60 protein-coding genes and 1 tRNA gene (1 of these 61 cut by a window edge) are annotated in these 56,973 nt (G+C 38.6%); 41 read left to right on the plus strand and 20 right to left on the minus strand.

Features of this window, described 5'->3' with window-relative positions; translation table 11 throughout:
- The 6 genes in view from H5089_RS16290 to H5089_RS16315 are tightly spaced (at most 24 nt apart) and all read left to right on the plus strand, a layout consistent with a single transcriptional unit that may run on beyond the window.
- On the plus strand, positions 1–190 hold the 3' portion of the coding sequence (locus H5089_RS16290) for a flagellar motor protein (protein WP_182712660.1). It extends 575 nt beyond the left edge of the window; only the last 190 of its 765 coding nucleotides appear in the window; its start codon lies off the left edge, out of view; its stop codon occupies positions 188–190.
- Between the two features lies 1 nt (position 191).
- Positions 192–1,151, plus strand: a complete 960-nt coding sequence (locus H5089_RS16295) for a flagellar motor protein MotB (RefSeq protein WP_024595392.1) — start codon at positions 192–194, stop codon at positions 1,149–1,151.
- A gap of 12 nt (positions 1,152–1,163) precedes the next feature.
- Positions 1,164–1,934: a ParA family protein gene (locus tag H5089_RS16300; protein ID WP_002959298.1), complete on the plus strand. Its 771-nt coding sequence runs from the start codon at positions 1,164–1,166 to the stop codon at positions 1,932–1,934.
- A gap of 3 nt (positions 1,935–1,937) precedes the next feature.
- Positions 1,938–2,729, plus strand: coding sequence for a chemotaxis protein CheW (locus tag H5089_RS16305; RefSeq protein WP_182682694.1), 792 nt, complete (start codon positions 1,938–1,940; stop codon positions 2,727–2,729).
- Positions 2,730–2,753: 24 nt separating this feature from the next.
- Positions 2,754–3,251, plus strand: a complete 498-nt coding sequence (locus tag H5089_RS16310) for a chemotaxis protein CheW (protein WP_002959294.1) — start codon at positions 2,754–2,756, stop codon at positions 3,249–3,251.
- A gap of 17 nt (positions 3,252–3,268) precedes the next feature.
- The gene (locus H5089_RS16315) at positions 3,269–3,670 is read left to right on the plus strand and encodes a DUF2802 domain-containing protein (protein WP_024595394.1); all 402 of its coding nucleotides are present in this window, start codon (positions 3,269–3,271) and stop codon (positions 3,668–3,670) included.
- A 29-nt stretch (positions 3,671–3,699) separates the two neighbouring features.
- Here H5089_RS16315 and H5089_RS16320 read toward each other — a convergent pair whose 3' ends face one another.
- The gene (locus H5089_RS16320; protein ID WP_138488715.1) at positions 3,700–4,008 is read right to left on the minus strand and encodes an EscU/YscU/HrcU family type III secretion system export apparatus switch protein; all 309 of its coding nucleotides are present in this window, start codon (positions 4,006–4,008) and stop codon (positions 3,700–3,702) included.
- A 2-nt stretch (positions 4,009–4,010) separates the two neighbouring features.
- Positions 4,011–6,464, minus strand: coding sequence for a flagellar hook-length control protein FliK (locus H5089_RS16325; RefSeq protein WP_182712661.1), 2,454 nt, complete (start codon positions 6,462–6,464; stop codon positions 4,011–4,013).
- A gap of 103 nt (positions 6,465–6,567) precedes the next feature.
- Between H5089_RS16325 and ccmA the strand changes: the two genes are divergently transcribed.
- Genes ccmA through H5089_RS16375 form a run of 10 tightly spaced genes read left to right on the plus strand, consistent with a single transcriptional unit; the run spans position 6,568 to position 14,288 of the window.
- On the plus strand, positions 6,568–7,188 hold the full coding sequence (ccmA, locus tag H5089_RS16330) for a cytochrome c biogenesis heme-transporting ATPase CcmA (RefSeq protein WP_152609331.1): 621 nt from the start codon (positions 6,568–6,570) through the stop codon (positions 7,186–7,188).
- Positions 7,188–7,874, plus strand: coding sequence for a heme exporter protein CcmB (gene ccmB / locus H5089_RS16335; protein ID WP_002959286.1), 687 nt, complete (start codon positions 7,188–7,190; stop codon positions 7,872–7,874). The genes ccmA and ccmB overlap by 1 nt, the downstream gene beginning before the upstream one ends.
- Entirely contained in the window at positions 7,874–8,611 is a 738-nt protein-coding gene (locus tag H5089_RS16340) for a heme ABC transporter permease (protein WP_002959285.1), read from the plus strand. The genes ccmB and H5089_RS16340 overlap by 1 nt, the downstream gene beginning before the upstream one ends.
- Positions 8,612–8,613: 2 nt before the next feature.
- Complete coding sequence (ccmD, locus tag H5089_RS16345) at positions 8,614–8,817, plus strand: heme exporter protein CcmD (RefSeq protein ID WP_002959284.1); 204 nt, start codon at positions 8,614–8,616, stop codon at positions 8,815–8,817.
- On the plus strand, positions 8,814–9,293 hold the full coding sequence (ccmE, locus tag H5089_RS16350) for a cytochrome c maturation protein CcmE (protein ID WP_002959283.1): 480 nt from the start codon (positions 8,814–8,816) through the stop codon (positions 9,291–9,293). Before ccmD ends, ccmE begins: the two co-directional genes overlap by 4 nt.
- 2 nt (positions 9,294–9,295) lie before the next feature.
- Positions 9,296–11,266, plus strand: a complete 1,971-nt coding sequence (locus H5089_RS16355) for a heme lyase CcmF/NrfE family subunit (protein WP_002959282.1) — start codon at positions 9,296–9,298, stop codon at positions 11,264–11,266.
- Positions 11,263–11,832: a redoxin family protein gene (locus H5089_RS16360; protein ID WP_024595354.1), complete on the plus strand. Its 570-nt coding sequence runs from the start codon at positions 11,263–11,265 to the stop codon at positions 11,830–11,832. Before H5089_RS16355 ends, H5089_RS16360 begins: the two co-directional genes overlap by 4 nt.
- Entirely contained in the window at positions 11,832–12,293 is a 462-nt protein-coding gene (locus tag H5089_RS16365) for a cytochrome c-type biogenesis protein (protein WP_002959280.1), read from the plus strand. Before H5089_RS16360 ends, H5089_RS16365 begins: the two co-directional genes overlap by 1 nt.
- Entirely contained in the window at positions 12,294–13,547 is a 1,254-nt protein-coding gene (gene ccmI / locus H5089_RS16370) for a c-type cytochrome biogenesis protein CcmI (RefSeq protein ID WP_024595353.1), read from the plus strand.
- A 9-nt stretch (positions 13,548–13,556) separates the two neighbouring features.
- Positions 13,557–14,288 carry a VacJ family lipoprotein gene (locus H5089_RS16375; protein ID WP_182682688.1) on the plus strand — a complete coding sequence of 244 codons (732 nt, stop codon included), beginning with the start codon at positions 13,557–13,559 and terminating at the stop codon, positions 14,286–14,288.
- Positions 14,289–14,433: 145 nt separating this feature from the next.
- Here H5089_RS16375 and H5089_RS16380 read toward each other — a convergent pair whose 3' ends face one another.
- On the minus strand, positions 14,434–15,660 hold the full coding sequence (locus tag H5089_RS16380; protein WP_182712662.1) for an EAL and HDOD domain-containing protein: 1,227 nt from the start codon (positions 15,658–15,660) through the stop codon (positions 14,434–14,436).
- 331 nt (positions 15,661–15,991) lie between these two features.
- Here H5089_RS16380 and putP point away from each other — a divergent pair, with 331 nt between their 5' ends.
- Positions 15,992–17,470, plus strand: coding sequence for a sodium/proline symporter PutP (gene putP, locus H5089_RS16385; RefSeq protein WP_149602304.1), 1,479 nt, complete (start codon positions 15,992–15,994; stop codon positions 17,468–17,470).
- A 273-nt stretch (positions 17,471–17,743) separates the two neighbouring features.
- On the opposite strand, the gene H5089_RS16390 is transcribed toward putP, so the two are convergent.
- The gene (locus tag H5089_RS16390) at positions 17,744–18,061 is read right to left on the minus strand and encodes a YebG family protein (protein ID WP_004335683.1); all 318 of its coding nucleotides are present in this window, start codon (positions 18,059–18,061) and stop codon (positions 17,744–17,746) included.
- A gap of 314 nt (positions 18,062–18,375) precedes the next feature.
- Here H5089_RS16390 and H5089_RS16395 point away from each other — a divergent pair, with 314 nt between their 5' ends.
- Positions 18,376–18,672 (plus strand): helix-hairpin-helix domain-containing protein, encoded by a 297-nt coding sequence (locus H5089_RS16395; protein WP_165723515.1) that lies wholly within the window; start codon positions 18,376–18,378, stop codon positions 18,670–18,672.
- 24 nt (positions 18,673–18,696) lie between these two features.
- Here the strand turns inward: H5089_RS16395 and H5089_RS16400 are convergent, their stop codons facing one another.
- Positions 18,697–18,999 carry a DUF6170 family protein gene (locus H5089_RS16400; protein ID WP_024595348.1) on the minus strand — a complete coding sequence of 101 codons (303 nt, stop codon included), beginning with the start codon at positions 18,997–18,999 and terminating at the stop codon, positions 18,697–18,699.
- A gap of 1 nt (position 19,000) precedes the next feature.
- On the minus strand, positions 19,001–19,519 hold the full coding sequence (gene dsbB, locus H5089_RS16405; protein ID WP_024595347.1) for a disulfide bond formation protein DsbB: 519 nt from the start codon (positions 19,517–19,519) through the stop codon (positions 19,001–19,003).
- 530 nt (positions 19,520–20,049) lie between these two features.
- On the opposite strand from dsbB, the gene fadR reads away from it, so the two are divergent.
- Together fadR and H5089_RS16415 are read left to right on the plus strand one after the other, a co-directional pair.
- A complete protein-coding gene (gene fadR, locus H5089_RS16410; protein ID WP_024606190.1) occupies positions 20,050–20,763 on the plus strand; it encodes a fatty acid metabolism transcriptional regulator FadR in 714 nt (237 codons plus the stop codon).
- Between the two features lie 362 nt (positions 20,764–21,125).
- Positions 21,126–21,731, plus strand: coding sequence for a peroxiredoxin (locus H5089_RS16415; RefSeq protein WP_007378637.1), 606 nt, complete (start codon positions 21,126–21,128; stop codon positions 21,729–21,731).
- Positions 21,732–21,818: 87 nt separating this feature from the next.
- On the opposite strand, the gene H5089_RS16420 is transcribed toward H5089_RS16415, so the two are convergent.
- Together H5089_RS16420 and smpB are read right to left on the minus strand one after the other, a co-directional pair.
- The gene (locus H5089_RS16420; RefSeq protein ID WP_182695461.1) at positions 21,819–24,410 is read right to left on the minus strand and encodes a TonB-dependent receptor; all 2,592 of its coding nucleotides are present in this window, start codon (positions 24,408–24,410) and stop codon (positions 21,819–21,821) included.
- A gap of 427 nt (positions 24,411–24,837) precedes the next feature.
- Positions 24,838–25,317 carry an SsrA-binding protein SmpB gene (gene smpB / locus H5089_RS16425; protein ID WP_004335699.1) on the minus strand — a complete coding sequence of 160 codons (480 nt, stop codon included), beginning with the start codon at positions 25,315–25,317 and terminating at the stop codon, positions 24,838–24,840.
- A 146-nt stretch (positions 25,318–25,463) separates the two neighbouring features.
- On the opposite strand from smpB, the gene H5089_RS16430 reads away from it, so the two are divergent.
- Positions 25,464–25,904, plus strand: a complete 441-nt coding sequence (locus H5089_RS16430) for a type II toxin-antitoxin system RatA family toxin (RefSeq protein WP_024594788.1) — start codon at positions 25,464–25,466, stop codon at positions 25,902–25,904.
- A complete protein-coding gene (locus H5089_RS16435) occupies positions 25,901–26,224 on the plus strand; it encodes an RnfH family protein (protein WP_004335703.1) in 324 nt (107 codons plus the stop codon). Before H5089_RS16430 ends, H5089_RS16435 begins: the two co-directional genes overlap by 4 nt.
- 133 nt (positions 26,225–26,357) lie before the next feature.
- On the opposite strand, the gene H5089_RS16440 is transcribed toward H5089_RS16435, so the two are convergent.
- On the minus strand, positions 26,358–26,717 hold the full coding sequence (locus tag H5089_RS16440) for an outer membrane protein assembly factor BamE (protein ID WP_004335706.1): 360 nt from the start codon (positions 26,715–26,717) through the stop codon (positions 26,358–26,360).
- Positions 26,718–26,824: 107 nt separating this feature from the next.
- Between H5089_RS16440 and H5089_RS16445 the strand changes: the two genes are divergently transcribed.
- Positions 26,825–27,154, plus strand: coding sequence for a GIY-YIG nuclease family protein (locus tag H5089_RS16445; protein WP_024594786.1), 330 nt, complete (start codon positions 26,825–26,827; stop codon positions 27,152–27,154).
- Positions 27,155–27,248: 94 nt separating this feature from the next.
- On the opposite strand, the gene H5089_RS16450 is transcribed toward H5089_RS16445, so the two are convergent.
- Together H5089_RS16450 and ilvC are read right to left on the minus strand one after the other, a co-directional pair.
- On the minus strand, positions 27,249–29,168 hold the full coding sequence (locus H5089_RS16450; protein WP_182694296.1) for a methyl-accepting chemotaxis protein: 1,920 nt from the start codon (positions 29,166–29,168) through the stop codon (positions 27,249–27,251).
- A gap of 192 nt (positions 29,169–29,360) precedes the next feature.
- Positions 29,361–30,833, minus strand: a complete 1,473-nt coding sequence (ilvC, locus tag H5089_RS16455; RefSeq protein ID WP_004335714.1) for a ketol-acid reductoisomerase — start codon at positions 30,831–30,833, stop codon at positions 29,361–29,363.
- A gap of 138 nt (positions 30,834–30,971) precedes the next feature.
- On the opposite strand from ilvC, the gene ilvY reads away from it, so the two are divergent.
- From ilvY to H5089_RS16485, 6 genes are all read left to right on the plus strand, one after another.
- Positions 30,972–31,877: an HTH-type transcriptional activator IlvY gene (gene ilvY / locus H5089_RS16460; protein WP_024594947.1), complete on the plus strand. Its 906-nt coding sequence runs from the start codon at positions 30,972–30,974 to the stop codon at positions 31,875–31,877.
- 116 nt (positions 31,878–31,993) lie between these two features.
- Positions 31,994–33,040, plus strand: a complete 1,047-nt coding sequence (locus tag H5089_RS16465; protein ID WP_024594946.1) for a GGDEF domain-containing protein — start codon at positions 31,994–31,996, stop codon at positions 33,038–33,040.
- 401 nt (positions 33,041–33,441) lie between these two features.
- On the plus strand, positions 33,442–34,254 hold the full coding sequence (locus H5089_RS16470; RefSeq protein ID WP_182695458.1) for a MipA/OmpV family protein: 813 nt from the start codon (positions 33,442–33,444) through the stop codon (positions 34,252–34,254).
- Between the two features lies 1 nt (position 34,255).
- The gene (locus H5089_RS16475; protein ID WP_024594944.1) at positions 34,256–34,636 is read left to right on the plus strand and encodes a DUF3019 domain-containing protein; all 381 of its coding nucleotides are present in this window, start codon (positions 34,256–34,258) and stop codon (positions 34,634–34,636) included.
- Between the two features lie 14 nt (positions 34,637–34,650).
- Complete coding sequence (locus H5089_RS16480) at positions 34,651–35,343, plus strand: response regulator (RefSeq protein WP_024589922.1); 693 nt, start codon at positions 34,651–34,653, stop codon at positions 35,341–35,343.
- 25 nt (positions 35,344–35,368) lie between these two features.
- On the plus strand, positions 35,369–36,616 hold the full coding sequence (locus H5089_RS16485; protein ID WP_182695457.1) for an ATP-binding protein: 1,248 nt from the start codon (positions 35,369–35,371) through the stop codon (positions 36,614–36,616).
- Between the two features lie 91 nt (positions 36,617–36,707).
- Here H5089_RS16485 and H5089_RS16490 read toward each other — a convergent pair whose 3' ends face one another.
- Entirely contained in the window at positions 36,708–36,929 is a 222-nt protein-coding gene (locus H5089_RS16490; protein WP_024594942.1) for a DUF3820 family protein, read from the minus strand.
- A 350-nt stretch (positions 36,930–37,279) separates the two neighbouring features.
- A complete protein-coding gene (locus H5089_RS16495) occupies positions 37,280–38,854 on the minus strand; it encodes a cation:proton antiporter family protein (RefSeq protein ID WP_004335737.1) in 1,575 nt (524 codons plus the stop codon).
- 266 nt (positions 38,855–39,120) lie between these two features.
- On the opposite strand from H5089_RS16495, the gene H5089_RS16500 reads away from it, so the two are divergent.
- Both H5089_RS16500 and H5089_RS16505 read left to right on the plus strand, forming a co-directional pair.
- Positions 39,121–39,864, plus strand: a complete 744-nt coding sequence (locus H5089_RS16500; RefSeq protein WP_004335740.1) for a sporulation protein — start codon at positions 39,121–39,123, stop codon at positions 39,862–39,864.
- Positions 39,865–39,933: 69 nt separating this feature from the next.
- A complete protein-coding gene (locus H5089_RS16505) occupies positions 39,934–40,383 on the plus strand; it encodes a GNAT family N-acetyltransferase (protein ID WP_182712663.1) in 450 nt (149 codons plus the stop codon).
- A 78-nt stretch (positions 40,384–40,461) separates the two neighbouring features.
- Here H5089_RS16505 and H5089_RS16510 read toward each other — a convergent pair whose 3' ends face one another.
- The 6 genes from H5089_RS16510 to H5089_RS16535 all read right to left on the minus strand — a co-directional run bounded on the left by H5089_RS16510 (position 40,462) and on the right by H5089_RS16535 (position 46,500).
- Positions 40,462–41,817: a sodium-dependent transporter gene (locus H5089_RS16510; protein WP_138488731.1), complete on the minus strand. Its 1,356-nt coding sequence runs from the start codon at positions 41,815–41,817 to the stop codon at positions 40,462–40,464.
- Positions 41,818–42,021: 204 nt separating this feature from the next.
- A complete protein-coding gene (locus H5089_RS16515) occupies positions 42,022–43,314 on the minus strand; it encodes a HAMP domain-containing sensor histidine kinase (RefSeq protein WP_182682682.1) in 1,293 nt (430 codons plus the stop codon).
- A 19-nt stretch (positions 43,315–43,333) separates the two neighbouring features.
- Positions 43,334–44,038: a response regulator transcription factor gene (locus H5089_RS16520; protein ID WP_182712664.1), complete on the minus strand. Its 705-nt coding sequence runs from the start codon at positions 44,036–44,038 to the stop codon at positions 43,334–43,336.
- A 24-nt stretch (positions 44,039–44,062) separates the two neighbouring features.
- Entirely contained in the window at positions 44,063–44,446 is a 384-nt protein-coding gene (locus H5089_RS16525) for a DUF3019 domain-containing protein (protein WP_024597091.1), read from the minus strand.
- Positions 44,436–45,218 (minus strand): MipA/OmpV family protein, encoded by a 783-nt coding sequence (locus tag H5089_RS16530; RefSeq protein ID WP_259395072.1) that lies wholly within the window; start codon positions 45,216–45,218, stop codon positions 44,436–44,438. The genes H5089_RS16525 and H5089_RS16530 overlap by 11 nt, the downstream gene beginning before the upstream one ends.
- Positions 45,219–45,696: 478 nt before the next feature.
- Positions 45,697–46,500 (minus strand): hypothetical protein, encoded by an 804-nt coding sequence (locus H5089_RS16535; RefSeq protein ID WP_002963149.1) that lies wholly within the window; start codon positions 46,498–46,500, stop codon positions 45,697–45,699.
- A gap of 112 nt (positions 46,501–46,612) precedes the next feature.
- Here H5089_RS16535 and H5089_RS16540 point away from each other — a divergent pair, with 112 nt between their 5' ends.
- Together H5089_RS16540 and H5089_RS16545 are read left to right on the plus strand one after the other, a co-directional pair.
- Positions 46,613–47,767: a serine hydrolase gene (locus tag H5089_RS16540; protein ID WP_182712666.1), complete on the plus strand. Its 1,155-nt coding sequence runs from the start codon at positions 46,613–46,615 to the stop codon at positions 47,765–47,767.
- The gene (locus H5089_RS16545; RefSeq protein ID WP_182712667.1) at positions 47,764–48,264 is read left to right on the plus strand and encodes a histidine phosphatase family protein; all 501 of its coding nucleotides are present in this window, start codon (positions 47,764–47,766) and stop codon (positions 48,262–48,264) included. Before H5089_RS16540 ends, H5089_RS16545 begins: the two co-directional genes overlap by 4 nt.
- Positions 48,265–48,346: 82 nt before the next feature.
- On the opposite strand, the gene yhbY is transcribed toward H5089_RS16545, so the two are convergent.
- Positions 48,347–48,643, minus strand: coding sequence for a ribosome assembly RNA-binding protein YhbY (yhbY, locus tag H5089_RS16550; protein WP_002963153.1), 297 nt, complete (start codon positions 48,641–48,643; stop codon positions 48,347–48,349).
- Between the two features lie 88 nt (positions 48,644–48,731).
- Here yhbY and rlmE point away from each other — a divergent pair, with 88 nt between their 5' ends.
- From rlmE to H5089_RS16590, 8 genes are all read left to right on the plus strand, one after another.
- The gene (gene rlmE / locus H5089_RS16555) at positions 48,732–49,361 is read left to right on the plus strand and encodes a 23S rRNA (uridine(2552)-2'-O)-methyltransferase RlmE (protein WP_002963155.1); all 630 of its coding nucleotides are present in this window, start codon (positions 48,732–48,734) and stop codon (positions 49,359–49,361) included.
- A 66-nt stretch (positions 49,362–49,427) separates the two neighbouring features.
- Positions 49,428–51,371: an ATP-dependent zinc metalloprotease FtsH gene (gene ftsH, locus H5089_RS16560; RefSeq protein WP_259396083.1), complete on the plus strand. Its 1,944-nt coding sequence runs from the start codon at positions 49,428–49,430 to the stop codon at positions 51,369–51,371.
- A 79-nt stretch (positions 51,372–51,450) separates the two neighbouring features.
- Positions 51,451–52,296, plus strand: coding sequence for a dihydropteroate synthase (folP, locus tag H5089_RS16565; protein ID WP_154903580.1), 846 nt, complete (start codon positions 51,451–51,453; stop codon positions 52,294–52,296).
- Positions 52,296–53,645 (plus strand): phosphoglucosamine mutase, encoded by a 1,350-nt coding sequence (gene glmM / locus H5089_RS16570; protein WP_002962765.1) that lies wholly within the window; start codon positions 52,296–52,298, stop codon positions 53,643–53,645. Before folP ends, glmM begins: the two co-directional genes overlap by 1 nt.
- 71 nt (positions 53,646–53,716) lie before the next feature.
- Positions 53,717–54,466, plus strand: coding sequence for a triose-phosphate isomerase (gene tpiA, locus H5089_RS16575; protein WP_002962767.1), 750 nt, complete (start codon positions 53,717–53,719; stop codon positions 54,464–54,466).
- A gap of 1 nt (position 54,467) precedes the next feature.
- Positions 54,468–54,821 carry a preprotein translocase subunit SecG gene (gene secG / locus H5089_RS16580; protein ID WP_002962769.1) on the plus strand — a complete coding sequence of 118 codons (354 nt, stop codon included), beginning with the start codon at positions 54,468–54,470 and terminating at the stop codon, positions 54,819–54,821.
- Positions 54,822–54,901: 80 nt separating this feature from the next.
- A tRNA-Leu gene (locus tag H5089_RS16585) sits at positions 54,902–54,986 on the plus strand.
- A gap of 209 nt (positions 54,987–55,195) precedes the next feature.
- A complete protein-coding gene (locus H5089_RS16590) occupies positions 55,196–56,821 on the plus strand; it encodes a methyl-accepting chemotaxis protein (RefSeq protein ID WP_165724376.1) in 1,626 nt (541 codons plus the stop codon).
- Positions 56,822–56,973 lie beyond the last annotated feature (152 nt).

Raw genomic sequence — 56,973 nt, forward strand, 5'->3', positions numbered from 1 at the left:
TGTTGGTTTAGCTAATTTATTGTTTTTACCTATGGCAAATAAGTTAAAACAGCGTGTAGAGCAAAAAATGCTTTACCATGAAATGCTTGCTGAAGGCGTTATTGCAATAAGCATAGGTGAAAGCCCAGTAAATATAGAATTAAAGCTTGAAGCCTATCGTGTAGAGCGCCCTAATTTAGTGGACGAATAACATGTTACGCCGACGACTTCGTCACTCTGCTGCTAAAAGTCAACATACCGAACGTTGGCTTGTATCGTATGCCGATTACATGACTATTATGTTTGCTTTTTTTGTGGTTCTGTATGCGATAGCGATTAATAAAGAAGAACAATTCCAAATATTGTCAGATTCCCTTGAACAGGTTTTTGATAAGTCAGCTCGCCAATACTCCCAGCAAGGTGAAGGTGTCAACGGTAATGGAATATTGACAGATAGAGTGACACCTGAACAAGAAGTTCTTTATGGCGAAAGTATATTAAAAGAAGAGCAAGGTCCTGAGCTACTCGACGGCCAAAGTGATACAAGCAACATCCAGCAAAAGTATTTAGGCAAACCTCTTGATAGTTTATTAATTAAATTACAGTCAGCGCTTATTGATGAAATCCGTGATGGAGAAGCCAGTTTAGAGCTTAACCAAGATTGGCTGATTATAGAGCTAAGCTCAGGTATGTTATTTTCAAGTGGTAGTTCAGTTGCACACTCTCGAGCAAAACAGGTCGTCAAGATTGTTAAAGATATTATTGCACCAGTAGATAACTATGTAAGAGTACGAGGTTATACTGATGATGAAAGTATTCGTAATGAGATATTTCGTTCGAACTGGGAGCTGTCGGTAGCTAGAGCCACGTCAATTTTAGTAGAGCTGGAAGCATTAGGCATTAATTCAGCTAGAATGGCGATAGAAGGTTATGGCCAATATTCACCTTTTGCAAGTAACGATACAGAACAAGGGCGCGCAGAAAATCGTAAAGTTGTTATCGCACTTTCTAAGTATGGATTACCGCCAAAACAAGAGGTTAAAAGTGACGGGCAAGCTGATGAGCCTGCAGTGATTGAACCTGAAATTGAACTTCCTTCAGATGACGATACAATAAAAATAATTCGTTTGCCTCATGGTGGTATTCGCATAACAACGCGCAATGAACAGTAATTAGGATGTAATGTGAAGATTTGGACTGTCGCTAATCAAAAAGGAGGGGTTGGTAAAACAACAACCGCAGTGAGCCTTGCCGGTATTTTGGCATTACAAGGTAAACGTGTATTGCTTATAGATACAGACCCTCATGCGTCACTCACTTATTACTTTGGCATTGACTCAGAGGATTTAGAAGTCAGTGTGTACGATATTTTTGCCCGTGGTACAAGTATGCAAAGTGAAGAGATACTCCAAGCTTTGTGTCCATCAACACTTCAAAACTTGGATATTTTACCTGCGACTATGGCAATAGCTACGCTTGATCGAAGTATGGGTAATAAAACAGGGATGGGGTTAATACTAAAAAAAGCGCTTGCAAAAATTAGCGAACATTACGATTATGCCATTTTAGATTGCCCTCCAGTTTTAGGGGTGTTAATGGTCAATGCGCTTGCAGCAAGTGAGCGAATTTTAGTGCCAGTGCAAACGGAGTTTTTAGCACTAAAAGGGCTTGATAGAATGATGCGTACTATGGATTTGATGCAATCCTCTCAAGCAAAAGATTATCAATATACTATAATTCCTACCATGTACGACAAACGTACTAAAGCATCGTTAGAAGCATACAAAACATTGCAAAGTACATATGGTGATAAAGTTTGGCCAGGTGTGATACCGGTGGATACCAAATTTAGAGATGCAAGCTTTGCACAAAAAGTACCTGTAGAGTATTGTCCTCGCTCGCGCGGTGTATACGCATATAAAGCACTGCTAGAATATTTAATTGAACAAGGTTAATGAATGAGTAAGCAATTGTTTGCTAATGAAAAAGTAATGAAACAATACCTTGGGGCTTTGTTATGTGAAGATGAGCCTGTAGATAACCTTGAGCCAGTTGCAAAATTACTTGAGCAAATCCCAGATGATTCACAACAGCATATTCATTCAAAACCTAAAGAACAATTAAAAGCAGCAGAGAGTACATTTGATAATGACTTGCTCAATGTTGAAATTGAGCCAATAGCTGAGCCAGCGTTTAAAACTGAAAAAGTTAATGAAGTGGTTGACGAGGAAGTAATAGCACCTGCAATTACTACTATAGAAAAGCCAGAGCTGGAGATTGTAACTACTAGCCAATCAGACTATTTTGATGGTGAATTTCAGGCATTGTTTTTTGAAGTTGCTGGCTTGACCTTGGCTGTGCCATTAAAAGCACTTGGTGGAATACATCAATTAGGTGAAGTAAATCATTTGTTTGGTAAGCCGAAATGGTTTAAAGGCGTTATGCTTAACAGAGAAGAAAAGCTTAATGTTGTTGATACTGCGCGTTGGGTTATGCCAGAAAAATATGATGATAAATTAGAGGCATCTTTAGATTATCAATATTTGATTACACTAGGTGATAGCCAGTGGGGTTTATTAGCTGAAAAGTTGATAAATAACATTACATTGAGTAAAGAAGATGTAAAATGGCGTACAAATAAAAGCAAGCGCCCATGGCTTGCTGGCGTTATAAAAGAAAAAATGTGTGCTTTGATAGACGTAGATAATTTAAATATATTATTAGAGAAAGGCTTAGATAGCCGTCAGTAGTAATGACCATTACGGGGTAATAGCATGAATCAAGATAAATTACTGTCAGCAAATAAAAACGCAGATAATAACGATGAAATTTTACAGTGGGTTACGTTTAAGCTAGAGGAAGAAACCTACGGCGTAAATGTAATGCAAGTTCAAGAAATACTTCGTTATACAGAGATAGCTCCTGTACCAGGTGCACCTTCATATGTGATTGGTATTATTAACTTACGCGGCAACGTTGTTACCGTTATTGATACTCGCGCACGTTTTGGTTTGCTAGCTGCTGATGCAACTGACAACTCTCGCATCTTAATTATTGAAGCAGAAGAGCAAGTTATTGGTATTTTAGCCGACAGCGTATCGGAAGTGGTTTACTTGCGCAGCTCTGAAATCGACAGTGCGCCAAATGTTGGTACTGAAGAAAGCGCTAAGTTTATTCAAGGTGTTTGTAACCGCGATAATGAATTACTGATTTTGGTTGATTTAAATAAGTTACTCAGTGATGACGAATGGGATGAGTTAAGCGATATATAAGCTTTACCAAATAAATTATGGTGTTACTTAGTATAGCTATATCAGCGTTAGCGGTAGGACTTATATCGCTGGCGTTAATTATTGCATTAAAAAATAAACACGCGAATGAAATTAATGCTGTATCGCAGCAGCTTAAAGATAGCTCTGAGCAGACTCATATTTTGCGCAGTGAAATTTCGGAGATTAGAACCGGGCTCTTAAGTATTGGTAAGCGAGTGCTTGAAGTCGAACAACAAAACCAAGATTTAATGCAACAGCAAGCGGCGCAAAAATACGATGACCCTGATGCTAAAATTTACTCTCGTGCTGTAAAAATGGTTGAGTTAGGTGCAGACCTTGATGAAGTAATACGCGAGTGCGAACTACCACGAGCAGAAGCCGAATTACTATTTTCATTACATAAACAAAAAGGTGCTTAGCGCCTTTTTTTATGTGCGAATAAATTGGCTCAAGCTTTAATATTTAACTTACCTTGAAAATCCTGCCAACCTGGCGGAAATTGACCTCTTAATACATACGAAAACGCAATAAGCTCTGCAATAACATAATAAAGCTCTTTGGGAATTTCTTCTCCTAACTCTAAATGTGACAACGTTTTAGCAAGTGCTGCATCTTCGTGGATCATAATTCCTTTTAGTTTAGCCGCTGCTATTATTTCATCAGCTAATTCACCAAACCCTTTAACACTTACAGTGGGTGTGTTTCCAGCTTCGTACAAAAGCCCAATGGCTGATTTATTAATCGGTGTTTCACTCATAGCTAAACCTTAATATTAATAATTGCGTGAGATTTATAGAATGCCTGATTGTTGGCATCGCCTCTCTTTAAGTTGAGCTCGCCAACTTGTAAGCCATGTTTAGCTAGTTTTGATCTTAAATTATCTAAGTGAGGATGAGCAATTGCACTTACTTCTTGGCTCGAGGCTAATAGCTGGCAATCGAGTGCTTTATCCATTAACTCAGCAGTAATTTGTAGCTGCCCAAGTTGGGCATAATCAAAGTTTAATCTGACAAACCATACATTTTTATCTTCTAATTTACCGGCGCTTGGCTTTTTATACTGTCCAAGTGTTATTTCTGTTTGGGCTGCTTCTGGAGGTAATCTCATCGGTAATAAAAATTGTGCAAGCGGGTTTGTGTCTGGCTGTTGATTTGGTGTTGAGACACTTACTTGGGTAAGTGTGTTTTTAACGTGTACGATTTCGCTGGCCAAAGCTTGTACTTGAGCTTGTTGAAGCTGTTCAAGCATTTTTGCTCCCGTGTTACCCATTTTAAAAGTAGGTATAAGTACTTGTAAGAGAGCATCTAAGCCAGTTTGATTATTAAAACTGATAGGCGTTGCTGATTGGCTAATGAGAGGCGCAGCTAAAATACTCACAGCCACCTGTTCAAGCCCTTTAGTGAAACTACTTTGCAGCATATCACCCGCTAGTTGAGTGGGCTGTAAAGTAGCAAGTATCTCACGCTGTATGGTTGCAGGGTTTATGTTATTACTTGAAACCATACGGTTAAATGCTTGATTAATTAAGCGAGTTAAATCAGGGGTGTCTTTTGTTGCCTTATCTGTAATATCAGTAATTTGACTGCTTAAAAGTTGTTTATTGTAAGCCAGCCTATCTGTAGGGGTTGTGGCATCAGGAAGCTTTAATAATGTACTTAATAGTTTTGCTTCTATTGGTTGTAGCATTTGACTACGAGAGGGCGCATTAGATAACGGCTCAGTTAACAAGGTAATGCTTTTAGTGTTCACTGTGCTTGTGTTGTTTTGATTATTATCGTTTATTGCAAGCTGTGCTGAGGAGGTGGTAAGTCCCTTAGTGACTACTTCATTGGTAGGGTTAACCAAGGCGTTCGGTTTACTGTTTTCACTAGTAATAAGGGGTTTTAATTGGCTTGCTTTTAAATCACTTAGCTTAGCGCTCGCCACTTCACCTGAGGTAGTATTATTTGTTATTGGCATGTAGGTTGTTGCTGTGTTTGCAGGTGTTTGCCAAACACTAACACTTCCTTTTACTAGTTGCGTTAATTGTACAATCGGCGGGAGCCTTGAAAAGTGCTCTGGCAAAATATTGCTCGTATTGTTATTTAACGCAGTACTCACACTTTGAGTAATGTTAACTCTAATTAGCGGTGATTCACTCAGTTGTATAGCTAAAGACGTTTTTTGTTGCGCGGGCGAAGTTGATAGCTGCGTTAACTCAGATTTACTTATTGTAGCAAAAGGCTTATTTTCAAAATATTTAACCGCATCATTAATTCGCGTTTTTAAATCACTAAAACTATTTTGTAACCACGATTTTATTGGACTATTTAGGGTCAATAATGGATTTACTTTAATATTACTCGCAGAAACGGCTACTTCAGGTGCATTGCTTTTTTGCGCTAAAAGTAACTCGTTAAATGGTTTTGAGAATGAGTTGTTAAGCGTTACTTTTATATTGTTTGTATCGGTTTTAATAAATAATTTATCTGCTTGGTTCACTAAGTTTACTTTAATAGATGTATTAGGTAGCTCGGCTAGTTGTTGATTAGTAATAGGTGTTGTAAATGAACCTGACTTTTGAGGATGAGTTAAAATAGCCAGTTTTGGTGTTGCTTGAAGCTGTGCACTGGGTAACAAGGCCGCGAGCAAATTAGTAAGTTTAGTTTGGCTAAGTGGTTGCGAGTGAACCGTATCAGCAAAGCGGTTAATAACATTAATCTGTGCGCCTTTATTAGTCGTACTAACAACTACTTTTAAAGGCTGTTCAGTTGTAAGTAACTGGGCTACGTCTTTATTTATGGCAATACTTGCGTTGAGTTTATCAATAACTAACTTGGGAGACGGGGATACAGTAACTTGTACATCCATTGGTTGGCTTTGTACCTCAGTGCCCGTGCTTACATAATTTAACAAGCGCTGCAATTGTACCGGCTGATTTAAAGTAAGGGTTGTACTGTTTGGCGAGATGTTGAGCTGCTTACCATCAGGGCTGATTTGTATGTTAGCACTGACTATTTTTTGCAGGTTTTGTGGTGCGCTTGAAGTGCCAAGCCTTAATGTTTGCCAATGCTTATCAATAAATACATCAAGCGTAATCGAGTCTTTCGAAAATTGGATGTTTTTAGCCGCAAGTACCTCACTAGGTAACTGTGGTAACTCATTGGTCTGGCTGTGAGCAGATTGATTGATAACCAATGAGTTAGATAATGTTATTTGCGTTGGTGTATTCATTATTTTAAATCAAGTTTTTGTTAATCGATTATAAAGCAATATTCGTATTACCCTATCATTATGGTAGACTAACGCCTAATTTTTGGCAGAGAGAATCGTCATCTTGTTACACATTAAGTCCGTCACCTGCATCAAGCAAGATCGTTGTTTGTTTGCGGATCTTAATTTTAGCCTTAATAGCGGTCAAATCATGCAATTAGCGGGTCCTAATGGGGCTGGTAAAACATCGCTACTGCGTATTATTGCTGGCTTTTCTGTGCCTGATGAAGGGTCTGTTCTGTTCCAAGATCAACCTATATCTAAGTACTATGAAGAGTATGCCAGAGAGCTGCTTTTTATAGGGCATAAAACAGGTGTAAGTACTCAGCTTAGTGCAGTTGAAAATGTTCGCCACTGGTTACAAATTAATGGCTACATAAATGAGCCTGATTTATATCCTATTTTAGCGCAACTTGGCCTTGTTGGACTTGAAGATGTACCCGTTAGAATGCTATCTGCTGGACAACAACGACGTGTAGCGCTTGTTAGGCTTTGGTTAAGTGATGCTAAATTATGGGTACTTGATGAGCCATTTACCGCGCTTGATAAAAGCGGTGTCGCCTTTTTACAGCAGCGATTTACTGAACACTTACAAAGCGGTGGTGCCATTTTATTAACGACCCACCAAGACTTAACGACCCACTTTAGTAACTTACAAACGGTTACACTGGAGTATCGCCACTAATGACTCGTCAACACTCTTATTGGTTGCTATTTAGTGCGGTATTTACCAAAGATGTAAAACTTGCGTTTCGCCAGCGCGCCGAAATTGTAAATCCTATTTTATTCTTCTTAATTGTAATTTCATTATTTCCGTTAGCAATAGGGCCTGAGCCCGGTCTACTTGCGAGAATGGCGCCAGGTATTATTTGGGTTGCCGCATTACTCTCTACCATGTTGGGTTTAGATAAGTTGTTTAGGGATGATTTTAACGATGGCTCGTTGGAGCAGTTAATTGCATCCTCTTATCCATTATCGCTAACCGTACTCGCTAAAGTGGCTGCTCATTGGGTGGTAACAGGTTTACCACTTGTATTAATGACCCCGCTATTTGCATTATTGTTAAACCTAGAAAGTACGGCGTTAACAGCAACCGTTTTAACATTATTATTAGGCACACCATTATTGAGCTTTATTGGCGCAATAGGCGCAGGGCTTACTGTGGGGTTACAAAAAGGGGGTATTTTGATGAGTTTACTCGTACTGCCTTTGTATATTCCTGTTTTGATTTTTGCAACGTCGGCTATCGATACCAGTACAATGTCACTGGATTATAGTGGGCAGCTTGCCATCCTTGGTGCAATGTTACTTATTGCTATTATAAGCGCACCAATTGCCATATCGTCAGCTTTAAAAGTGAGTGTAAGTTAATGTGGAAGTGGTTACATCCCTATGCTAAAGCAGAGCGTGCATACCAGTTATGCAATACGTTACTGCCATATTTTGCCGTAGTTACCGTAGTTAGTATGATTGTTGGATGGGTATGGGGGCTTGGTTTTGCACCTGCCGATTACCAACAAAAAGACAGCTACCGTATCATCTTTATTCATGTGCCTTCTGCCATTTTATCTATGGGGGCTTACTCATCAATGGCGATTGCCGCTATCGTTGCACTTGTATGGCAGCTACGAAATGCCGAGCTTGCTGTTATTGCTATTGCGCCTGTTGGTGCATGTATTACTGCTATAGCGCTTATTACTGGCGCTGCATGGGGTAAACCTATGTGGGGTGCTTGGTGGGTATGGGATGCGCGTTTAACGTCTGAACTTATTTTATTATTTTTATATCTTGGCGTGCTTTCGCTTTACCATGCATTTGAAGATAAGAAGTCAGCAGGGCGTGCGGCTTCTATTTTAGCAATTGTTGGCGTAATTAATTTACCTATTATTCATTACTCTGTTGAGTGGTGGAATACGTTACACCAAGGTGCAAGCATTACAAAGCTAGATACAAAAGCAATAGATCCAAGTATGTTTTGGCCTCTTATGGTTAATATTTTAGCCTTTGCTGCTTTTGTTGGAACAGTGACTTTAATTCGTCTTAAAAATGAAATTTTGCAACGAGAAAAGCACCGACCGTGGGTTCGCTCGTTGTTAAATAAGGGGTAATTATGCAGTTTGACTCTTTTTCTGATTTTATTGCAATGGGAGGTTATGGATTTTATGTCTGGCTTTCTTTTGGTACATGCGCACTTATTTTACTCGGTATTTTAGTGAACTCTTTGAGAGACACCAAACGTATTATGGCTTCAGTGGAGCAACAAATAATACGTGAAGCGCGAATTAAAAAAGCTAAGCAGGAACAAATCTCATGAATCCAAGACGTAAAAAGCGACTATTGGTAATTATTGCCGTACTGTTTGGTATTGGTGGGTCAATTGGTTTAGTGCTTTATGCACTGCAAGAAAATATTAATCTTTTTTATACGCCAAGCGAATTAATTGATGGCAAAGGCCCTAACAAAGAAAAACCACATATAGGTCAAAAGTTACGTATTGGCGGCATGGTTGTGCCAGGCACGGTTGAGCGTAATGAACAAAGCTTACAAGTAAGCTTTAAGCTAATAGATACAGGTCCATTAGTGACTGTGCGTTATCAAGGCATATTGCCAGACTTGTTTCGTGAGGGGCAAGGCATTGTAGCGCAGGGCGTATTAGTCGAGCCTAATGTTATTGAAGCATTTGAAGTGCTAGCAAAGCATGACGAAGAATATATGCCAGCAGAAGTTGCAGAGGCAGTTAAAGGTATTAAGCACGAAAAACCAAAATACAACTTAGATAGTGGTAATTAGCTATGATCCCAGAAATTGGTTATTTTTCTTTAACGCTTGCCATGGTGCTAAGCGTTTTACTGTGTATTTTTCCTCTTTGGGGCGCGCATACTGGTAATCTTCGGTTAATGCGTGCGGCTCCATCTTTAGCAATAGGCCAGTTTGCTTTTGTACTAATCTCTTTTGCTGCACTTATTTATGCAAGTTTAACAGACGACTTTACCGTATCTTACGTAGCGTATCATTCAAGTAGTACGCTGCCTTGGTACTATAAAATCACCTCTACGTGGGGCGGTCATGAAGGTGCTATTTTATTATGGTTAGTAATGCAAGCGGGTTGGACTGCTGCTGTAGCAGCGCGTTCTAAATCATTACCTTGGGTATTACGTGCTCGCGTACTGGGTGTACTTGGCTTTTTAGGTGTAGGTTTTATGATGTACACCTTACTGCTTTCAAGCCCGTTTGAGCGCCTACTTCCTTATTTTCCGGTAGAAGGGCGTGACTTGAATCCGCTGCTTCAAGATCCAGGTATGATTATTCATCCACCATTACTGTACATGGGTTATGTGGGGCTGTCGGTTGCTTTCTCTTTTGCTATAGCTGCATTGTTAACAGGTAAACTTGATAACACATGGGCTAAATGGTCACGCCCGTGGACGATGACTGCGTGGGGTTTCTTAGGTTTAGGTCTTACTATTGGTAGCTGGTGGGCGTATTCAGAACTAGGCTGGGGCGGCTGGTGGTTTTGGGATCCAGTAGAAAACGCAGCGCTTATGCCTTGGCTTGTTGCAACCGCATTACTGCATTCATTAAGTGTGACAGAAAAGCGCGGTATATTTAAATCATGGACCGTATTACTCGCAATTGCAGCATTCTCTTTAAGTTTGCTAGGTACGTTTATTGTACGCTCGGGTATTATTGTATCGGTACATGCGTTTGCTACAGACCCCGATAGAGGCTTATTTATACTCGCCTTTTTAGGCATCGTTGTCGGTGGTGGCTTGGCGTTATATGCAATGCGTGTGTCACAAGTTCACAGTGAAGGACGATACAAGCTGGTATCGCGCGAAGTGGCCTTATGGCTCAATAATATATTTTTAGTTGTTGCTACATTAATTGTTATGTTAGGTACATTGTTGCCAATGGTTCATAAAGAAATGGGCTTAGGTAGCATTTCTATTGGCGAACCGTTTTTTAATAAGATGTTTGCAATAATTTTAGTACCGTTTGCTATTTTGATGGGGATCGGACCACTTTTACGTTGGAAGCAAAACAAGTGGGCTTTTTTGCAAAACAAAATATTAATGGGCGTATTAGCAAGTGTTGTGATTACCTGCGCTTGGTTATTCTCAAGTTACGATTTAGTAAAACCACTTACGTTATTAGCGACAACACTGGCGGTTTGGATTGCAATATCAACAGGGATTGATATTTACACCAAAGCAGCTGTGCACGGGAGCTTAAAAGAAGGCTTAAAACGCTTTACTGTAAGTTACTGGGCTATGGTACTTGGGCATATTGGTATTGCATTTATTATTGCGGGCGTAACACTTACCTCGGCTTATTCAGTAGAGCGTGATGTATCGATGAAACCGGGTGAAATAGCACAGCTTAATGAGTATGAATATCGCTTTGATGGCGTTAAAACTATTCGTGGGCCAAACTACAGCGGTCATGCGGGCGTTGTATCTGTGCTTAAAAATAATGAGCTAGTAACACGTTTACACGCCGAAAAACGTAAATATGACATTGGTATGCAGTTTATGACTGAGGCGGCAATAGATGCCGGTTTTAAACGTGATTTATATTTAGCATTAGGTGAGCAATTAAGTGGTGATGCATGGTCACTTCGCATTTATCATAAACCATTTGTACGCTGGATATGGATTGGTGGCGTGCTTATGTCATTTGCAGGTTTCATGATTTTGTTTGATAAACGTTACCGTACATCAGCTAAAACAGCCCGTAAAGATGTACCGGAGAGTGTTTTATGAACCGTAAAATTTTAGCTATTGCGCCGCTTTTAGTGTTTGCTTTTGTGTGTGTATTTTTATACCAAGGTCTTTTTGCCAACCCTCGTGAAATTCAAACAGGGCGGATAGGTCAAGAAATGCCAGCGTTTAATTTACCTGATTTAATGCAAGACAATAAGCAGTGGACCAACGAGTCGTTAAAAGGTGAAGTTTACTTATTAAATGTATGGGGTACGTGGTGCCCAACATGTTTAGTCGAACTTGGTTATTTAACTAAGTTACGTGAGCAAGGCGTTAAAATTATTGGACTATATTACGTACAAGGTTACGACTCTGATTTTGATGGCCCGTTTGATATGCAATCACTTCGCAGCGAAGTCACTGATATGCTGCAACGTGCAGGTGACCCTTACCAATTTAATATTTTAGATTTACACCGTACTTTGTCGTTGGATTTAGGCGTGTCGGGTGCGCCAGAAACTTTTTTAGTCGATAAAAACGGCACTATTTTGTTACATCACACCGGTGATATAAATCCGCGAGTATGGCGAGCTAAATTTGCGCCAATTATGCAGGAGCTTAAATAATGAAGTGGTTACTACTTACGCTTAGCCTTTTTGTAAGCATGGGTGCGTTTGCACAGCAAGATCGCTATCAATTTGATAACAACAAACAAGCAATATTGTTTGAAGAGTTAACCAAAGAGCTACGTTGCCCTAAGTGTCAAAATCAAAACATTGCGGACTCCGACGCTGTTGTTGCTAAAGACTTGCGCGATAAAGTACTCGTATTGGTTAAAGAAGGTAAAAGTAAAGACGAAGTGATTGATTATATGATTGACCGCTTTGGCTATTTTGTTCATTACGACCCACCTGTTACACCAGCGACTTTAGTGCTGTGGGTACTACCTGTGTTAATTGTAATTGTTGGCTTTGGTTTTATTGTTATTCGCCAACGAAAAGCATCAGTAAAACAAACATGGAGCAGCGACGATGAAATGCTGCTAGCGAAGCTAATTGAACAAAATAAACGTCAGGAGCAAAGCTAAATGATTTTAATGTGGGCGTGTTTTGCCTTACTCACACTGGTTGCTCTTAGCTTTGTTATGATACCTTTTTTAAAAAAAGAGCGTGTTCAAACGATTACTCATAACGCCAATGCTGAATTAATTAGTATTTATGAGCAGCGTTTAGTCGATTTGCAAACTGATTTAGATAATCAACGCATTGATAGCGTAAATCACGCAGAATCAATTGTTGAATTAAAACGTCGCTTATTGAACGAGCTATCACCAGAGAAATCACTTAACAGCAAAGGTAATAATCGTATTTTTGCTTTAACAGGCGGTGCATTTGTTCTTGCGCTTACAGGGATTTTTTATAGTTTTACAGGCAGTCAGCAGCAAATTTCGGCTTGGCATGACGCAATGGATAATTTAGCTGATTATGGCGAGCGTGCTGTAATGCAAAAAGGTGAGCCGCTTAGTCAAAATGAGCTGCAGGCTTTTGCATTGGCGCTTCGTACTAAACTTAGCCGCTCTGGCGATGATGAAGTTGCTTGGATGCTACTTGGTCGAGTGGCTATGTCGCTTAATGAATTTGACATGGCGCAGCAGTCATTTGATAAAGCACTACGTATGAACCCTGATAATATGCAGGTTCTTATTAGTTACAGTCAGGTTTTATTACTTGAAGGTAGCGAAGCTAATATGACTCGCGCGGCAGGTATGCTTTCAAAAGTGCTAAACGTTGAGCCTACTAATTTAGATGCTATTTCGTTACTAGCGCTGATAGCGTATGAGCGTAAAGATTGGCCGCAAGCTAAAACTGCATTTGAAGTTTTATTGGCGAGCATGGAAAAAAATGATTCACGTTATAACATGATCTCCGAACGTATTGCTGATATTGAGCAACAAATGCAAAGTGAAGGCTCAGTTATGCCAGTTACTACTACAACGGGTGCTATTGCAGTTACAGTCGACATTGCAAAAGAGCTTATTGATAAACAGCCAAAAGACGGTATTTTGTTTATATTTGCAAAAGCTGCAACTGGCTCACCTATGCCATTAGCTGCTGTTAAGCTGACTAAATATTCATTTCCAATTACAGTTGAGTTGAGTGATAGTAGTGCAATGGTTGCAGGGCTTAACTTATCTAGTGCAGAAAATATTATTATTTCGGCGCGTATTTCTATCGATGACTCTGTTATGCCAAGCTCTGGTGAGCTAGAAGGTCATTCACAGGCGTTAAAGCGTGAAAGTGTAAGTGACTACCAACTTCAAATTGATACATTAATACCTTAAGGACGTTAGATGTTAAAACACAGTTTTACTTTTTTATGTTTATTGATACTAGCCGGCTGTGCTCAAGTACCTCAAAGCAAAGTAGATGACAGAGATCCGCTGCAAAGTATTAATCGTCCATTATATGACTTTAATATGGATGTACTGGATGCTTATTTATTGCGCCCAGTTGCTGTAGGTTATGTTGAAGTAACGCCTGTACCGGTAAGAAACGGTATTGTTAATTTTACAGGTAATATCACCGCACCTGTAGATATGATCAATGCGGGTTTGCAAGGTAAACCGGGTAATGCAAGTGTGAGCTTAGCACGCTTTTTAGTTAACTCTACTGTCGGTCTGTTTGGTATCTTTGATGTTGCAAGCTCACTAGGTCTTGAAATAGTCGATGAAGACTTTGGACAAACGTTGGGTGTATGGGGCGTAGGTGATGGCGCCTATTTAATGCTACCAGGTATGGGGCCAACAACAGCACGTAACCTGACCGGTGATGTAGTCGATAACTTTGTATTACCTGAAGTTGCGCTAACGACTCCACAAACTATTTTAGTATTTGTTTTAAAAGCAGTTGAGGCGCGTGCATCTTTAATACCACAAGAAGGGCTATTAAATGATTCACTTGATCCGTACTTATTTGTAAAAGATATTTACTTCCAGCGTCAAATTTATGAGCTGTACGATGGCAATCCACCAGTTAAAGAAGAGCCAGCTGATTTTGATGAAGACTTTTTAGAAAGTTTATAATTGAAGCCAATGATAAAAACGCCAGCTAAATGCTGGCGTTTTTATTGACTGTTTATGTAATCTGAACTTTGGCTAGAGAAAAATAAACTTAGATATCATTATAATTCAATATATTAGTAAATATCTTAACCAGAGTTCGGGTTACTTATTTTTCGTTAACTACTAACTGCATTTGCTCATTAACCCAAGTCAGTGCTTCATGATAGGCATCAGGAACTTTTTCACCTAGGTTTAGCTCTTTCGTTAATTCGTTTGCTGCTGACCAGTTAGCTTGTTCATAATACTTAACTAAGTTTAAATATTTTGCCAGCAAGCCTTCATCGTTTAATAAGGCTGCTTTTATGTCATTCGAAAGTGGAAGCTTTTTCATAACGCTTTCCATACTCTCATCTAAAATAGCATCCATAAGAGACATCATACCGGTTAAAAATGCCATGCCGGTATCTTTAAATTGTCCATGGGATATAGCGAGTAACTCACCAAAACGAGCGCGCGTAAGCGATAGCCTAATTAGCTCTACAGGTTTATCTGCTGATACTTGCGCTGCAAATAATAATGATAATAGTTTTTTAATTTCGTTAACACCAAGCACTATAAGGGCTTGCTTAATGGTACTTATTTCAGCACGCCTTGCAAAGGCAGCAGAATTTGAATACCTAAGTAATTTGTAAGATAGGTTTACATCACGCTCAAACACATCAGTGATTTTTTTAAGATCCATATCAACGCTTGATGTTTCGTAAAGTAATTCAGCTAATGCCATTTCTGAAGGCGGTAGAGCCTTACTTTGTACCATTTCAGGTTTTGAGAAGAAAAATCCTTGGAAATAATCAAAACCAAGCTCTAGAGCTTGTTGGTAAATTTCATAGGTTTCTACTTTTTCGGCAAGTAACTTAATATGCGAGTGCAGTTTTAAATCATTAAGAACCGTTTTTATTGTATCTATATCAGATGCTAAAAAGTCTATTTTAATAATATCAATAAATGGATAAAAGTGGCGCCAAACAGGCTGATGAATATAGTCATCAAGAGCAATAGTGTAACCTTTATCTTTTAGATCTTTCACTATGGCTAATAATCGCTTCCCAGGTTGCACAGTTTCAAGGATTTCTACAACTACAGTATCTTTGCCCAGTAGTGTTGGGTAGCCCTTTGATAGCGTTTCTAGGGTGAAATTTATATAGGCGGGTTTATTGTCGGTTAAATCTTCTAAGCCGAAATTAAACTGACTACCTTCAATTAGTCGTGTAGTTGCCTCGTCACCATCTATATCAGGAAATACGTTATCAACGCCATCGCGAAATAAAAGTTCATACCCGATGAGCTTTTTATCTCTGTCTAAAATAGGTTGGCGTGCAGCGTAAAAATACATAAACAGTTCCGTAAGAGTAATGTAATTGGGTATTGTAATAATATATGGCAAAAGACTCAAAATAGCATTACGTATATTTGCTAGATTAATAAATTATCATTAAAAATTAAGGTGTTTCTAGTATTTAATTTATTTTATTTCACCAATTCGCTTTAAAATCATTCAACATGAGTATTTTTGTATCAGGTGAGGGCAACAAGTTGGAGATTTTATTATCAAGCATGATATAGTCAGCGAGAATGGTTTTTACCCCAATAGTGTCTTAACTATAAAATTTTAAGAGTCATTATTTGGATTAAAGCCTATTATTAATAATTATGCGGAGGCTAATTTGGAAACAGGAATGATTATTTCACTAGCATTATATTTTATTGTAATGTTAGGTATCGGACTATATGCATATAAGCAATCTACTGACGATGTATCTGGTTACATGTTAGGTGGACGAAATCTATCTCCAAGTGTAGCTGCACTGTCTGCAGGTGCATCTGATATGAGTGGCTGGATTTTAATGGGCCTACCTGGTGCGATGTTTGTTACTGGTTTTAGTAGTACATGGATAGCAATTGGCTTGGTGATTGGTGCTTGGTTAAATTATCTGTTAGTTGCACCGAGATTACGTGTTTACACTGAAAAAGCAAATGACTCTATAACCATCCCAGACTACTTTTCAAATCGCTTCAATGATAAATCCAACCTATTACGTGTTGTATCAGCTGTGGTAATTATTGTTTTCTTTACTCTTTATACTTCATCTGGTGTTGTCGCTGGTGGTAAATTGTTTGAAAGCTCATTTGGTTTAACTTATGAAATGGGTTTATACATTACAACGGGCGTAGTTGTTTTATATACCTTGTTTGGTGGTTTTTTAGCTGTAAGCTTAACTGACTTTGTGCAAGGTTGTATTATGTTCATTGCACTTATTCTAGTACCAACGGTTGCATACTCTTTGCTTGAACAACCTTTAGAATCAACTTTACATAGCGTAAATCCAGATATGCTTAACTGGATTGGTGCAGGTTCTGCATTAGGTATTATTTCTGCAATGGCTTGGGGTTTAGGTTATTTTGGCCAACCACATATCATTGTTCGTTTTATGTCGGTACGTAGTGTTAAAGATATGCCTAAAGCACGCCGTATTGGTATGACATGGATGATTGTTGCTGCCATTGGTGCTGTTGGTACTGGTATATTTGGTGCAGCTTATACTTATGAGAACAACATTGTAGTTGAAGACCCTGAAACAATTTTCTTAATTCTTTCTGAGTTGCTGTTCCACCCACTTATTGCTGGCTTTTTACTTGCTGCAATTTTGGCTGCGATTATGAGTACTATCTCATCTCAATTATTGGTTAGTTCAAGTTCATTAACAGAAGATTTTTATAAAACATTCTTACGTAAAGATGCCAGTGATAAAGAGCTAGTTGCTGTTGGCCGTATTAGTGTTGCCGTAGTTGCTATGTTCGCTATTTATTTAGCTTACGACAGAGATAGCTCTATTTTAGACCTAGTAAGTAATGCGTGGGCTGGCTTTGGTGCTGCGTTTGGACCACTTGTATTGTTTAGCCTTTATTGGAAACGCATGAACTTTGCTGGTGCGTTAGCTGGTATGTTAGTAGGCGCATTTACTGTGCTAATTTGGATATATGGACCATTTACTATCAATGGTGAAAGCTTAAGTAGCTTTATGTACGAAATAGTACCGGGCTTTATTTTAGCGAGTATTGCAATTGTTGTTGTTAGCTTAGTAACAAAAGAGCCTGAGCAAAACATCACTGCTTTATTTGATGAAGTAGAAAAAGAGCTTTAATTAGCAATTACTATTTATTTTAAAATGAGTAGTAATTAATACCAATCCGCAATAATACTTAATCATTTTGCGGGGCTAAACGTGTTGCTACCGGCGTTAAAAAATTCTCATTTAGAACAACTAAATATCGAATTTTTGCCTAGCTATCAACACGTTTTTCCACCCTCAAAGAGATCACTTAATTAAGCGAATTGGTATAATAAAAAAGGGAGCAACTTAGTTGCTCCCTTTTTTATTTAGTTTGTCCCGTCCGAGGAGGGAGCATTCTATGAATTAACTTACTTTTTTATCGTTGTTATCTTCAATTGATGCAACGTTATCTGACTTTTTACTTTTTGCTGGCGCTTTGGTAACAGCTGGATCTTTGCCACCTTTTAATATGGTCATAAAATCATCTTTGCTTTTCGCTATTTCTAAAGCAAGTGATTCAATTTGTTGCTCACTAAGCGGTACGTCTACCTTTTCTAGCATCAGCTCAAGTGATTCTGCTATATCGAGCATCTTGTCATAAGCATCCGCTTCTTTTTTGGTAGTAAACGTCATACGCTCGACTCCGTTTCGTTCTACAACATATTTAACAACAACAGCCATGATTTCTCCTGCAAAATTGCTTGGCACCGTGGTTTTTAAAAAACCATTAGATTACTGTTTTTATGTACAGTAATGGTTTGTAAGTAAATTTGCAAGCGCGAAGTATTAATTTTTAGGTGTCTTAAATTTGACAAAAAACGGTAACTTTACTTTAGTTAAGCAATCACTTTGTTGTACCAGCTGCATTTTCAGGATTTCGGATCATAGTGATAATGCGTTTAGGTACACTTTAAGTGATGAATTTTACAGTTCCTTATTTATTGATTTCCTGAGCAATACTCAAAATTAAGAAAAGAAGAATAAGGGCAAGTTTAATGAAAACGTTAAAAAATTTACTCATCATAAGTTTATTATGTTTACTACCCGCGACTACCGCGTATGCACAATTATCAGAAGTAACTAAGCAAATGCCTCAAGCTGAGACAATTAGTATAAATAATGCTGATGCAGAGATGCTTGCTAAGTTACCTGGTATAGGTAAGAAAAAAGCGCAGGCAATTGTGGATTATCGTGAAGAAAATGGCGAATTTAAAAGCGTTAGTGATTTATCGCAAGTTAAAGGGATTGGCAAAAAACTTTTAGCTAAATTAGAGGGGAAACTTTCACTTTAATATTTCTAAAAAGTAATCAGGGTGCTAGGCGCCCTGATTAAATTGTTTTAGCGCATCGCTTAAGTGCTTTTTAGCAAAGTTAATTTCAATAGGTGTAGTTAATAGTGGATAGCACAATCCGCCAAGTATCAAAAATGGTATTAATATCCAACCTTTAAATACAGTGAATATTAAAAATAGTGGGCTAAGTAATAGCAACTTTATAATACGCAATAGAACTTTATCAGTTGGCGATAGCTGACTTAATGCAAGCGCAATTACGTCTTGACGCTGGCGTACTTTTAAATGCTTAAGCTGGTCTAATTGGCTTGAAAAAAATGTAAACATATCAAATCGACTTTTTAATTGATAAACGGGCAATAATTATAATAAATAGCGTTAGTGAGAAAATCCCAAATATCACTTCCATCCAAGCAGGCATGCTCATGCCAACAAACTGCCAATCTATATTTCCACAATCCCCGGTAGCTTGAAAAAAGCTAGGTATCCATTCATGTAGTGGCATAAATGATGGGAAATTTGGTTCAAACTCGCAGCTAAATGCAAAAGGGTCTGTGGTGGTTTGCATATCAATATGTTCGCGAGCAATTAAGTATCCCCAAACACTCGATATCCCCCAAATAACATACGCTATCATACGCACAGTTTTACTTTGTGGTTTACTCGAGCCTACAATCCCTGCGCCTAATAAACCCAATACTGCAGTGCGTTGATATATACACATTATGCAAGGCGCTAACCCCATTTTGTATTGAAAGAAAAGAGCGGTAACTTCAAGTAAAAAAACGATAGCTGTAAATAAAAGCCACGGGGTTCGTTGGGTAGGTAATTGTGCAAGCCAGTTCATAAAAATTCCGCGTTTTAATAGGACGTTAGATTATGACGTAGGATAAAGTATGCAGCAACAAAAAGGAAAAAAAAGCTACCGAAGTCGCTTTTTATAAGATGAAATTAATGACTACTCAATTCAGCCTTAGCAAAGGTTAAATGACGTTCTATTATTTTCCCATCGATACATAAGCTCAGTTATATTGCTTACTTATACTAAGGTGATGCATCATCTAAAGAATTTTTTATGGTTGCACTTTTTTGTACTTTTTCTTATGGCAAGTGCGGGATAAGTTAATTAAGCTCAGGCGCTGCGTAAATAAAAATATCTCCATAATAACAATGTACCTACAATGAATATTACTCTAGATATTCATGCATTGTAGCTAAATTAGAGAAACCCAAATTTAATTATTTATTAATTTTAAATTTCTACCCATTTGCTTTATTAATATATATTACTTTACTTGTTAGTTGTGCTTCGTCTGGTACAATCAGTCAGTTATTCGTGTAAAACGATGAGTGTTGATTAATTCGAGTGGGAACTGGATGAGAATTTTTAAAGCGAAAAGCCCAGCAGGATTTGCTGAAGAATATATAGTTGAGTCCATTTGGAACGGCGATTTCCCTCCAGGTTCAATTCTACCTGCCGAGCGAGAACTTTCAGAGTTAATTGGTGTTACAAGAACGACCTTGAGAGAAGTATTACAGCGTTTAGCACGTGATGGTTGGTTAACAATTCAGCATGGTAAACCGACAAAAGTAAATAACTTTTGGGAAACGTCTGGCTTAAATATTCTTGAAACATTAGCGCGCTTAGATGAAGACAAGATGCCAGAGCTGACAGATCAGCTTTTATCTGCACGTACTAATATTAGTGCTATTTATACACGTGCTGCAATTAAGTTAAATCCTGAACGTGTAATTGAAATTTTATCACAAAGCCATGAGCTAGAAGACACTGCGCAGGCATTTGCTGACTACGATTATAAAGTTCATCACGAATTAGCCGTTGCGGGTAATAACCGTATTTATGTATTAATACTCAACGGTTTTAGAGGCTTTTATTCAAAGATTGGTTGTCATTATTTCTCTGATGCCGGAACTCGTGAACTTGCTCGTCAGTTTTATAAAGATTTAACCATTTTGGCAGAAAAGAAAGAGCATGATGGTGCTATTTCTATGATGCGTAAATACGGTCATCAAACGGGTGAGATTTGGCAAAAAATCCGTGGTGATATGCCCTCAGATATAATGGACTAAGTCTAAGCGAGAAACCTGCATTTGCAGGTTTTTTTATATCTGTAAAATTTAGCGCCACCGTATATGAAATTCTAAAAAGTTTAATGCATAAACCACTTCGATATTTTTAAAATTTCTACTTAGTTACAACGCAACTTACACTTTAAATTAGACCTATTATTTAAGCATATTAGCGCAAGTTGCAAGTGTTCGTTATTTTCGATTGCTCACATCGTTAAATGCGATTGTTCTTTTGCAGTGAATAACTTTAGAATGCCAATTAATTATATGTATGCGCTATTGGTTTTTAATTTTTAGCGCCCATATAAGTACCAGCATTGCGAAAGCAATTGAAAACAAACTCAAAATATTTGGAGAATAAAATGGGTGTATTAGTAGGCCGCCAGGCACCAGACTTTACCGCTGCAGCTGTTCTTGGTAACGGTGAAATTGTAGATAGCTATAACCTTCATGAAACAATTAAAGGTAAAAAAGCAGTTATCTTCTTTTACCCACTAGATTTCACGTTTGTATGTCCTTCTGAACTTATTGCATTTGATAAGCGTTTTGAAGAGTTTCAAAAGCGTGGCGTAGAAGTAATTGGTGTTTCTATCGATTCACAATTCTCACATAACGCATGGCGTAACACTGCTGTAGCAGACGGCGGTATTGGTAAAGTTCAATACGCACTAGTTGCAGACGTTAAACACGAAATTTGTAAAGCATACGACGTTGAGCATCCAGAAGCGGGTGTTGCGTTCCGTGGTTCTTTCTTAATTGATGAAGAAGGTAACGTACGTCACCAAGTAGTGAACGATTTACCACTAGGTCGTAACATCGACGAAATGCTTCGCATGGTTGACGCGCTAGCGTTCCACACTGAGCACGGTGAAGTATGTCCTGCTGGTTGGACTGAAGGTAAAAAAGGTATGGACGCAAGCCCTGAAGGCGTTGCTAAGTTCTTATCTGAAAACGAAGGCGAGCTATAATTTAGCCCTTAGTTTTAAATAAATAAACCGCCAATTGGCGGTTTTTTTATTTGTAGCGTTAGCTCACTTTAAAATAAGCTCGCAAAGTTAAAACGAGAAACTAACTTTAGTGTAGAAGTATCGGCCTCTAGGGTTGTGTACACCTGAGGCATAACCGTATAGATCAGCGTCGCCATCACCAATTGCAAATGGTGGCTCTTCATCAAATAAGTTATTTACACCTAGCGATACTTTAGTTGAGTCAGTAACACGATAAGATGTTTGTAAGTCTACCAATGTTTGCGAATCAATCATACGTGATGTATTGCTATCAAAGTCTAAATTACCGTCAAAATCAATATCTGGGGTATCTTCAAACTCACCTACATAACTGATGTTTACGTTTGTATTAAACTCGCCAATTTCCCAGTTTGTAGAGAAAATCCAGCGGTGCTCTGGATAGCCATACTCACCGGTGTAATCGCGGCCATCTTTTTCAAATTTATCTTGGTATGCCCATTCTAAATTAAATTTCAATAAACCTAAGTCATCAAGTGAGTGATTGTAGTTAGCTGAAACATCAACCCCAGATACTTCTTGCGAAGAAACGTTTTCAAATGTGCTGTAAATTTTTTGAATTGTTCCTAAGCTATCGCCACCTGTAGGTGTTAAGCGCACACATACAGTACTATCTTGGTTATTACACTCAGAGTTATAAATTGGACCAAACTCTTGCTCATCAATTTTGTTATCTTGAGTGATGCTCCACACATCGACACTTAAACCAAACTCAGCAGAAGGCGCCCAAATAAAGCCGACATTCCATGATTCTGATTCTTCAGCTTCAAGGTCAGGGTTACCAGCAAATTCAATGTTGTAATCAAGTGCATCACAATCAAGGCCTGTTGCCTCACATCGGTATGTATCTACAAAGAATTGGCTTTCTTGAGATGGGCCCAAACCAACTTGTGCCAAAGAAGGCGCTCTAAAGCCTTGTGCCCAAGAGCCACGCACTGTGATTTCATCAGTAGGCGCCCAGCGAAGAGCTACTTTAGGGTTTGTTGTTGTACCGAAGTCACTGTAGTCATCGTAACGGCCAGCAAGTTGTAGCTCTAAATTATCAGCAAGAGGGATAGAAAACTCGACATAGGCTGCGTATTGTTCACGATCTGCAGATGCAGATACAGACTCTGTGCCAAATATTAAACCACGTTGAAATTGATCATCTGGAATGTCATTAACGTCTTCTTCACGGTACTCAATACCTGCAGCCATCATTACTACATCATCGCCAAAACTAAATGCTTCACCTGTAATGTTTGCATCAAAGGAAGTCATGTGAGACTCACCACGACGCACTAAGCTTGTTGTAATACGATCAATTACAGCAGGGTCGTTGTATGTGCCACCAAATGGATTGTAGTTTCCTGCATCAATTTCTTGTTGTAAGAAATCAGTACGTACCCAACCTTGTGTTCTATCACCTGTTTGCAGAGATTTACTACGGCCTTTTTGTACAGCGGTTTCCCAGCTCCAGTCATTAAACTCACCTCTAAGCCCTGCAACAAAGCGAAGAGTATCTGATTCAATATCCCATTGGCGTGCGCCAGCATCAACTGTACGGTAACGACCAATTTGAATGTCTTCACCAAATGGATTGTTAGGGTGGCTAGCTGGGACAGTTAAGCCTGCATCTTCATCAAGTGGAGTAGGGGCTCCGGCCGCAACAGACGTATTGTGCTGTACTGCCATTTCTAAAAAGCCCGTAATGCCATTATCAAAGTTATATTCAAATTGAGAAATAGCACCCACGCGTTCAGACGCTGGTGCGATATAACCGTAGGGGCCGTAATCAAATAAACAACTGCCGCTTGAAGTTGCATTTTCAGCAGGACAAGCCGGATCAATTGTTTTAACACCGTCTACATAAAAATATCCAGGGAAGCCACGAGATGAGCGAAAATCTTCACCACCATAAGGTGATTGATTTGCTGTACCTAAGCTGCCCATTTCATCAGAAGAAAGAGATGTATTTTTAAAGTAATCGATAATAACTGATGCGCTACTTTTCTCGCTAGTAGTACCCCATACTAAACTTGCTGTTGTTTCTTCATAATTTGGACCATCAGTACCACCGTAGCCCAAATTAACTTCAACACCGTCAATGTCTTTTTTCAAGATAACGTTTACCACACCCGCCACTGCGTCTGAGCCGTAGATAGCTGAAGCACCATCTTTTAGTATATCGATTCGCTCAATGGCAGAAACTGGGATACTGTTAATATCTACAAATGAGTTTGTGATACCTTCGGCAAATGCACTAATAGATACACGACGGCCATTGATTAGTACGAGCGTAGCATCAGCACCTAAGCCACGTAAACTAACAGCAGCAGACCCATTTGCAGTTGAATCTTGGTTGTTACCACGTGTTGAGAAAGTACCGCTACCCGCTACAGGCATTCTTTCGAGGAGTTGTTGTAGGTTGTCATAACCCATGTTCTCAATATCAGCTCTTGCGATTGATTGAACCGGAGAAGGTCCTTCGATATCTGAACGTTTGATTCGTGAGCCAGTTACTTCAATGCGCTCTACTTTTTTAGCTTCTTCAGCAGCGTAAGTTGTTGTTGTAAAACCTGCTGAAAGTGCGATTGTAGCACCTGCAATTAAGCTAGGTGTAAATGCAGTTGATTGCTTCATCCTTAAGTCCTTGTTGATATGTTATAAATTTAGTTGCTCTATACCAATCCTTTTTAAATTGTTAAATAAATCCCATATTTAAGCGGATTGATATAACAAGCGACGACATTAATATCATGTAACTTAAGTGTTAGCAATTAGACTGAAATGTGATTTTAGTATGATTTTTTGTGTGTTTTTGGATGATTTTAAAACAGATGTTATGCGCTGAAGAAGGTTGAAATAGGCGCATATGTTTTATTTTGGAAATAACAAATACAGCCTAAATGCGAGTAATAATTAAATTAATTAATTCACAATAAAATTGTAATAAATTATTTACATATATATTCTGAATGAATAGTAATCTTGTTGTATATTAATACAACAAATAATAGTTGGTTTTTTAATAAAAAAAAACGCCTAACTTGTTAGTTAAGCGCTGTGCTTATACTTTGTGTTTCATTAAACGTTCTTTTTCGCGAGACCAATCTTTATTTTTCCCATCGTCACGTTTATCGTGCAACTTTTTACCTTTTGCTAGATGAAATTCAAGTTTTACCCAACATTTTTTCCAGTACATAGCTGTAGCTATTAATGAATAGCCATCTCGCTCTGTTGCACCGAGTAGACGGTCAAGTTCGCGTCTGCTTAATAGTAACTTACGATAACGCAACGGATCGCAAATTACATGGGTTGATGCACTATTAAGTGGCTGGATTTGCGCGCCAAGTAAAAATGCTTCGCCATTTTTAAGATGAATATAAGTTTCGGTGATGTTTACCTTACCTGCTCGGATACTTTTTACTTCCCAGCCTTGTAGTTCAACACCTGCTTCAAACTTATCGTGTAAAAAATACTCATGTCGCGCTTTTTTGTTTAGCGCGATGGTATTACTTGTCGATTTTGATGAATTTTTCTTAGCCATAGTGCCCTATAATATACGTAATGTGAGATGTTTTACATCGATTTTTTAATAATGCTTTTAAAAATTAAGCTTTAATTTAAGCAGCATGAAAATTTGGGGAAACGCGCAAAGCTTGCTAAAATTCGCCCACACAGTTGGGAGTGAGTATGCCACAAATAGAAAAAAGTGCGCTGGTTATGTACAGCACTAAAGAGATGTTTGATCTAGTTAATGATGTAGAAGCTTATTCGCAGTTTTTACCAAATTGCTCAGACTCAAAAATTGTTTCACAGCATGATAATAACATGACCGCGAGTTTAGAAATATCCAAGGCGGGTATAAAAAAGTGGTTTACCACCGAAAACACCTTTGTTGATGAGCAAACAGTGTTGCTAAGCCTTGTTGATGGACCATTTAAGATGTTAAAAGGACGTTGGCACTTTCAAGAGCTTGACGCCAAAGCATGTAAAGTTCACTTGCAACTAGAATTTGAATTTTCAAATAAGTTAATAGAGCTTGCCTTTGGTAAGATTTTTAACGATGTTGCAAAAAATATGGTGAGTGCATTTACTCAACGTGCAAAACAGGTTTATGGAGCGAGAGCATGATTAATGTTGAGGTGGTCTTTGCATTACCAACCACGGCCACGTGTTTATCAATTGAAGTGCCACAAGGGACTACAGTCGAGCAAGCTGTTATTCAGTCAGGTATTATACAAAAGTGCCCTGAGATAGATGCTACATCGCTAACGTTAGGTGTGTGGAATCGAACTGTAAAAGCTAACTATGAATTAAAAGACGGTGACCGTATAGAAATATATCGTCCATTAATTGCAGATCCTAAAGATGCGCGTAGAAAGCGTGCAGAAAAAGCTAAAGAAGAGGGGCGTGCAAATAAAATAACGGGTGGCCGCCCACTCGAAAAGTAACGCAAATCGGTATAAACGTGGAAAAATTTAACGGATTAAATCACACGCTAACGTTGTTTAAAATGGTAAAAGCTTTTAAATAAACCAATAAAAAAGGTGAGCCATGCTCACCTTTTTTTACCACTTGAGAAATTTATTGCTCGAGCGGTGTAGTAAAGTTTTCAGGTTGGTCATAATCACCTGAAATTGAAACTAACTTTTCATTTTCAAAGTTAATTACTAACTCTTTATTTTGCTCGTTTTTACGGCCTTTATTGAAGCTGTAAATATAACGCCAAGTATTGTTATCAAAGGCGTCTTCGGCAATAGGTCTGCCTAATACGTAAACAACTTGCTCTCGAGTCATATTTACACGAAGTTTTTCAACATCCGATTGCTCTAAAAAGTTGCCTTGTGGGATGTTAATTCGGTATACCCAGCTAGAGCAACCTGCTGCTGAGCTAAGTGTTAAAGCAACGATAAGCCAAAGAGAAAAAGTTTTTAACGACTGCATTGTTAGTTGTGATCCTTATTTTTTATAATCTGCATGATACCGATTAGTCACTGAAGGTAAAACCCTTTTAAGCAATTGTTTTATGTTAAGGGCGTTAAGGTAATGTTTTGACCATAAATAATGAAAAAAGTTTACAGCACATCGAAACGAATATTTTAAAAACGGAGTCTACTTGGTTTTTATATATAGTTGAGACACGATTTGGTCATTGGTACACAGGGATCACGACTAATGTTGAAAAACGCTTTGCAACTCATCAAGCCGGCAAAGGGGCCAAAAACCTTAGAGGGAAAGGGCCGCTTTTACTTATTCATCAACAACAAGTTGGTAATAAAAGTGAAGCAAGTAAACTTGAGTATCAATTAAAAAAGCTTCCTAGGGCCAAAAAAGAAGCATACGTTTTAGCATTTAATACCGGCGACACTAAAATCATTTAGTTAATTTATTTAGATTAAACCGTATTCGCTGTGGGCAAAAGCTAGCTTTTAATATAGCTTTTGCTCACAAAGGAAATATAGCAGTTATAGCTGCTTAGCGATGTTTTTCAAAGGTAGCGACAAGTGCATCGAGTGTTTGAGCGCTGTTTGCCAAGTCACGAATAGCTTGCTCTGTATTGATTTGCTCGCTCATTGCTTTATCGCTAATTTCACTTATTTGCTCTATGTTACGACCTACATCAGCAACCACATTACTTTGCTGCTCAGTTGCAGTTGCAATAAGCGTAGCCATATCGTTTATTTGATTAGCTGTTTCGGCTATCGCATCGAGTAATTCTACTGAGCTTTGCATGGCTCCAACGCTTTGCTGCGCTTTATCTTTTGATTGGCTAATATCGTTAACTACATCATCAGATATTCTTGTAAGCTCTTCAATCATAGATTGAATTTCGGTGGTTGATTGCGATGTACGGTTTGCCAGAGCGCGTACTTCATCAGCAACAACAGCAAAGCCTCGGCCGTGCTCACCTGCGCGAGCAGATTCAATTGCCGCGTTTAAAGCAAGTAGATTAGTCTGATCCGATATCCCTCTAATTGAATCCACAATACTTGCTATATCAACCGTTTTTTTAGAAAGCAAAGTAACTTGCTCTGTTATGCCATCAATATCGCTAGCTAGGGCTGAGATAGTTGCCTGGCTTTGTAATACTTGTTTGTGGCTTTGAATGGTGTTCTCACGGCTGTTATCGGTTAACTTAGCTGTATTCGCTGCGCTTTGTGCTATTTCTTGCACTGTAGCGCCCATTTCGTTGATAGCTGCTGCGACAGATATTGTTTGCTCTTTTTGATTATCAATTGCTTGCGAGTTTCGTTTTGCCTGTTCAAATACATGATCAGAACTTTGGCGAATATCGTGGCTTTCACTGGCAACTTGAGTAATCGCTGTTTCTATTTTATTTATAAACTGGTTAAAGCCATTACTTAAATTGTTGAGCTCTGGTTGGCTTGATTCTGGTAAGCGGTACGCTAAGTTTGCATCGCCAGAGCCTAAGCGTGAAAATAACTCAGCCATTTTAGAAAGTGGAGATGAAAGAGAGCGAGCAAGTAAGTAACTAATCAAGCTAGCAACTAACGCGGTGATTACTGTAAAAGTAAATATTTGCCATTGTAGGGTGTTTACACTTGCGAATACTTCACTTTTCGGTACTTGAGCTACAACATATAAGTCAGTGTTTTTAATTGGGGTTGCAGCTATAAGAGTTGGTTCGCCATTTAAGTTAATTTCTTCTAGTGCAAAGCCATTACTATTAAATAGTTGGCTGTGAATATTTGCAGTATATAAATCGTCAATATTTGCTTTTGCTACTTTATTGGCATCTTTATGAAGTTGAATTAATCCATTTTTATCTGCAATAAATACAAAACCTGTTTGCTCAATTTTAAATTGCTGTAATAGCTTTTGCATATCAGTGATGCTTTTTGCAAGACCTGCTAAACCAGTACCATTAGCTTGCTGATGGTTTACAAACATTTTCACATCATTGGCTGACTCTTGATAAATACTGATAGAATAAGGTTGTTTTGATTGTTTGAACGCAAAAAACCAGCCATCAGCTGTATCATTTTTTAACACACGCAAAAAACCATTCTGGTTCCAGTACTGTGCAGTGTCTCTATTTGCCCAAGATGCTGTTGCTAAATCGTATTGCTGGGCAACACGATTTAATTCTTTTAATAATAAGGTGTCGTCTTGATTACTAGACTGAGCCCACTGTAAAACAAATTCGTTTGATGATAGTTGCTGAGCAGCACCAAGTAACTCATTAATTTCACCGCCTATATGATTACTGATTGTTTGCAGTTTACTAGGTAGCTCTGACTCGATCATACGTTGCTCAATTATGTCTTTAGAGCTGTATAAAGAGGTCAAGCCAATCAGTGCCGCTACGCATATAGCAATAACACTGCCTAAAGCTGTGATTTTTTGAGTAATAGAAAGGTTTTGTATCGTCATGATATTAATTAATTTTACAACTGAGTAGAGGACTATACTAGCACATTATTTATTTAGAGCTAGATATTGCCTACTGTGAAATGAATAGAAGGTAGCGTGTTATGGTTAAAGTTTTATGAATATGCATAAAAAAGCCCATAAGCAAAGCATATGGGCTTGGTTTCTAACAAGCGAAACATTTATCGTTTAGGGTTAAACAATCTTTTTCATTGCTGACATGTAGCCACGTAATTTAGCACCTACTTTTTCAACTGGGTGTTCACGAAGGGCGGCGTTAATTTGAATTAATGTTTGGTTATCAACTTGGTTACTGTGCTCGCCAAGGCCTTTACCAATGACATCTGTATCAATTTTTTTCATAAAATCTGCAAGTAATGGCAAACATGCATGGTTATATAGGTAACATCCATACTCTGCAGTGTCAGAAATTGTACGGTTCATTTCAAAAAGCTTTTTGCGTGCAATAGTATTAGCAATTAATGGCGTTTCATGTAAAGACTCGTAGTAAGCTGACTCTTCAATAATACCGGCTGCTGTCATGGTTTCAAAAGCAAGTTCAACACCTGCTTTTACCATTGCTACCATTAAAATACCGTTATCAAAAAATTCCTGTTCTGAGATTTCTACATCGCCAGCAGGGGTCTTTTCAAAGTTAGTCTCTGCTGTTTCAGCGCGCCATTTAAGTAAGTTTACGTCATCGTTATTCCAGTCTTCCATCATAGTGCGTGAGAAAGTGCCGTCGATGATGTCATCTTGATGCTTATTATAAAGCGGGCGCATAATTAGTTTTAGCTCTTCGCTTAGTTCGAACGCTTTTACTTTTGCAGGGTTTGAAAGGCGGTCAAGCATGTTTGTAACGCCGCCGTACTTAAGTGCTTCGGTAATTACTTCCCAGCCGTATTGAATTAGCTTTGATGCATAACCCGCATCAACGCCTTTTTCTATCATTTTATCAAAACATAAAATAGAGCCAGTTTGTAACATGCCACATAAAATGGTTTGCTCGCCCATTAGGTCTGACTTAACTTCAGCAATAAATGATGATTTAAGTACTCCTGCACGGTGTCCGCCAGTCCCTGCTGCATACGCTTTAGCTTGTGCTAAACCATGACCTTGAGGGTCATTTTCTGGGTGAACAGCAATTAGAGTTGGTACACCAAAACCGCGTTTGTATTCTTCACGTACTTCAGAACCAGGACACTTAGGCGCAACCATGATTACAGTAATGTCTTCACGTACTTGCATGCCTTCTTCAACAATATTAAAGCCATGAGAGTAGGCAAGTGTAGAGCCTTTTTTCATAAGCGGCATAATTGCACTTACTACAGCAGTATGTTGCTTATCTGGTGTTAAATTAAGTACTACATCAGCTGTTGGGATTAGTTCTTCGTAAGTGCCAACAGTAAAGCCGTTTTCAGATGCGTTCAAAAATGATTGGCGACGCTCAGAAATAGCTGATGCGCGTAATGTGTAAGAAACATCTAAACCAGAGTCACGTAAGTTTAAGCCTTGGTTTAAACCTTGTGCGCCACAGCCTACAATAACTAGTTTTTTACCTTTAAGTGCATCAACGCCATCGGCAAATTCGCCTGCGTCCATAAATTCACATTGCGCTAATTGCGCTAATTGCTCGCGTAAAGGTAAGGTATTGAAATAATTCGCCATTGTTAGTGTCCTATAAAGTCATGTTTGTTAGATGCGCAATGTTTACTGCGCTTACAAACACCATATGTAAAATCGTTGCTTGCGTAAAATGATATATTTGAATTAAAGTGTTTCATAATATGAAATGCAGGGGGTTGGATGGAACATAAGCACTTAAACTACTTTTTAGCGTTGGCTAAAACACTTCACTTTGGGCGCGCAAGTGAGCTTTGCCACATAAGCGCACCCACTTTGAGCCGAAATATAAAACATTTGGAAGAAGAAGTTGGAGTAGCATTGTTTATCCGCGATAACCGAAGCGTTAAATTAACGCGTGAGGGGGAGTCCTTTATTGATTACGCAACGGCAACGCTTGCTAATTGGCAACGTTTTAAAACGAATGTAAAAGACCCACAACAGCATATTTACGGCAAAGTAAGTATTTATTGTTCTGTAACTGCATCTTATAGTTTTTTACATCAAATATTAGAACAACTTCGTGCGCAGCATCAGTACATAGAGATAACATTAAATACAGGCGACCCAGCACTTGCTATAAATCGTGTGCTTGATGGCCACGAATTAATGGCAATTGCAGCTAAGCCTAATAAATTACCGTCGCAAATTGCCTTTGTTGATATTGGGCACTCACCACTTTTATTAATTGGCCCAAAAATTCAATGTCCGATCACACAAAAGCTTACACAAAATAGTGATGATATTAATTGGTCTGATTTAGAGTTTATTGTCCCAGAACAAGGTTTTTCTCGCCAAAGGTTAGAGCATTGGTGGCGCAAAAATAATATTCACGGAAAAATCTACGCTCAAGTTGCAGGACATGAAGCAATGGTATCTATGGTGAGCTTAGGACTAGGTGTCGCTATGGTCCCTAAAATAGTGCTAGATAACAGCCCGCTGCAGGATAAGGTACAAATACTAACACCAAAAATGCAAGCACCTGAAGGGTTTGATATCGGTTTGGCGGTATTAAGAAAAGAGTTAAATGACCCTGCAATCAGTGCGTTGTGGAATATTGCGCAAACTTTAGAAGCAAAAGCAATTTAATATACACACAGAGCAAGTAAATTAGTTAAATAGTATTAATATAGGTTGCGTATGAGTTTACTATTACTTAACATTGAGTGCTAATAATAAAAACAATGACGCTTGAGAGTTTATTTATGAACCACGCCGTATCACTTGCTCATTCTGCTCAATGCCTTAAAAAGGCGATTCCTTTGATGGTAAAATACCGCATGCCGGTTACGCCTATCAACTATGCAATTTGGTACTGTTACATTCAAGGGAGTAACCCTTCATTAAATGCTGAATTAGACCATGTTATTGCTGAGCAACAAACATGCTCACAAGACAAAGCAAAAGAAATTTTTGATAAGCATTTAACGCAAGACGATCTGGCTTTCTTTCAAGAAATGACTGAAAAGTTCCATACAACCATGGAGCAAGTCCAGCAAGATATAAGCACCACGCTTGAACATTCCAAAAGCTTTACAACAAGTTTAGTTGATTCACAAAATGAATTAAATATGCTTGCTGATGTAAATTCTTATAATGAAATATTAGGTTGTGTAGAGCGCTTAACCGACGATTCTATTGCTATGCAGGATTATGCTAGAGAATTTCAAACTAAGTTAGCTGTTGCTTACAACGAAATAAAAGATTTAAAAGAAGCACTTAATATTTCAAAAGAAGCAGCTGATACCGACACGCTTACGGGGTTTTATAACCGAGGTAAGTTTGATTCAGATATCGTAAAATTTTGTTTTGAATACTCAGAGAAAGCACAGGAAGATTCTCTTGCCGTACTAATTATGTTTGATATTGATCACTTTAAACGTTTTAACGATGACTTTGGTCATCAAAAGGGTGACGAAGTGTTGAGGTTAGTTGCCAAAAAAGTGAGAGAAAATACAACTGAAACAGCAAATATATATAGATACGGTGGCGAAGAGTTTTGTATAACAGCTTATTTTGACACTATTAACGATATAATAGCGTTTGCCGATTGTATACGTTTAGCTATTGCGAAATTAGCGATTCGTAAAAAGCATGATATAACAGCTAAACGTGCTATTTCTGCAAGTTTTGGTTTAGCTATTTTACGTCCATTTACTAATAGCTCAGTTTTAGTTGAGCGTGCAGATAGAGCCTTATATATCGCAAAAACGCATGGCCGAAACCGAATAGAAATAGCCCCTGATATTTAATAAGCATCAGAAGCTTGATTTATTAAGGCTAAAGCCGCTATTAACTTTGGTAACCTAGTAGCTTGTAAGGTTAATAAAAAAAAGTTGTTAGAGTTGGCTTCCTGCAGATTTTATTTGAATTAAAGCATTTGCGAGGTTATCCCTCATTTCCAAAGTTTCTCAAAGCAGTGCCAGCTTAGCCAACGCACATAACTAATTTGAAGGGTTTGTCACTTCAAAAACACAAAAGTTAACATTTGTGTATACAAATTGTGAATAATTGTAACCAGCTAGAGCTAGTTTAAAAAGACCTTGCTAGTATGGGGAACTTACTTAATTTAATACTTTGATGTACGCTGATGCGGTATTCCTTCTCCTTATTAACTGCTCTATGTTTTAGCACTTTGTTTGCTTGCCTTTCGGTGCAAGCAACACAGGCAAGCAAGCATGCTGACGATTATACAGAGCAAGATATAACAACTGATCGCCTGCATTTGAGTTTAAGCGTTGGGGCTGGAGTTATAACCAACCCTTTGCATGGTGGAGATAATATTCCGCTTGTGCTTATTCCACAAATTGCGTTTTATGCAGAGCAATGGTTTTTTGATAATGGCCGCCTTGGCTATTCATTTTCACAATCCCCAAAGCATCACTTTAATCTAGTTAGTGAACTCAACTCTGAATCTCGCTTTTTTATAGACTGGCACCCTAAAAATGTATTTGCATTGCAAAGTAGTGCTCTTAATAATCAGTTTGTAATGCAAAATGAAGCCTCGTCCTCTCGCTACGCTGATATTGATAATTTGCATAAACGGCAAATTGCCTTGGATGCGGGTGTTGCATATCACTATGTAAATGATGACCATGTTTTTTCAGTTCAGGCTCTGCATGATATAACCGATGTTTATCGAGGTGTACGCGGTGCATTGCAGTGGCAATATCATACTGTGCTAGGAAAGCTTAAAATAAAGCCAACACTTGGAATAAACTATAAATCTGCGGAACTAAATAGCTATTTTTATGGACTTAATGAGGGTGAAACTCAATTTGGCAAAATAGACGTTGGTAGTAGTTGGCAACCTTATGCTAAAATCGACGCCCGTTGGCCACTGAGTAAGGCTGACTCTCTTCGTTTTCATGTAGCATATTACGACTATTCGGCTATGGATGGCAGTCCGCTCTTTGAACGTACTTATTCAATGACTGCATTTATAGGATTCGATCGTACTTTTTAATATGAAGTATTCAATATTAGTTGTGTTTATTACCACTTTTTTTAGTGGTTTTAGTGTGGCACAAACCCCTGTTTTTAGTGTTTCTCCAAAAGTCTGCGTGGTTTCCGAACAGCAGGATTTTTGCGATCTTGATTTACAGTTTAAATGGCTATTAAACACCTATAGTGATGTCTGTTTGTATCAACAAGAACAACTACTTCAATGCTGGCAGCAGCAGCGTTCTGGGCAATTTAATTATAAAGCGCGTGTTCAGGTGGAGACCATATACTCCTTAATCAATCCTCATACGGGTGTGTTAATAGCAAAAACACAGGTTGAAGTACAAAGCGCCCATGCTAAAAAAAATAGGCGTAGGCTTCGCTCTCCGTGGAGCTTTTTTTAATTTAGGAGCAACTAATGCCAAAAATTTTACTTGTTGAAGATGATCTCGGTTTACAACAGCTAACAAAAGATTACCTTGAACATAATGGCCTTGAAGTCGAAGTGTTAGAGCGTGGTGACGAAGTGTTTAATTACCTAGAAAACAATACACCCGATTTAATGATTCTAGACGTTATGCTGCCAGGTAAAGATGGCTTTAGCGTTTGCCGCCAAGTAAGAGATAAATTTACTCTACCAATTTTAATGTTGACTGCTAAAGGTGAAGACTTCGACCAAGTGCTTGGTTTAGAACTTGGTGCTGATGATTATGTAATAAAACCAGCAGAGCCACGTGTATTACTAGCGCGGATCAATGCATTACTACGACGTGGGCAACCAATAGTAAAGTCTAGTGAAGAACTGCAGTTTGGTGATTTAGTCATCGATAAAACAAGCCGTATTGTAAAACTAAGTGATTCAGAGATTGTATTAACTTCGCACGAGTTTGAACTACTATGGCTATTAGCGTCAAATGCGGGTGAAGTACTAAGCAGAGAACATGTGCACCAACATATGATTGGCCGTCAATACGACGGACTTGATAGAACTGTGGATGTACGCGTATCACGAATTCGTAAAAAATTAGGCGATAATAGTGATAAGCCGTATCGTATAAAAACCGTATGGGGACAAGGCTATTTATTTGTTTCTGATGCATGGGATCTTTAGAACTATTTAAGGTTAATCGGCTGTAATGGGAAAACTGTTTACCAGCTTATACTTATATATCATTGTTTCATTATTTGTTGTAAGTGGTGTTATTGAGCAGCTGTGGCCCTATGAAGAGTCGCAGCAGCAGGTCTTCTTAGACGATGAGTTTGGGCAATCACTGTGGTTGCTTTCACAAACCCCAAATGGTCTTAAAAAACTAAAGCATAACTTTGAAAGTAAAGTGATTGAACGACGTGATTTAATACTTCCTCAAAAACAACAATCGCAGCTAAATCAAAACCACTACTTATATTTGTATGATAAGCAACAACGCATTGTTTGGTATGTAGATCTCGGTAATGATTCATTACTTCAAGTAGGACCGGTAGGCGTATTAACGCAGCAATCATCTTCTGTTTGGCCGTATTTATTACTACTTATTATTGTAGGTATACCAGTTGGGCTATGGAGCTTTTTACTCTGGCGTGACTTTGAAAAGCTACGTAAAGCGTGTGAAGCGGTAGAAGGTTTGCAAGACTTTCAACTAAATGACTCTTCTAAGTCTTTCTTTTTACCTATAACTGATACTTTAAAGGTAATGCAGCAACGTATTGAGTTTTTACTTAGTGCGCAGCAAGAACTTACCTCATCGGTGTCGCATGAGTTTAGAACACCACTAGCACGTTTAAAGTTTGCAATAGTCATGCTACAAGAACAAATGCTTGACGAAAAAGGCGAAAAATACCTAACAAACATGCAAACAGATATTAGTGAGCTTGAGTCACTAGTTTCTGAAATGCTTGAATACGCGCGATTAGACTCTCAACAACCAAGTTTACAGCCAATAAACTGCGATTTAGCTGGGCTGGTAAAAACCACTGTTGAAAAGCTAAATTTTGAAGCTAGAACAACGCTCTCTATAAACCTCCCTGAGCATTTAAATTACTACTGTGATAGCCACTTTATGGCGCGAGTATTTCAAAATTTAATTGGCAATGCGCTCAAATACACTCATCAACAAGTCAAAATTTCATTGCTACAAGAGGCAACTCACATCGTATTGATTGTTGAAGATGATGGTGAAGGGATTGACCCCGTTGAGCGAGAAAACGTATTTAAGCCTTTTACTCGATTAGATAAAAGTAGAGGCAAGGACACTGGTGGCTTTGGTTTAGGGCTTGCTATAGTTGCTAAAATTGTGTCGTGGCACCAAGGAGAGTGTAAAGCAGAAAGCTCAAGCTTAGGTGGTGCTAAATTTATTGTATATTTACCTCTTAAATTTAAGACATAAAAAAAGCGCCTAAGGCGCTTTTTTTGCGGTTAAAAACCAAAATCAACAAGTAGCAATATAATAGACCGCAAGTATTTAAAAAAGTTCTCAATTATTTTTTATTTTTTTCAAGTAATGGCATTAACATTTGCTCAAGGCCATTTAGTTTAACCTCATACATCATCGCTAGTTGGCTACCAAGTTTCGAGTTAGGAAATCCCTGCTGTTTGAACCACACCAAATAAGGTTCTGGTAGTAGTAATAAAGGGCGCCCAGCATATTTCCCAAAAGGCATCGTTGTATTTACAGCTATTTTTAATTGTTTTGGATCCATAAGAGTTACTTAGGTTTTAAAGTCTGCGTAAGTGTAAGGGATTTTAGAAATATAAAATAGGCTGTGACGGGCAAGAAACAGCCTATTTTGCGAGGGAGTAGGCCCTCTGATTTAATAATTTTTTGTTGATTAATATAAACCTAGTTGAACTTTAATTAGCTGGGATCTAATTAAGTTATTATTAGAACATGGGGTTTTATTTAACCAACATGGATAGTCTACCTGTTTTTTATGGTCGTGGTGAAATGGCTTGTAAAGGAATGTAAATAGAATTGCTTTTCATTTAAAAACTAATAACAAAGCCTTAATGATTTTAAGGCTTTGTTATTTATAGACGTTATAAAAAGTGATTATTCGTTAAATAGCTCTTGTTTAACGTGCTCTGCAAAACCACTACCTGCTTCTAAGTAAAAGTTATAAGTAGAATGAACACCCATTTCTTCTAGCTCTTTTTGTTGATCAGGGTAGTTTGCAATAGCTGTTACTTGGCCTTTATAACCTGAGGCTTGTAGTTGCTCTAGCGCAAAAATATTTTGCATATGCTTTGGCATTGCAAGCATGACCATTTCTACTTGCGAATGATTTACTCGTTGCCAAAAGTCAGGATCTGTTGCATCAGCAATTAATACGTTGCGGCCTCTGTTAACGTGCTTATCTACCACTTCAGGTTTTATATCTATGCCTGCAACAACATTTGGGTGAGTCGCGTTAATAGTCTCATAAGCACCAGTACCAATACGTCCCATACCAAAAATGACTATTTTAGTATCGTTTAGGTTAACGGGTAGCTCTTCAGCTAAACGAGTTTTGCTTTCAAACTTTAATAGCCAGTGCTCTATTTTTACGTATAGCTCGTTTGAGCGCTTATTTAACGGCGAGGCAATTACAAAGGTAATAGAAACAGCAATTGCCATTACGGCCAGCCACTCAGAAGTGATCATGCCTGTGCTAGCTGCTACTGCACATACAATTAACCCAAATTCACTGTAGTTAGATAAACTAAAGGCGGTAAGTAATGATGTACGTGCGCGTAGTTTGAATATATTTGTGAACACGTAATAAAGCGCTATTTTAATAGGTAAAACTAAAACAAGTATAATAGCAACGATTAATGAGCTAGTGGTTAGCTCTGCGCTCAAGCCAATACTTAAGAAAAAACCGACTAATAATATGTCTTTTAAATTAAGCAGAGATTTTGATAGTTCTCCTGCTTTTTTATGTGGTGCAAACATCATCCCAATTATGAGTGCGCCTAGGTCGCCTTTTAATCCTGCAAATTCAAATGCATGATAACCAGCAACTAAAGCAAAGAAAAAACCAAATAATGGTAATAGTTCACCATGTTTAGAGCGATTTAATACGCCATACATGACAGGTCGTAATAAAGGCAGAGCAATTATTAATGCAATTGCCCATACATTTGGAATTTTACCTGTACTAATCGCTAAAAAGATAACAGCAAAGATATCTTGCATGACTAGTATACCAATGGCTATTTTACCGTGAAGGCTTGCCATTTCTCCGCGTTCTTCAAGCACTTTTACTGCAAATACAGTACTTGAAAAACTAAGCGCAAACCCAACTAATAAAGCACTTTGCCAACTTAAATCAATAAACAGTGGAATAGCGAAAACACCAAGCAATAACATAAAGCCACTAAAAAGCGCGCTGCTAAAAATAATATGCAATGTTGCAGGCGCCCACACTTGGGGTTTAATTAAACTGTTTACCTTTAGCTTTAAACCAATACTAAAAAGAAGAAGGGTTACGCCAAGTGCTGCTATTGTATCGAGCAACTCTGTACTTTTATAACCCGATAAATTTAAAGCAAAACCTGCTAATAAAAATCCAATAAGAGGAGGCAGCTTTAACTGATAAACAGCAAAGCCACACACAAACGCGGCGGCAAAATAGATTAGTTCCATAATTCTTAATATCACTTCATTTGGGGTTGCAGTGTAACGAAAAATTTATACCATTGAAAATAAAAATAGACCTAAAAATGAACGCGTCTAATCAAATACTTGCCTAGCTGTGTATAAAAAATGCGCATCAAACATATATTTAATCGTAAATAGCATGTAAATAACATTTTTTCACTGACATTGGCTTTTAAATATGGTTAAGATGCGATAACGAAGAAGTTTAAGCAAGAGCAAATAATAGAACCGTTCAGCTTAAGGAGAAATATATGTTTAAAAAGATTTTAGCGTCGGTAGGTATTGGTGCTGCAAAAGTAGATACTGTTTTAGAGACTGAACACCTACAACCTGGTCAGCTTTTTAATGCACAAATAGTCATTACCGCAGGTGATGTTAGCCAAGATATTGCAGGCTTAGATTTATTACTTATGACCCGTGTTAAAGTGGCAGGTGATGATGGCGATTATTTTACCAATCATGTGATTGACCAATGGCGAATTACAGATATAGGTACAATTGAGCCTGGCGAAGTTAAAAGTATCCCTTTTGAAGCACGTCTTCATTCTGAAACACCTATTACAGAAATTAATGCAGGTTACAATCAATCCCATGTGTGGCTTGAAACAGGTTTAGATATTGATTTAGCACTTGATCCGAGCGATAAAGACCATTTACATATTTACCCTAATGAAGCTGTTAAAACGTGCATGCAGGCGATGGAAAAGCTAGGTTTTAGCTTAATGAAAGCTGATGTAGAAAAAGGCCATTTGCGCGCTTCAACATTTCAATCGTTATCGGGCTGTTATCAGGAACTTGAATATAAGCCAAATAGCCGTAGTTTATTTGGCATTCAAGAGATCGAGTTGTCATTTGTACCAGAGGCACATAAAACACACGTGCTTATAGAGCTAGACAGGGCCTTTAGAGGCGATGGTTATGTAGATTTAACGATAGAGCATGACCACGTGAATTTATCGCAGTTGTGCGACCAACTAGAGCGCTTATTTGCTTAATATAAACTAACAAGTGAATAATTTTATTAAACCCGGCCTAGGCTGGGTTTATTGTTTATAGGATTTAAAATGCAATTTAAATGTGAGCAGTTTAATGCTTTAGATGCGCATACTCTTTTTACTATTATGCGAGGACGTGTAGACGTATTTGTTGTAGAGCAGGCGTGCCCTTACCCTGAACTTGATGATGTAGATATTGATTTAAATACACAGCATTTATATACACTAGACAATGGGCGGCTACACACTTATGCGCGATGCTATGAAAAAAATGAGCAATACAGCGCAATAGGACGCGTGCTGGTAAGTAAAAGTGCGCGTGGCAAAGGCTACGCCACTGTACTTGTAAGTAAAGCTATAGAATGTTGTAAAGAGCGGTGGCCTGAACGAGATATTTATATTGGCGCACAAACCTACTTACTTGATTTTTACCGCTCCTTTGGCTTTGAAGATTACAAAAGTGAATATCTAGAAGACGGTATACCTCATCAAGATATGATTTTAAAACTCACTCAATGAATCCAATTGAAGCAGCTATAAAAAAGCCCACTAATGTGGGCTATTTTATTTAAAACTATTTTAAGGCTAAGGTATCATTTAGCTCAATAGTGAATGTAAAAACACCATGCCAATAGCCAGTGGACATACAAACTTAGTATACCAAGGCCATATTTTCCAAAACAATGTATTGTGAACTTCAGGGTTACCCTCTTGAATTGCTTTTAGTAATGAGCCTCTATACCAAATCCAGCCTACAAATATACAACACATAAGACCAAGTAAAGGCTGAGCTACTTTTGTAGTGAGAGTGATTACTAAGCCAAATAAGCTGCTAAGGTTACACACAATTGTAATACTGACGATAGCGATTAGCGCCCCAATTAACCACGTTGCTTGAACGCGTTTCATCCCAAAGCGCTCTACGGTGTATGATACTGGCGCCTCTAACATTGAAATAGATGATGTTAAAGCGGCAATACTCATTAACGCAAAAAATGAAAAACCCACAAATAAGCCAACTTCGCCCATTCCATCAAATAAAGCGGGGAGTACCTGAAACACTAATGTATCTTCAGAGAGTAGCTTACCCGTTGTGGCCGAGAATATTTCAACGCCTTGAGCTTGTGCTACGTACATAGCCGGAATAATCAGTAAACCTGCAACAAAGGCTATAAATACATCAATAAGGGTCACATAGGCACCTAAAGAAACAAGATTTTCTTTTTTACTAATGTACGAGCCGTAAATAATCATTACGCTAGTGCCAAGCGATAAAGAGAAGAAAGCTTGCCCTAATGCACTTACTAATAGTTTTGCGTCAAAAATAGATGAAAAGTCAGGAACTAAGTAGGCTTTTAAGCCTTCCATAGCACCATCTTGCGTCATTACATAAGCAATAAGTGCAAATAAAATGCCTAAAAGTGCAGGCATTAAACGCTTAGACCACTTCTCAATACCGTTTTCAACGCCTCTACTTATAATAGCAACAGTTAGTACAATAAATATCATCGTAAATATAATATTTCGTGTAAGTGATTGCTCGCTTAACCATGTAGATGCTGTGTTGGCACCAACTAAAGTGGCTATAGGTTCAGCTGTGGCGCTGAGCATCCAACCGGCAACAATGGCGTAAAAGCTTAGTATAAAGCCAGCGCATAAAATACCGCCAAAACCAACAGCAAAGGCAAAGTGTTTTTGCCATGGCTTATTAGATATTTTTTGAAGTGATGACACTGCGTTTGCTTGGCCATGACGTCCAATCATAAGTTCAGCCATTAAAGCGGGGTAGGCTAAAAAGAACGCAAGCACTAAATATGCGACTAAAAATGCAGCACCGCCATTACTTGCTGTTTGTGTAGGGAATCCCCAAATATTGCCCAAACCAACGGCAGAACCCGCGGCGGCCATAATAAAACCAAAGCGAGAGCTAAACTCGCCTCTAACTGCGCTCATATTATTGTACTTCTCTATTGTGTGACGGCGGTGACAATCTACTGGAAATGTAAAAAAATAAAAAGTGCTTATTTGCTGATCTAGCACAAATTAATAAGTAAAGTGTATGTTATAACCATCGATTTTAATTGTTGTTATTAAGTCGTTTAAAATAACGAGTTGATTTTGTTTAATAATTGTTAATTACAGTCTGTAACTATTGCTTTACGGATTATGGTGCTGTGCAATAGTGAGAGTAAAGCACGCCCCCCCTAACTGGGTGCTTTTACTTACTTTAACGCTGCCATGATGCCAATCAGCTACCTTGGTAACAATGGCTAGGCCAAGGCCATAACTCTTATCGGCTCTGTTACGGTGATCTTCCTCTCTAAAAAATGGGCTAAATACATTACTAAAGTTCTCTTGTGCGATACCAGGGCCGTCATCTTCTACCGTTATTATAAGCTGTTGCTCGTGTAACTTTGCACTGAGGTAAATATGTTGGTTTGCAAAATCACATGCGTTAGTTAATAAGTTAGTAATTGCACGAGCCAGCCAGTGAAGATCTGCATTTATTATTTTATCTGTACTATTGAGCTGTACGTTGAGCATTTGCATTTCAAGTTTTGGTGCAAGTTGAACTAAAATATCTTCAAGGTAGGATTTAATATTGGTTGATGAATAGGTTAGTTTATTCGCGTTTTGCTCTAAAGTAGCAAATGCTAAATAGCTACTAAGCATCGATTCCATATGATCTAAATCGTTTTCCATACGGGTTAAATACTGTTTTACTTTTTGCTCATCATGGCTATCTAATGCCGCATCTAAACCAAATCGCAGGCACGCGATAGGGGTGCGGATGTCGTGAGACAAGCTCGAGGCCATTAGTTTGTTTTCGGCGACAAGTTTCTCTATTTGGCTAGCCATGCGGTTAAAAGTAAGCTCTACATCTTTTATATAGGTAAAGTGCGATACCTTTATTCGGGCTTGAACATTACCAGAGGCAAACTTTTTAGCGGCTTCATTTAAGACAGTTAGCCGTTTAGCTAAGGGCGCGATAATAAACCCCATAAATACACATAGGCCTGCGTAAAATAGTAGAGTTAATATAATGTCGTTATGCTGCTCGCTATCAAAAATTTTATCTAAGCGCATTGATAAGTGAAAAGGATTTAAAACGTCGCTACTATAAAGCATATAAAAGCCTTGCTGATCCTCTAAAATCAGCCCACCTGGCGTGTGCATTTGTAATAATAAAGAAGGTGGTAAAGCGAGTGACTCATTTGGCTTGTAGTCAATTAAAACATCAAACTCTCGGGCTAGTTGTTTTACATAATCGCTGCGCTCAGATGTAGGTATGTTAGCTAACTGCTTATTAAAACCCATGATCATTTTACTTTGCTGACTAAATTCATCTTGTGGGGTATGCGCTTGTTGACTAAAAGCATCAATAAGCCAGCCCAATACCACAATAGATAAAAGTGCACTGCCTAGAAGCGATATATAAAACTTTTTCATTTATTTATTCATCGCTCTATTACCACGCGGTAGAAACAAGTAAATATCCACGGCCCCAAATAGTTTTAATTTTTTCAGGGTTTTGTGGATCATCATTAAATTTTTTACGAAGTGCAGAAATAAGTACATCAACACTTCTATCAAGCCCATCGTATTCTCTACCTTTCGTAGCTTTAAATACGGCATCGCGTGAGACAACTTGACCTGCATTGCTTGCAAGGTAGTGTAATAATAGATATTCGGCGCTTGATATGTTTATATCTTGCTTGTTAAGGGTCACATTTCTAGATTCGGTATTAATACTAAGTGCACCAACTTGAATAACGCTTTGGCTAACCTGCGGCTTATTTGGCTCATTATTTTGACGCAGTGCTGCTTTTATTCGCGCTAGCAATGCACGTGGACGCACCGGTTTCATTATGTAATCGCTTGCGCCAACTTCTAAACCAATAACTTCATCCATCTCTTCATCGCGTGCGGTGAGCATTATAATAGGCGAATTATAAAAGCTACGAAGCTCTCTACATACGCTAATACCATCTTGCCCCGGGAGCATAATATCAAGGAGCACAATATTTGGGTTTAACGTTTTGACCTGGCTAACAACTTCGTCACCACGATGACAAACATGCGTTGTATAGCCTTGCTCTGTTAAATATTCAGCAACCCATTGCGCTAGTGATGCATCGTCTTCAACAAGTAAAATAGTGCCGTAGTTATCCATAAAATATCCCTAATACGATTGGTATTAAAATAGTCGCCAGCGGCGTTTTTTTTGTCTGTTTTGATAAACCCATTGTAGTTTTACTTCTGCTGTACTGATGACTTTGGATGTATTGCTATCAAATAGTTCAAATGAAATGCTTTGCTGTGAGTCAAAAGCATAATTAAAAGTACCACTTTGTTGCTTTAGCCAACATTGCATAATGTACTTTGAAGTTGCATCGCGTAGGCAGTAATTACCAATGATAGGCTGCTCCCACGTAAGTGTAACATCGGCATAGCAATTACGCCCTTCGCGCAGTGCAACGCAAGTGTCGGGTAGTGCTATGAGTGCTTCAGGGGGGTCCTGCGCTTTAACAGTAAAGGTACTGGGAAAGATCAGTAATACCCAGATCCATCTAAAATACATAACGTAGGCCTACCTTGGCTTTATGTTGATATCCTTGGGAAATAATTGGACTGTCGTCAATTTCTTTTGAAAACCATGTAGTAAGCCAACCGGATAAAAACACCCAATCTTGGCTTATTGGATATTCAGCATGGAACTCAAAGATGATACTAGTACTGGCATTGCTGCTATAAATCGGGCGAAGGCTGGTGGCTTCATCGCTATCAATGCCAAAGTAATAATTTGTAAAGTCAGCAGAGTAGGCGCTTAAACCAACACCAGATCTAAACTCCCAGTTTCGCCATGGCAAAATGTGGGTAAAAAAGCTATTTATAACCCAGCCATTATGGGCACCAGATACGTCATGAAGGTATTCAAAGGAGAATTGTGAATTTTCAAATCGGCGCGAGAGCCTAAGACCAACATCAAAATCGTAATTACGTTTTTTAATACCTTGGAGTTCTTTTATAACACCGTGGTTATAAAACCCGAGGCCTTTTTCGTCAAACCCGGCTTGAGTATTTGTGCCAAGTATATCTAAGCCCCAATCAAATTTATCTATAAGGCTGTAACCAATTACAAGACCACCGCTGAGTTGATTGTGATCAAAATCAAGATAAAATTTATCGTAAGAAACAGCAAGACTTAAATCAAGCTCAACGCCCTTATCGTAAGATTCGATACCGATTAGGTAAGAATCTTCAATATAAAAGCCCGCACCTGCACTCCAATCCCAGGCAAAGCCTTGGGTTGGCTCTAACGTATTGTCTGCATAATAGCGATTACTTGCCATACTTGTGGTGCTAAAAATAAAGCAAAAAAGCAATGTTATGCTAACTAAAGTATGGTTAAGCAAAGTGTTTCTCATCCCTATGGGGCCTAATTATTATTTGTTATTAGGCGTAGTATATTGTTAATTCGTTCCTTTAATCTGTAAAAAAATGTAGTAAGTGTTAGGTCTGTTGAACTTTCAAGGTTAAATTTTCAGCAGTCTGTTTGGTATATAGGCAAGGCAGAGCCTATGCAGTGTGGCTATTCCCCATAAATGGGCGATAACGTAGCATTAATGCCAAACAGGCGCTGCCCAATGGGTTCTTCCTAAGGGCTATTTACGCTTTGTTGCTCGGTTTTTACTTATTCTTACATGGATGTAAGCCATTAGAATAACGCAGGAGCAGTTATCGAGCCCACTAGGTTACAAACCGAGCGCCGCGATTAAATAGCCCCTAGTTTGAACAAATTTTAATCCGTAAAGATCAACAGACCCTAATTTACTGAACTTTAATTTTATCGATTAATATACTGCTTAAGTAAAACTGCATCATAGGCGTTAATGCGCTTACTTCTGTTCTGTTACATGGACCACTAAGCTTGGCAAGGCTAGATAACTTTGACAACGTTTTGTACTGAGGAATTTGAATGTCTTTTCCAAGTCTTTCCATGCGGGCTTCATCAGTATTTTGCTGATGGACAAAAGCGACAACCTCAAGCTCATTAGTTATTTTTTGCTCTTCGGTGAAACTATAAACTAGTGGCTCACGATGAAAACTTGCACTATCAATAGAAGATTTAGCAAACCAAACAACATCACCTGATGCTTTGTGTGTGAGGCGCATACTTACTTGTGCAAATATTGCAGCGCATTCCTGAGTTGGGTATTGCTGAGCAATATCTGAATATAATGTAAAAGGGTTCTCAGGTTGCTTTATTGCGTACTTAACATCGTCAGTGAAAGTTAAATCAAGTTGCTGAATAGTTAGTGTGTAGTCGCTGTTATTTTTAGTGGTTACTTTTAGCTGTTTATCGTTAAGTGCTTGGCTAATTTGCGATAAAAGTTTATCGGTTACACTTGCCTTATCGGTAATAATTTTTACTGTTTGGTTTCTAACTACCTTATGTGCAGGAAGTTGAACGGATTTAACTTTTGGAGATGAGTGTTCTGTGGTGTACTCAAGCTGGTAGGTCTGACTTTTTAATGTTGGCTTTAATGGCATAGCCAGTGGCTCGGCCGGCTGCTTTGTAAGAGTACAACCAGTTGATAATATAACAAAAAGTGACACAACTAAAAAACGCATAAGTAATAAACACTCACTAAAAGCCAAATAATCGTCGTATTGTACGTTAGTCCAAACAAAACTTCATGATATTATCTACATAGATGTAGTTAAAAAGATAAAATTTATAAAAATGAAGTATCTCAAATCTTTATTGTATAGCCTACCTGCTTTGTGTTTGTTGTTTAGCTCTGTGAGTTTTGCAGCAAAAGCAGATCCTGATTGGGATGCATTTGTAAAAAATTACGGCCGTTATGCGCAAAAAAAACTGAAAAATAAAGGTATACCAGGCGCTGCACTTTCGATTGTAAGTACAAACAACTCAGACTACATCCACACCATGGGTGTAACTAAAACCCGAAATGGACAAAAAGTAAATAAGCATACCCGGTTTAGGCTCGCGTCTGTTTCTAAAACATTTGCAGGCTCGTTATCAGCTAAATTAGCCAATGAGGGTTTACTTAAATTAGATAAAGCTGTTAGCGATTACATAACTGAGTTCAAAGGGACTGTTTATCAAGATGATTTAAAGGTATTTCACCTTCTAAGTCATGCAAGTGGGTTAGTGCCTAATGCGTACGATAATTTGATAGAGTCTCGTATGGATTACCCCAGTATTGTTGAAAAATTACTTAGTGTTAAACCTATTTGCAAACCAGGCGAATGTTACGGTTATCAAAATGTTATGTTTAGCCTTATAGGTAATGTGATATTACAAAGCAGTGGTAAAAGTTACGCGCAGTGGTTACGGGAAACTATTTTTGCGCCTTTAAAAATGAGTGATGCCAGCTTAGGTTTTGAATCTATGGTTCAGGATGAAAATTACGCATTACCACACGTGCGCGGTACAAAACGTTGGTATAGCGCTAAGCTTAAAAAAAATTATTATAAAGTGGGACCTGCAGCGGGTGTAAACGCAAGCGCAAATGACATGGCCATTTGGTTAAAAGCCCAGCTAGGGCAATACCCAGATGTTTTGTCATTGGATACTCTAGCAAAGCAAACGCGTCCTTATACACATACAAAAAAAGAAATGCATCGCAGGGTGTGGAAAAAACACCTTAATGAGGCTTATTACGGACTAGGTTGGCGGGTTTATAATTACGCTGATGAAACGCTTTACTATCATAGTGGCTGGGTGCAAGGATATAGAAGCGATGTGGTTGTGTTTCCCCACTTAAATGTTGGTTTTAGTTTAATCGTTAATGCTGAAACCGGCGTAATAAATGAATTAACAACTGAATTTATCGACAGGCTATTAGAATACAAACGAGGTAAAAAAATATGAATAAAATAATATTAGCAATCACTTTTTTAGCCTTGTCATTTAATTGTAGTTTGGCATTTGCCGCACCTGACGAGGTATATTTGTTTCGTCATAGCGAAAAGTTAACGGGGAAAAACCCAGCGCTCTCAGAAGAGGGGAAGGCACGTGCAAATAATTTAGTTACTTTGTTTAAAGAACATCAAAATATACATCTTTTTAGCAGCAACTATAAACGCACGTTGCAGACAGCCGCACCTTTGCAGGCACATTTTAATACCAAATTAAATGTGTATAACGCAGTTGAGCTAGGTGATTTAAAAAATGAGTTACTCAAACTAAAGGGTGTAGTTGTTGTTATTGGGCACAGTAATACGACGCCGCAACTGGCTGAACTACTCTCCAATGAAAAAGTGCCAGCTATGAGTGAGACACAATTTACTCAGTATTTTATATTGCATAATAAGCCCAGAAGTAATGGCACTGATTATGATGTAACGCACCATACAATGAGCTTTTAAATTAAAAAGTGTTATATAACAAAAAACCAGCATTAAGCTGGTTTTTTAATTTAAACGTACTAAATCCTTTAAATAGGATTAATTAGTTACGTGGTAAATGTATTTTTTTCTCAACACTTTGACGATAAAGCACAATAGTGTGACCTATCGTTTGTAGCTTAGTCGCACCAGTTTCACGTACGATTGCTTCAAAAATAAGTGCTTTTGTTTCACGATCATCAGTTGGAACTTTAACTTTGATTAATTCGTGAATTTCTAATGCACTTTGAATTTCGACTACTACGCCCTCGGTTAAACCGTTAGAACCTAGTAAAACTACAGGCTTGAGGCTATGTGCCTGACCTTTTAAAAACTGCTTTTGTTTGTTTGATAATGTCATGTTTATACAAATTTTGCTGAATATGGCTTGAATTAAGGGTATTCTAACGCCATCTAGAGAATATTACTAATTAGTTGCGTGTTAATTTATGACAAATAAAAAACAGTCAGCCAGTTCACAGCGATGGCTGAAAGAACATTTTGATGATAAATATGTTCAAGAAGCGCAAAAAAAAGGCTGGCGTTCACGAGCGGTTTTTAAATTAGATGAAGTACAAAATAGAGATAAGTTACTTCGCCCCGGTATGACCGTTGTTGATTTAGGAGCAGCTCCAGGAAGCTGGTCACAGTATTTGGCAGAAAAAGTAGGTGACAAAGGTCAAGTAATTGCCTGTGACATATTACCTATGGACTCACTTGCGGGTGTTGACTTTTTACAAGGTGACTTTCGTGAAGAAGCTGTGTTAAATGCGTTGCTAAAACGTATTGATGGTAAAAATGTTGATGTGGTACTCTCTGACATGGCACCAAATATGAGTGGTAATAACTCAGTAGATCAAGCGGGTAGTATGTATTTGGTAGAACTTGCGCTGGATATGTGTAGTCAAGTACTAAAGAAAAATGGCGCATTTATTGTTAAGGTTTTCCAAGGTGAAGGCTTTGATCAATACTTGCAAGATGTACGTAATAGTTTTAAAGCAGTGAAAATACGCAAACCTGATGCCTCACGTGCCCGTTCTCGGGAAGTATATATAGTAGCGACTGGATACAAACTGTAGTACAGTTGCTTGGCGTTTAGTTGAATTTAAATTAATTGGATACAAGAGGTTAACCCCTTGAGCGATATGGCGAAAAATTTAATACTATGGCTGGTGATTGCAGTTGTGCTGATGTCAGTCTTTCAGAGCTTTAATGGTGGCGAGCAAGTTGATCGTCAAACAAGTTACACTCAATTTGTTAAAGATGTCCGCAGTGGCTCTTTACAAGAAGTTATTATCGACCGCGGTACAGGAAATATTACTGGTACTAAGAGCAGTGGTGAGCGTTTTCAAACAACGATGCCAATGTACGATGAAGACTTAATAAATGATTTACTTAAAAATGATGTAAATGTGAAGGGTGTACAACCTGAAGAACAATCATTCTTAGCAAGTATATTTATTTCTTGGTTCCCGATGATACTGCTTATTGGTGTATGGATATTCTTCATGCGTCAAATGCAAGGCGGCGGCGGTAAAGGCGCTATGTCATTTGGTAAGAGTAAAGCTCGTTTAATGAGCGAAGATCAAATTAAAACAACGTTTGCAGATGTTGCTGGTTGTGATGAAGCGAAAGAAGATGTTACCGAATTGGTAGACTTTTTACGTGACCCTTCTAAGTTTCAAAAGCTTGGCGGTAGTATTCCTAAGGGCGTACTAATGGTTGGTCCTCCTGGTACTGGTAAAACGTTACTTGCAAAGGCTGTTGCGGGTGAAGCGAAAGTACCGTTTTTTACAATTTCTGGTTCAGATTTTGTTGAAATGTTTGTCGGTGTGGGTGCGTCACGTGTACGTGATATGTTTGAACAAGCTAAAAAAGCGGCACCTTGTATTATCTTTATAGATGAGATTGATGCGGTTGGTCGTAAACGTGGCGCAGGTATGGGCGGCGGTAACGATGAACGTGAGCAAACACTCAACCAAATGCTAGTAGAAATGGATGGTTTTGGTGGTAACGAAGGTATTATCGTTATCGCGGCAACTAACCGACCAGATGTTCTAGATCCTGCATTACTTCGTCCAGGTCGTTTTGACCGCCAAGTAGAAGTTGGTTTACCTGATATCCGTGGTCGTGAGCAAATACTTAAAGTACACATGCGTAAAGTGCCATTAGGCGATAACGTAGAGGCGGCTCTTATAGCGCGTGGAACACCAGGTTTTTCTGGCGCTGATTTAGCGAACTTAGTAAACGAAGCTGCACTTTATGCTGCACGTGGTAATAAACGTGTTGTAAGTATGGCTGAATTTGATGCTGCTAAAGATAAAATCATGATGGGCGCAGAGCGCAAAACCATGGTGATGAGCGAGCAAGAAAAAGAAATGACAGCATATCACGAAGCAGGCCACGCAATTGTGGGCCGTATGGTTCCTGAACATGATCCAGTTTACAAAGTATCTATTATTCCACGTGGCCGTGCGCTAGGTGTAACAATGTACTTGCCTGAACAAGACCGTGTTAGTCATTCAAAAGAGCTTTTAGAATCAATGATTTCAAGCCTTTATGGTGGCCGTATTGCTGAAGCGCTTATTTATGGTGCTGACAAAGTAACAACGGGTGCAAGTAACGATATTGAGCGCGCAACTGATATTGCACGTAAAATGGTTACACATTGGGGTTTAAGTGAAAAGCTAGGTCCATTGCTTTACGCTGAAGATCAAAACGAGATGTATATGGGTGGTGGCGGAAGCCGTGCATCTAGTATGTCGGATGATACTGCTAAAGTAATTGATGCTGAAGTACGCTTGTTTTCAGATCGTAACTACCAAAGAGCAGAAGAAATATTAAAAGAAAATATTGATATTCTTCACTCAATGAAAGACGCGTTAATGAAATACGAAACAATAGACGCTAAGCAAATTGATGATTTAATGGCGCGCCAACCAGTGCGTGAGCCGCGCGATGCTCATGACCGCCATGAAGCTAAGCCGGTAAAAGAGCAAGAACCTCAAGAGCCAGTGCTTGATGAAAGTCAAAAGACTGATGATTCATCGAAAAAAGATGAAACAAACCTTGATGATAAAGCTGAATAATCGTTAAAATAGTTAGTGAAAGCCCCGAATTTCGGGGCTTTTTTGTATCAGCTATTTAGAAAAAGAATAAAGGTTGGCAATGACTAATATATTAAAGCTTCCCAGAGGACGTACGCTCAATATTGAAAAGCCTGTTATTATGGGAATATTGAATGTAACGCCAGACTCATTTTCTGACGGCGGGCAGTTTTTAGACCCCAAAATAGCGCTAAAGCGCGCAATGCAATTGTTAGGGGATGGTGCGCAAATTTTAGACATTGGGGGAGAGTCTACCCGCCCCGGCGCGCCAGATGTGAGTTTGAAAGATGAACTAGCCCGAGTAATTCCTGCTATTAAAGCGATACGTGAGTACAGTGATTGCGTTATTTCAATTGATACCAGTAAAGCACAAGTAATGGAGCAAGCAATACTCGCTGGGGCAGATATAGTCAATGATGTAAGAGCTCTACAAGAAATAAACGCCTTAGAAACGGTTGCGCAGTATGAAGATGTAGCAATTTGTTTAATGCATATGCAAGGGCAACCCCGCAGCATGCAGTGCGCACCTCATTACGACAATCTGTTTGCAGATATAAATATGTTTTTTAGTGAACGTATTAAAGCATGTGAAACAGCAGGGATTAAGTTTGAGCGACTTATTCTAGACCCTGGTTTTGGATTTGGAAAAACACTTAGCCATAACTATCAAATATTGGCTAAGTTTGATGATTTTAACAAGTTAGGTTTGCCATTATTGGCCGGATTATCTCGTAAGTCGATGATAGGTAATCTATTAAATAGAGAAACAAATGAGCGATTAGCGGGCAGCTTAGCGGGTGCGTTAATCGCGGCGCAAAATGGCGCAAAAATTATTCGTGTACATGACGTTAAAGAAACCGCAGACGTACTTGGTGTATATCAAGCCTGCGAGAAAGGAATTGCATAATGAAAGAAAGAAAATATTTTGGTACTGATGGCGTACGTGGTCTAGTAGGAACGCCACCTATTAACCCTGAGTTTGCAATGAAGTTGGGTTGGGCTGCAGGGCGCGTATTATCTCAAAGTGGTACTAAAAAAGTCATTATAGGTAAAGATACGCGTATTTCTGGCTACATGCTTGAAACTGCACTTGAGGCTGGTTTAATTGCCGCTGGTATTGATGTTGTATTACTGGGTCCAATGCCGACACCTGCAGTTGCGTATTTAGCGCAAACATTTCGTGCAGAGGCAGGTATAGTAATTAGTGCCTCACATAACCCTTATTACGATAACGGTATTAAGTTTTTCAATGGGCAGGGTCTAAAGCTTGACGATGAAGTAGAGCTTCAAATTGAAGCGATGCTTGATGAGCAAATGACATGTGTTGCTTCAGATAAACTAGGTAAAGCTTCGCGTTTAGTTAGTGCAGACGGCCGTTATATAGAGTTTTGTAAGAGCCAGTTCCCCCAAGGGTTATCTTTAGAAGGGCTTAAAATTGTTGTCGATTGCGCAAATGGCGCTACATACCATATAGCTCCTTCTGTCATGCGCGAACTTGGCGCTGAAGTTATAACACATGCATGCGAGCCTAATGGCGTTAATATAAATCATGAATGTGGCGCTACTCATGTAGATACCCTTAAACGCAAAGTGCTTGAATTTAAAGCTGACGTAGGTATTGCATACGATGGGGATGGCGATCGTGTAATGATGGTTGATCATAATGGTCGTGTATTTGATGGTGACGATTTAGTTTATATTATTGCTTGCCAAGCTGCCGAAGATGATATGTTGGGTGGAGGTGTAGTTGGCACTGTAATGTCTAACATGGGTCTTGAAAATGCTTTAAAAGCAAAAGGTATCGAGTTTGCTCGCAGTAAAGTGGGTGACCGCTATGTAATGGAATTACTACAGCAAAAAGGCTGGAAAATTGGCGGTGAAAGCTCAGGCCATGTCTTAAATTTAGATTTAATTAGCACGGGTGATGGCATTATATCAAGTTTGCAAGTACTTGCAGCTATGGTTGCACAAAACCGTACACTACAAGATTTGGGTGCTGGTTTTACTAAATATCCAATGAAAATGATTAACGTGCGCTATACCGCTGGAACAGATCCGACAAAAGCGCCAGAGGTACTTTCAGCTGTAGCAGAAGTTGAGCTTGCTTTAGGCGACAAAGGCCGAGTTTTACTGCGCAAATCAGGCACAGAACCTGTTGTTCGTGTTATGGTTGAAGCCGAGCAAGAAAAAATTGTAATAGACAGCGCTCAAAAAATTGCAGCTGTTGTAGAATCTATGAGCAAACAGACTGATTAATAACAATAACCTCTTGTAACTTTGGGCGAGAAAAGTTAATATCTCGCCCGCTTTCTAATGTGGAGTGGAAAATGGCAATACGCAAGGCGATGGTCGCAGGCAACTGGAAAATGAATGGTTCGTTAGAGCTAGTTAAACAAATGTCTGATGCTATTAACGATGTAAAATCACAAGAGATGGACATTGTTTTATTTCCTCCATTCCCACTTGTACCTGCGATGATAGCTAGTGGTGTTTCTACAGGTGCTCAAACTGTTTCTGAAAATACACCTGGTGCGTTTACCGGTGAAGTAGACGGACAGCTTCTAAAAGACTTAGGTGCAACTTACGTACTCGTTGGTCATTCTGAACGCCGCAGTATTTATAACGAAAGTAATGAAACTGTCGCTGAAAAGTTTGCTAGAGCACAAGAAGTTGGGTTAACACCAATTTTATGTGTTGGCGAAAGTGAAAGTGAGCAAGAAAACGGTCAAACCGAACAAGTCGTTGCTGCACAAATTGATGCAGTAATTGAAAAATTAGGTGTAGCAGCACTGAAAGATTCTGTGATAGCATACGAGCCCGTTTGGGCCATAGGCACAGGTAAGACTGCATCGCCAGAGCAGGCACAAACTGTTCATAAATTTATCCGTGATAAAATTGCTGCACTTGATAGCACTTTAGCACAAGGGCTTTCCATCTTATATGGTGGTAGCGTTAATGAAAAAAATAGCGAATTATTATTTGCACAAACAGATATAGATGGCGGCTTAATTGGCGGCGCAAGTCTAAAAGCAGAATCTTTTTCTGCAATCTGTAACAGTGCAAAAGGGACTGTATAAGATGTACGAAATTTTATTAGTAGTTTATTTAGTTGTGGCTCTAGCTCTAGTTGGAATGGTTTTAATTCAACAAGGTAAAGGCGCAGATATGGGTTCTTCATTTGGTGCTGGTGCTTCAGGCACGGTTTTTGGTTCGTCTGGTGCTGGTAACTTTATGACAAAAACAACCACAAGCTTAGCAACAGTATTTTTTGTTTTAAGCATTGTGCTAGGTAACCTAACTGCAGGTCAAATTAAAAAGACTGACGAGTGGGAAAACCTAGAAGCAGCTCCTGCAGTAGAAACTGTAGTTCCTGTTGAAGAAGATGTTCCGGTAACATCTACGAAAGAGCAAAGCTCTGACGTACCGAACTAATTTAGCGTAATGCTATAGTTAAACGATTTATACTCCTCAAATAAATCATATGTTTAACAAATAAGCGAAAGCTTAAAAATGCGGATGTGGTGGAATTGGTAGACACGCCACCTTGAGGGGGTGGTGCTTTCGGGCGTGGGGGTTCAAGTCCCCCCATCCGCACCAAATTTAGAAACCAGTAACAGAAATGTTACTGGTTTTTTTGTGCCTGCGATTTAAATTGAATGTTATTTGTACTTTCTTTTTTTAAAGGGCAATTAGTTATGTAGAATTTTGAATTGTTTGTAAAAAAAACTAGAAATTTTACAAATTTAGTTAACACTTATGAGTAATAAGCCGATAATAGATTTAGACAATAAAATAAGGTATTCACAATGGCTTCAGGCTTCACTTTTCAAAATCTCAGCATAAGTAAAAAAATACATGCGATTACGAGTATTGCTGTCGTTGCATTTTTAGTGATTGTTCTGATCAACTATTTTGCTATGAATGATAATAGAATTGCACTTGATGAAATGGAAAAATCATCCTACAAAGTTGTTAAGTTAACATCTGCTAATGTTGGCATTTTAGAGAAGCTGGACGAACTTTACACCCAAGCCGTAACATTTGGTGAGCAAGATTTAGTCGAGAAAGCATCTGACACATACAAGCAACTTGAGTTGAATATTATTGCGATAGAAAAAATAAATGCCTCTTACATTCACAGTGACACTAAAGAGCAGCTCGCAAATTACGAAAAAATATCAGCGACTATCGCAAATGGCATGGTAAATGGAACAGCAGATTTTAGTAAAATTCAACAACAAGCACAGAGGAAAACAGCGCTTTATACCGATGTCCTAGAAAAGTTTAAGGCAGCACAAGTCAAAGCTGACGATCGCTTTTTTGAACTTGTTGCAAGCACAAAGGACCGTTCTGATTACGCCCTTACGTTAATGTTAGCTGTTTCTATTGTATCGCTTATTTTATTACTCTTTATGGCTATTTGGATAGCTAAGCGAATTGCTTCTTCGGCAAGTGATGCGGCAAATAATTTAAGCTTATTAGCAAGCGGTAAAGGCTCGCTAAGCACTAAATTGACAGTTAACTCTGAAGATGAAATAGGCCAAGTATCTATAAACTTCAACTCTTTTATTGGCATATTGAAAAAAACGGTGTTAGAAATTATCGCGGTTTGCGAACCGTTAATGGAAAACTCTACTCGTTTAGTGCAGGGGATGGAACAAGCGGAGCGTGCAACGACTAAACAAACCACTGATGCTGAGATTGTAAAGCAATCAATGGAAGAGATGAAACAGAGTGTAGGAGATATCTCTCAATCAGCTGCAAGTGCTTCTCATGCAGCGCAAACGGCAGAGAAAGAAGTTGAGCAAAGTAGAACTCAAGTACAAACATCAGTAACCGCTTCTCGTACGTTAAGTGATGAGATTAATCACGCTGCTACAACTATCAATAAATTAGCAGACGATACAAAAAATGTGTCGCAAATATTAAATGTTATTACATCAATAGCGGAGCAAACAAATTTACTTGCACTTAATGCTGCCATTGAGGCTGCCCGTGCTGGTGAGCATGGCCGAGGCTTTGCTGTTGTCGCTGATGAAGTTAGAGAGCTTGCATCGCGAACTGCTCACTCTACAAATGAGATTCGAGAGCTGTTGACTACTTTAACTGAAGCGGCTAACGAATCAGTTACTGCAATGACGACTGCAAGAGATATGGCTACAGATAATGCAACTGCAGCAGAAAAAACGGGCATTTCTATAGAGAAAATTGCAGAGCAAATGCTAGAAATAAATGGGATGAACTCACAAATTGCTGCTGCCACAGAAGAGCAAACATCAGTTGCTGCTATGGTTGTAGAAAACGTGACAAATATGCACGTATCATTTGAAGATACAATGGACTCGCTAACGGCTGTGAGGGATGTAGCTAAAAACCTTCATTACCTTTCAGATAACCTATTAGATGCTACGGCTAAATTTAAAGTTGAGTAATGTAGCTAAATCAATTCGCAGTAATGCTTATTCATTTTGAGAGGGCAGATCAGACGCTAGCTGCGTTAAAATTTCTTATTTAGAATACTAAATAAGAAATTATTTGCCTTGCTATCGACACCGTTTCTCTCCCTCAAAATATTTCACTTAAT

Origin of the sequence: Pseudoalteromonas sp. SR45-1, assembly GCF_014163655.1 — a bacterium.
Lineage (GTDB): Bacteria > Pseudomonadota > Gammaproteobacteria > Enterobacterales > Alteromonadaceae > Pseudoalteromonas > Pseudoalteromonas distincta.

Excerpts from the sequence above, each read along its gene's own strand:
- H5089_RS16415 (WP_007378637.1), top strand. The coding sequence starts at position 21,126 with ATGGGTGTATTAGTAGGCCGCCAGGCACCAGACTTTACCGCTGCAGCT.
- H5089_RS16545 (WP_182712667.1), top strand. The coding sequence starts at position 47,764 with ATGAATAAAATAATATTAGCAATCACTTTTTTAGCCTTGTCATTTAAT.
- H5089_RS16435 (WP_004335703.1), top strand. The coding sequence starts at position 25,901 with ATGATTAATGTTGAGGTGGTCTTTGCATTACCAACCACGGCCACGTGT.
- folP (WP_154903580.1), top strand. The coding sequence starts at position 51,451 with ATGACTAATATATTAAAGCTTCCCAGAGGACGTACGCTCAATATTGAA.
- H5089_RS16310 (WP_002959294.1), top strand. The coding sequence starts at position 2,754 with ATGAATCAAGATAAATTACTGTCAGCAAATAAAAACGCAGATAATAAC.
- H5089_RS16465 (WP_024594946.1), top strand. The coding sequence starts at position 31,994 with ATGAACCACGCCGTATCACTTGCTCATTCTGCTCAATGCCTTAAAAAG.
- H5089_RS16525 (WP_024597091.1), bottom strand. The coding sequence starts at position 44,446 with ATGTATTTTAGATGGATCTGGGTATTACTGATCTTTCCCAGTACCTTT.
- ftsH (WP_259396083.1), top strand. The coding sequence starts at position 49,428 with ATGGCGAAAAATTTAATACTATGGCTGGTGATTGCAGTTGTGCTGATG.
- H5089_RS16320 (WP_138488715.1), bottom strand. The coding sequence starts at position 4,008 with ATGAGTGAAACACCGATTAATAAATCAGCCATTGGGCTTTTGTACGAA.
- H5089_RS16530 (WP_259395072.1), bottom strand. The coding sequence starts at position 45,218 with ATGGCAAGTAATCGCTATTATGCAGACAATACGTTAGAGCCAACCCAA.
- H5089_RS16505 (WP_182712663.1), top strand. The coding sequence starts at position 39,934 with ATGCAATTTAAATGTGAGCAGTTTAATGCTTTAGATGCGCATACTCTT.
- secG (WP_002962769.1), top strand. The coding sequence starts at position 54,468 with ATGTACGAAATTTTATTAGTAGTTTATTTAGTTGTGGCTCTAGCTCTA.
- tpiA (WP_002962767.1), top strand. The coding sequence starts at position 53,717 with ATGGCAATACGCAAGGCGATGGTCGCAGGCAACTGGAAAATGAATGGT.
- smpB (WP_004335699.1), bottom strand. The coding sequence starts at position 25,317 with ATGGCTAAGAAAAATTCATCAAAATCGACAAGTAATACCATCGCGCTA.
- H5089_RS16400 (WP_024595348.1), bottom strand. The coding sequence starts at position 18,999 with ATGTTTACATTTTTTTCAAGCCAATTAGACCAGCTTAAGCATTTAAAA.
- H5089_RS16485 (WP_182695457.1), top strand. The coding sequence starts at position 35,369 with ATGGGAAAACTGTTTACCAGCTTATACTTATATATCATTGTTTCATTA.
- ilvY (WP_024594947.1), top strand. The coding sequence starts at position 30,972 with ATGGAACATAAGCACTTAAACTACTTTTTAGCGTTGGCTAAAACACTT.
- fadR (WP_024606190.1), top strand. The coding sequence starts at position 20,050 with ATGAGAATTTTTAAAGCGAAAAGCCCAGCAGGATTTGCTGAAGAATAT.
- H5089_RS16510 (WP_138488731.1), bottom strand. The coding sequence starts at position 41,817 with ATGAGCGCAGTTAGAGGCGAGTTTAGCTCTCGCTTTGGTTTTATTATG.
- H5089_RS16380 (WP_182712662.1), bottom strand. The coding sequence starts at position 15,660 with ATGTATTTTTACGCTGCACGCCAACCTATTTTAGACAGAGATAAAAAG.
- ilvC (WP_004335714.1), bottom strand. The coding sequence starts at position 30,833 with ATGGCGAATTATTTCAATACCTTACCTTTACGCGAGCAATTAGCGCAA.
- ccmB (WP_002959286.1), top strand. The coding sequence starts at position 7,188 with ATGACTCGTCAACACTCTTATTGGTTGCTATTTAGTGCGGTATTTACC.
- H5089_RS16430 (WP_024594788.1), top strand. The coding sequence starts at position 25,464 with ATGCCACAAATAGAAAAAAGTGCGCTGGTTATGTACAGCACTAAAGAG.
- H5089_RS16325 (WP_182712661.1), bottom strand. The coding sequence starts at position 6,464 with ATGAATACACCAACGCAAATAACATTATCTAACTCATTGGTTATCAAT.
- H5089_RS16480 (WP_024589922.1), top strand. The coding sequence starts at position 34,651 with ATGCCAAAAATTTTACTTGTTGAAGATGATCTCGGTTTACAACAGCTA.
- H5089_RS16340 (WP_002959285.1), top strand. The coding sequence starts at position 7,874 with ATGTGGAAGTGGTTACATCCCTATGCTAAAGCAGAGCGTGCATACCAG.
- rlmE (WP_002963155.1), top strand. The coding sequence starts at position 48,732 with ATGACAAATAAAAAACAGTCAGCCAGTTCACAGCGATGGCTGAAAGAA.
- H5089_RS16495 (WP_004335737.1), bottom strand. The coding sequence starts at position 38,854 with ATGGAACTAATCTATTTTGCCGCCGCGTTTGTGTGTGGCTTTGCTGTT.
- H5089_RS16520 (WP_182712664.1), bottom strand. The coding sequence starts at position 44,038 with ATGGATAACTACGGCACTATTTTACTTGTTGAAGACGATGCATCACTA.
- H5089_RS16590 (WP_165724376.1), top strand. The coding sequence starts at position 55,196 with ATGGCTTCAGGCTTCACTTTTCAAAATCTCAGCATAAGTAAAAAAATA.
- dsbB (WP_024595347.1), bottom strand. The coding sequence starts at position 19,519 with ATGAACTGGCTTGCACAATTACCTACCCAACGAACCCCGTGGCTTTTA.
- H5089_RS16440 (WP_004335706.1), bottom strand. The coding sequence starts at position 26,717 with ATGCAGTCGTTAAAAACTTTTTCTCTTTGGCTTATCGTTGCTTTAACA.
- H5089_RS16420 (WP_182695461.1), bottom strand. The coding sequence starts at position 24,410 with ATGAAGCAATCAACTGCATTTACACCTAGCTTAATTGCAGGTGCTACA.
- H5089_RS16535 (WP_002963149.1), bottom strand. The coding sequence starts at position 46,500 with ATGCGTTTTTTAGTTGTGTCACTTTTTGTTATATTATCAACTGGTTGT.
- H5089_RS16515 (WP_182682682.1), bottom strand. The coding sequence starts at position 43,314 with ATGAAAAAGTTTTATATATCGCTTCTAGGCAGTGCACTTTTATCTATT.
- H5089_RS16355 (WP_002959282.1), top strand. The coding sequence starts at position 9,296 with ATGATCCCAGAAATTGGTTATTTTTCTTTAACGCTTGCCATGGTGCTA.
- glmM (WP_002962765.1), top strand. The coding sequence starts at position 52,296 with ATGAAAGAAAGAAAATATTTTGGTACTGATGGCGTACGTGGTCTAGTA.
- H5089_RS16305 (WP_182682694.1), top strand. The coding sequence starts at position 1,938 with ATGAGTAAGCAATTGTTTGCTAATGAAAAAGTAATGAAACAATACCTT.
- H5089_RS16500 (WP_004335740.1), top strand. The coding sequence starts at position 39,121 with ATGTTTAAAAAGATTTTAGCGTCGGTAGGTATTGGTGCTGCAAAAGTA.
- H5089_RS16295 (WP_024595392.1), top strand. The coding sequence starts at position 192 with ATGTTACGCCGACGACTTCGTCACTCTGCTGCTAAAAGTCAACATACC.
- H5089_RS16450 (WP_182694296.1), bottom strand. The coding sequence starts at position 29,168 with ATGACGATACAAAACCTTTCTATTACTCAAAAAATCACAGCTTTAGGC.
- ccmD (WP_002959284.1), top strand. The coding sequence starts at position 8,614 with ATGCAGTTTGACTCTTTTTCTGATTTTATTGCAATGGGAGGTTATGGA.
- H5089_RS16375 (WP_182682688.1), top strand. The coding sequence starts at position 13,557 with ATGTTAAAACACAGTTTTACTTTTTTATGTTTATTGATACTAGCCGGC.
- H5089_RS16365 (WP_002959280.1), top strand. The coding sequence starts at position 11,832 with ATGAAGTGGTTACTACTTACGCTTAGCCTTTTTGTAAGCATGGGTGCG.
- H5089_RS16395 (WP_165723515.1), top strand. The coding sequence starts at position 18,376 with ATGAAAACGTTAAAAAATTTACTCATCATAAGTTTATTATGTTTACTA.
- ccmI (WP_024595353.1), top strand. The coding sequence starts at position 12,294 with ATGATTTTAATGTGGGCGTGTTTTGCCTTACTCACACTGGTTGCTCTT.
- H5089_RS16360 (WP_024595354.1), top strand. The coding sequence starts at position 11,263 with ATGAACCGTAAAATTTTAGCTATTGCGCCGCTTTTAGTGTTTGCTTTT.
- ccmE (WP_002959283.1), top strand. The coding sequence starts at position 8,814 with ATGAATCCAAGACGTAAAAAGCGACTATTGGTAATTATTGCCGTACTG.
- H5089_RS16490 (WP_024594942.1), bottom strand. The coding sequence starts at position 36,929 with ATGGATCCAAAACAATTAAAAATAGCTGTAAATACAACGATGCCTTTT.
- yhbY (WP_002963153.1), bottom strand. The coding sequence starts at position 48,643 with ATGACATTATCAAACAAACAAAAGCAGTTTTTAAAAGGTCAGGCACAT.
- H5089_RS16315 (WP_024595394.1), top strand. The coding sequence starts at position 3,269 with ATGGTGTTACTTAGTATAGCTATATCAGCGTTAGCGGTAGGACTTATA.
- H5089_RS16540 (WP_182712666.1), top strand. The coding sequence starts at position 46,613 with ATGAAGTATCTCAAATCTTTATTGTATAGCCTACCTGCTTTGTGTTTG.
- H5089_RS16475 (WP_024594944.1), top strand. The coding sequence starts at position 34,256 with ATGAAGTATTCAATATTAGTTGTGTTTATTACCACTTTTTTTAGTGGT.
- H5089_RS16390 (WP_004335683.1), bottom strand. The coding sequence starts at position 18,061 with ATGGCTGTTGTTGTTAAATATGTTGTAGAACGAAACGGAGTCGAGCGT.